At 73.7% G+C, this 47,813-nt stretch carries 42 protein-coding genes; 15 read left to right on the forward strand and 27 right to left on the reverse strand.

Annotated features, from left to right (window positions below; all coding sequences use genetic code 11):
• Positions 1 to 139: 139 nt before the first annotated feature.
• Positions 140 to 529, reverse strand: a complete 390-nt coding sequence (locus ABZ497_RS30325) for a hypothetical protein (protein WP_359809784.1) — start codon at positions 527 to 529, stop codon at positions 140 to 142.
• Positions 526 to 861 carry an SAV_915 family protein gene (locus ABZ497_RS30330; protein ID WP_359809786.1) on the reverse strand — a complete coding sequence of 112 codons (336 nt, stop codon included), beginning with the start codon at positions 859 to 861 and terminating at the stop codon, positions 526 to 528. Before ABZ497_RS30330 ends, ABZ497_RS30325 begins: the two co-directional genes overlap by 4 nt.
• Positions 862 to 1,096: 235 nt before the next feature.
• On the opposite strand from ABZ497_RS30330, the gene ABZ497_RS30335 reads away from it, so the two are divergent.
• The 3 genes from ABZ497_RS30335 to ABZ497_RS30345 all read left to right on the forward strand — a co-directional run bounded on the left by ABZ497_RS30335 (position 1,097) and on the right by ABZ497_RS30345 (position 4,289).
• A complete protein-coding gene (locus ABZ497_RS30335) occupies positions 1,097 to 1,522 on the forward strand; it encodes a helix-turn-helix domain-containing protein (protein ID WP_359809788.1) in 426 nt (141 codons plus the stop codon).
• Complete coding sequence (locus tag ABZ497_RS30340; RefSeq protein WP_359809790.1) at positions 1,515 to 1,871, forward strand: DUF4180 domain-containing protein; 357 nt, start codon at positions 1,515 to 1,517, stop codon at positions 1,869 to 1,871. The genes ABZ497_RS30335 and ABZ497_RS30340 overlap by 8 nt, the downstream gene beginning before the upstream one ends.
• Before the next feature lie 198 nt (positions 1,872 to 2,069).
• Entirely contained in the window at positions 2,070 to 4,289 is a 2,220-nt protein-coding gene (locus tag ABZ497_RS30345) for an NADP-dependent isocitrate dehydrogenase (protein WP_359809792.1), read from the forward strand.
• A 126-nt stretch (positions 4,290 to 4,415) separates the two neighbouring features.
• On the opposite strand, the gene ABZ497_RS30350 is transcribed toward ABZ497_RS30345, so the two are convergent.
• Together ABZ497_RS30350 and ABZ497_RS30355 are read right to left on the reverse strand one after the other, a co-directional pair.
• Positions 4,416 to 5,414: a YdcF family protein gene (locus ABZ497_RS30350; protein ID WP_329490996.1), complete on the reverse strand. Its 999-nt coding sequence runs from the start codon at positions 5,412 to 5,414 to the stop codon at positions 4,416 to 4,418.
• A gap of 160 nt (positions 5,415 to 5,574) precedes the next feature.
• On the reverse strand, positions 5,575 to 7,041 hold the full coding sequence (locus tag ABZ497_RS30355) for an MFS transporter (RefSeq protein WP_359809794.1): 1,467 nt from the start codon (positions 7,039 to 7,041) through the stop codon (positions 5,575 to 5,577).
• Between the two features lie 163 nt (positions 7,042 to 7,204).
• Between ABZ497_RS30355 and ABZ497_RS30360 the strand changes: the two genes are divergently transcribed.
• A complete protein-coding gene (locus ABZ497_RS30360) occupies positions 7,205 to 7,915 on the forward strand; it encodes a TetR/AcrR family transcriptional regulator (RefSeq protein ID WP_359809796.1) in 711 nt (236 codons plus the stop codon).
• Positions 7,916 to 8,039: 124 nt separating this feature from the next.
• Here ABZ497_RS30360 and ABZ497_RS30365 read toward each other — a convergent pair whose 3' ends face one another.
• The 4 genes from ABZ497_RS30365 to ABZ497_RS30380 form a co-directional block, all read right to left on the reverse strand.
• Entirely contained in the window at positions 8,040 to 9,020 is a 981-nt protein-coding gene (locus ABZ497_RS30365) for a cytochrome c oxidase assembly protein (RefSeq protein ID WP_329492364.1), read from the reverse strand.
• A 210-nt stretch (positions 9,021 to 9,230) separates the two neighbouring features.
• Positions 9,231 to 9,944, reverse strand: a complete 714-nt coding sequence (locus ABZ497_RS30370; RefSeq protein WP_359809797.1) for a TNT domain-containing protein — start codon at positions 9,942 to 9,944, stop codon at positions 9,231 to 9,233.
• A 346-nt stretch (positions 9,945 to 10,290) separates the two neighbouring features.
• Positions 10,291 to 11,073 (reverse strand): glucosamine-6-phosphate deaminase, encoded by a 783-nt coding sequence (nagB, locus tag ABZ497_RS30375; protein ID WP_329491001.1) that lies wholly within the window; start codon positions 11,071 to 11,073, stop codon positions 10,291 to 10,293.
• A 371-nt stretch (positions 11,074 to 11,444) separates the two neighbouring features.
• The gene (locus ABZ497_RS30380) at positions 11,445 to 12,440 is read right to left on the reverse strand and encodes a 2-hydroxyacid dehydrogenase (protein WP_359809799.1); all 996 of its coding nucleotides are present in this window, start codon (positions 12,438 to 12,440) and stop codon (positions 11,445 to 11,447) included.
• A gap of 475 nt (positions 12,441 to 12,915) precedes the next feature.
• On the opposite strand from ABZ497_RS30380, the gene ABZ497_RS30385 reads away from it, so the two are divergent.
• Entirely contained in the window at positions 12,916 to 13,320 is a 405-nt protein-coding gene (locus tag ABZ497_RS30385; RefSeq protein ID WP_359809801.1) for a tyrosinase cofactor, read from the forward strand.
• A 56-nt stretch (positions 13,321 to 13,376) separates the two neighbouring features.
• The gene (locus ABZ497_RS30390; RefSeq protein WP_359809803.1) at positions 13,377 to 14,204 is read left to right on the forward strand and encodes a tyrosinase family protein; all 828 of its coding nucleotides are present in this window, start codon (positions 13,377 to 13,379) and stop codon (positions 14,202 to 14,204) included.
• An 86-nt stretch (positions 14,205 to 14,290) separates the two neighbouring features.
• Here the strand turns inward: ABZ497_RS30390 and ABZ497_RS30395 are convergent, their stop codons facing one another.
• The 7 genes from ABZ497_RS30395 to asnB all read right to left on the reverse strand — a co-directional run bounded on the left by ABZ497_RS30395 (position 14,291) and on the right by asnB (position 24,312).
• A complete protein-coding gene (locus ABZ497_RS30395) occupies positions 14,291 to 15,316 on the reverse strand; it encodes a 6-phosphofructokinase (RefSeq protein WP_329491007.1) in 1,026 nt (341 codons plus the stop codon).
• Between the two features lie 351 nt (positions 15,317 to 15,667).
• Positions 15,668 to 16,396: a glutamine amidotransferase gene (locus ABZ497_RS30400; RefSeq protein WP_329491008.1), complete on the reverse strand. Its 729-nt coding sequence runs from the start codon at positions 16,394 to 16,396 to the stop codon at positions 15,668 to 15,670.
• Positions 16,397 to 16,439: 43 nt separating this feature from the next.
• Positions 16,440 to 17,702, reverse strand: coding sequence for a MurT ligase domain-containing protein (locus ABZ497_RS30405; RefSeq protein ID WP_329491009.1), 1,263 nt, complete (start codon positions 17,700 to 17,702; stop codon positions 16,440 to 16,442).
• Between the two features lie 378 nt (positions 17,703 to 18,080).
• Complete coding sequence (locus tag ABZ497_RS30410; RefSeq protein ID WP_359809805.1) at positions 18,081 to 19,508, reverse strand: GNAT family N-acetyltransferase; 1,428 nt, start codon at positions 19,506 to 19,508, stop codon at positions 18,081 to 18,083.
• A gap of 76 nt (positions 19,509 to 19,584) precedes the next feature.
• Positions 19,585 to 21,021, reverse strand: a complete 1,437-nt coding sequence (locus tag ABZ497_RS30415; protein WP_359809807.1) for a pyridoxal-dependent decarboxylase — start codon at positions 21,019 to 21,021, stop codon at positions 19,585 to 19,587.
• A gap of 120 nt (positions 21,022 to 21,141) precedes the next feature.
• On the reverse strand, positions 21,142 to 22,257 hold the full coding sequence (locus ABZ497_RS30420; RefSeq protein ID WP_359809809.1) for a hypothetical protein: 1,116 nt from the start codon (positions 22,255 to 22,257) through the stop codon (positions 21,142 to 21,144).
• Positions 22,258 to 22,461: 204 nt separating this feature from the next.
• Positions 22,462 to 24,312: an asparagine synthase (glutamine-hydrolyzing) gene (gene asnB / locus ABZ497_RS30425; protein WP_359809811.1), complete on the reverse strand. Its 1,851-nt coding sequence runs from the start codon at positions 24,310 to 24,312 to the stop codon at positions 22,462 to 22,464.
• A 249-nt stretch (positions 24,313 to 24,561) separates the two neighbouring features.
• Here asnB and ABZ497_RS30430 point away from each other — a divergent pair, with 249 nt between their 5' ends.
• From ABZ497_RS30430 to ABZ497_RS30450, 5 genes are all read left to right on the forward strand, one after another.
• Entirely contained in the window at positions 24,562 to 24,846 is a 285-nt protein-coding gene (locus ABZ497_RS30430; RefSeq protein ID WP_329491014.1) for a hypothetical protein, read from the forward strand.
• 44 nt (positions 24,847 to 24,890) lie between these two features.
• Entirely contained in the window at positions 24,891 to 26,717 is a 1,827-nt protein-coding gene (glmS, locus tag ABZ497_RS30435) for a glutamine--fructose-6-phosphate transaminase (isomerizing) (protein ID WP_359809814.1), read from the forward strand.
• 167 nt (positions 26,718 to 26,884) lie between these two features.
• On the forward strand, positions 26,885 to 28,204 hold the full coding sequence (locus ABZ497_RS30440) for an aldehyde dehydrogenase family protein (RefSeq protein ID WP_359809815.1): 1,320 nt from the start codon (positions 26,885 to 26,887) through the stop codon (positions 28,202 to 28,204).
• A gap of 325 nt (positions 28,205 to 28,529) precedes the next feature.
• Positions 28,530 to 28,733: a cold-shock protein gene (locus ABZ497_RS30445; RefSeq protein WP_042388274.1), complete on the forward strand. Its 204-nt coding sequence runs from the start codon at positions 28,530 to 28,532 to the stop codon at positions 28,731 to 28,733.
• 201 nt (positions 28,734 to 28,934) lie between these two features.
• On the forward strand, positions 28,935 to 29,297 hold the full coding sequence (locus ABZ497_RS30450; RefSeq protein ID WP_329491017.1) for a hypothetical protein: 363 nt from the start codon (positions 28,935 to 28,937) through the stop codon (positions 29,295 to 29,297).
• 48 nt (positions 29,298 to 29,345) lie between these two features.
• On the opposite strand, the gene ABZ497_RS30455 is transcribed toward ABZ497_RS30450, so the two are convergent.
• The 5 genes from ABZ497_RS30455 to ABZ497_RS30475 all read right to left on the reverse strand — a co-directional run bounded on the left by ABZ497_RS30455 (position 29,346) and on the right by ABZ497_RS30475 (position 35,002).
• Complete coding sequence (locus ABZ497_RS30455; RefSeq protein ID WP_359809818.1) at positions 29,346 to 30,500, reverse strand: serine hydrolase domain-containing protein; 1,155 nt, start codon at positions 30,498 to 30,500, stop codon at positions 29,346 to 29,348.
• Between the two features lie 125 nt (positions 30,501 to 30,625).
• Complete coding sequence (locus ABZ497_RS30460; protein WP_359809820.1) at positions 30,626 to 31,600, reverse strand: DUF1648 domain-containing protein; 975 nt, start codon at positions 31,598 to 31,600, stop codon at positions 30,626 to 30,628.
• Entirely contained in the window at positions 31,597 to 31,944 is a 348-nt protein-coding gene (locus tag ABZ497_RS30465; protein ID WP_329491019.1) for a GntR family transcriptional regulator, read from the reverse strand. The genes ABZ497_RS30460 and ABZ497_RS30465 overlap by 4 nt, the downstream gene beginning before the upstream one ends.
• A gap of 144 nt (positions 31,945 to 32,088) precedes the next feature.
• Positions 32,089 to 33,882: a beta-galactosidase family protein gene (locus ABZ497_RS30470; RefSeq protein ID WP_359809822.1), complete on the reverse strand. Its 1,794-nt coding sequence runs from the start codon at positions 33,880 to 33,882 to the stop codon at positions 32,089 to 32,091.
• A gap of 160 nt (positions 33,883 to 34,042) precedes the next feature.
• Positions 34,043 to 35,002, reverse strand: a complete 960-nt coding sequence (locus ABZ497_RS30475) for a carbohydrate kinase (RefSeq protein ID WP_359809824.1) — start codon at positions 35,000 to 35,002, stop codon at positions 34,043 to 34,045.
• 310 nt (positions 35,003 to 35,312) lie between these two features.
• Here ABZ497_RS30475 and ABZ497_RS30480 point away from each other — a divergent pair, with 310 nt between their 5' ends.
• On the forward strand, positions 35,313 to 36,716 hold the full coding sequence (locus ABZ497_RS30480; protein WP_329491022.1) for an amidase: 1,404 nt from the start codon (positions 35,313 to 35,315) through the stop codon (positions 36,714 to 36,716).
• Positions 36,717 to 36,798: 82 nt separating this feature from the next.
• Here ABZ497_RS30480 and ABZ497_RS30485 read toward each other — a convergent pair whose 3' ends face one another.
• The 3 genes from ABZ497_RS30485 to ABZ497_RS30495 all read right to left on the reverse strand — a co-directional run bounded on the left by ABZ497_RS30485 (position 36,799) and on the right by ABZ497_RS30495 (position 40,824).
• Positions 36,799 to 38,829: an FUSC family protein gene (locus tag ABZ497_RS30485; RefSeq protein WP_359809826.1), complete on the reverse strand. Its 2,031-nt coding sequence runs from the start codon at positions 38,827 to 38,829 to the stop codon at positions 36,799 to 36,801.
• Positions 38,830 to 38,950: 121 nt separating this feature from the next.
• A complete protein-coding gene (locus ABZ497_RS30490; protein WP_359809827.1) occupies positions 38,951 to 40,273 on the reverse strand; it encodes an MFS transporter in 1,323 nt (440 codons plus the stop codon).
• Positions 40,270 to 40,824: a helix-turn-helix domain-containing protein gene (locus ABZ497_RS30495; protein ID WP_359809837.1), complete on the reverse strand. Its 555-nt coding sequence runs from the start codon at positions 40,822 to 40,824 to the stop codon at positions 40,270 to 40,272. The genes ABZ497_RS30490 and ABZ497_RS30495 overlap by 4 nt, the downstream gene beginning before the upstream one ends.
• A gap of 359 nt (positions 40,825 to 41,183) precedes the next feature.
• Between ABZ497_RS30495 and ABZ497_RS30500 the strand changes: the two genes are divergently transcribed.
• Positions 41,184 to 41,927, forward strand: coding sequence for a PIG-L deacetylase family protein (locus tag ABZ497_RS30500; RefSeq protein ID WP_329491026.1), 744 nt, complete (start codon positions 41,184 to 41,186; stop codon positions 41,925 to 41,927).
• A 16-nt stretch (positions 41,928 to 41,943) separates the two neighbouring features.
• Here ABZ497_RS30500 and ABZ497_RS30505 read toward each other — a convergent pair whose 3' ends face one another.
• The 3 genes from ABZ497_RS30505 to ABZ497_RS30515 all read right to left on the reverse strand — a co-directional run bounded on the left by ABZ497_RS30505 (position 41,944) and on the right by ABZ497_RS30515 (position 43,675).
• Positions 41,944 to 42,591, reverse strand: coding sequence for a DedA family protein (locus tag ABZ497_RS30505; protein WP_359809829.1), 648 nt, complete (start codon positions 42,589 to 42,591; stop codon positions 41,944 to 41,946).
• Between the two features lie 49 nt (positions 42,592 to 42,640).
• A complete protein-coding gene (locus ABZ497_RS30510; protein WP_329491028.1) occupies positions 42,641 to 42,835 on the reverse strand; it encodes a DUF1918 domain-containing protein in 195 nt (64 codons plus the stop codon).
• Positions 42,836 to 42,997: 162 nt separating this feature from the next.
• Positions 42,998 to 43,675: a TetR/AcrR family transcriptional regulator gene (locus tag ABZ497_RS30515; protein ID WP_359809831.1), complete on the reverse strand. Its 678-nt coding sequence runs from the start codon at positions 43,673 to 43,675 to the stop codon at positions 42,998 to 43,000.
• 421 nt (positions 43,676 to 44,096) lie between these two features.
• On the opposite strand from ABZ497_RS30515, the gene ABZ497_RS30520 reads away from it, so the two are divergent.
• Positions 44,097 to 45,980 carry an amino acid transporter gene (locus ABZ497_RS30520; protein WP_359809839.1) on the forward strand — a complete coding sequence of 628 codons (1,884 nt, stop codon included), beginning with the start codon at positions 44,097 to 44,099 and terminating at the stop codon, positions 45,978 to 45,980.
• 42 nt (positions 45,981 to 46,022) lie between these two features.
• On the opposite strand, the gene ABZ497_RS30525 is transcribed toward ABZ497_RS30520, so the two are convergent.
• On the reverse strand, positions 46,023 to 46,874 hold the full coding sequence (locus ABZ497_RS30525) for a universal stress protein (protein WP_359809833.1): 852 nt from the start codon (positions 46,872 to 46,874) through the stop codon (positions 46,023 to 46,025).
• Between the two features lie 658 nt (positions 46,875 to 47,532).
• Here ABZ497_RS30525 and ABZ497_RS30530 point away from each other — a divergent pair.
• Positions 47,533 to 47,813: ATP-binding cassette domain-containing protein (locus tag ABZ497_RS30530; RefSeq protein WP_359809835.1), on the forward strand; the 281-nt coding region annotated here is incomplete at its 3' end.

The following is a 47,813-nucleotide window of genomic DNA, read 5'->3' on the forward strand; positions in this document are numbered from 1 at the left end:
AGCTACCTCGCAGGCCTTCACCTCCGCGCCTCGATGATCTGGATAGACGACCTCGTACGACCGCTCCACTGATCACAACATCACACAGGCCCTAGGGCCGCCCGCGCCCCGCCCGGTCGACGGTGGGGCGCGGGCGGCCCTACGGCACCGGCCGCAGCGTCGGCGGAGCAGGTGTCAGGGCGCGCAGCACGAGGTCGACCTGGACCCGCACCGCGCCGGCCCGGAGCAGCGCGGTGGAGACCGCGCGCAACTCCTGGGGGCCGCCGCAGACGAGCCGCAGTTCGAGGTCGGCGCCGCCGGCCAGCGCGAACCCGCTCCGGATGGCCGGGAACTCGGCGGCGAGCCGGTCGAAGTCGAGCGGTACGGGGCCGAAGCCGACCCGGACCAGGGCGTGCAGGGGCCGCCCGCCGCCGGCGTGCGGGGCTCCCCCGGGCCGGGCCGCCGGCCCGGGGGAGCGCTGTCCCGAGCCGGCGGCCCGCCGGTCCGGTTCGGGCGACCGGGCGCCGGGGACGAGCCGGAGCGTCGTCACCGGTGCTGGAGCTCGGTCCGGACAGCCGCCGCGGTGTGGCCGGAGGGCCCGGCGGGCGTGCCGGCCGCGCCCTCCCGGGCGGGCCTGGCGACGGGCGGTGCCACCAGCCGTGGATCCAGGACCAGGGCGTCCACGCCGAGCGGCGCGGCGAGCGCCCGCAGCGCAGGCTCGGCGAGTTCGGTGCACGCCTGGTCCGGTCCGAGGAGCGCGGTCAGCGCCTCGGTGGTGGCGAAGCCCACCGCGCAGCGACGGCCGTCGCGCAGGCGGAAGAGCCGGAGGGCGGTGGTGGATCCGGTGACGGTGACCGGGACGTGCCAGACGACGGGGGCCATGCGGTGCTCCCAAGGAGTGGTGGGGCCTGCGGGAACTGCTTACTCCGACGCTAGGGCGGCGGCGGGCCGTCGGTCGCTCCCCTGACGCGGCGTTGACCGAATGCGGTGCTGTGTTGACGGAGTCCTGACGGTCCCCGGACTTCCCCGCGATCACGCCTTCCCTTTCCTTCCCTATGCGCCCGATCGTTGTGGTAGTTTGCGTAATGATAAGGAAGATCGAAGGAAGTGAGGCCTGGTGGCGCCCTACTACTCGGTGGAACAGGTGGCCGAACTGCTGGACCTGCACGTGCGCACGGTGCGCGGCTACGTCCGCGACGGCCGCCTCCGGGCGACCAGGATCGGCAAGCAGTACCGGATCACCGCCCAGGACCTCGCGGAGTTCACCGGTGTCCCCGCGCCCGCGCCGTCCGAGGAGCGGCGCCACGCCGAGGCCTCGACCATCGTGCAGATCGACGCGATCGGGACGGTGGAGGCCGCCCGGCTGGCCAACACCCTGATGGCGGCCGTCGCGGGCCCACGTGAGGACGGACCGCTGCGGGTCCAGACCCTGCACGACGAGCAGCGCTCGACGCTCAAGGTGGTCATCCTCGGGGGTCTGGCCGACACGGCCGAGCTGCTCGTCATCGTCAACGCACTGATCGGGGAGAACGCCGATGTCTGAGTCCGCCGTCACCGTCCTGCGCCTGCCCGCCGACGGGCCGCCGGTGCGCGACGAACGGGATGCCACCGATCTGATCGGTGACGCGTTCGCGGCCGGCGCGGCCTGGGTCGTGGTGCCCGTCGAGCGCTTCGAGGAGGACTTCTTCCGCCTCAGCACCCGGATCGCGGGCGGGATCGTGCAGAAGTTCGCCACCTACCGGCTCGGCCTGGCCGTCGTCGGTGACATCTCCCGCCACACCGACGGCAGCGGCCCGCTGCGGGACTTCGTCCGGGAGAGCAACCGGGGCGGCCAGCTCTGGTTCCTGGCCGACGAGGCCGAGTTCGACGCCCGGCTCGCCGCGCACCGGTGAGGCCGCCGGCGGGGGGTTCCGCGGGCCCGCGCCCCGCTGCTCCGCTTGCCCGGCGCCCGCCCCGGGACGACGGTGGAGCTGACCGCCGCCGGCTCGCCCGGGCGCGGGAGCGCACTCCGGTACGGGGGGAGGTGGAGCGAAGGGGCGAACACGAGATATCTTGACATCAAGACGTTGGAGACGTGAAGCGGAGTACCGATGACTGACTCGACCATCATCTATACGCACACCGACGAGGCGCCGGCCCTGGCAACGTACTCGTTCCTGCCTGTGGTGCAGGCTTACGCCTCGACGGCGGGTGTGCGGGTGGAGACCCGCGACATCTCCCTCGCCGGGCGGATCATCGCGAGCTTCCCGGAGCGTCTGGAGGAGGGCCAGCGGATCGAGGACGCCCTCGCCGAGCTGGGCGAACTCGCCAAGACCCCGAGCGCCAACATCATCAAGCTGCCGAACATCTCGGCCTCCATCCCGCAGCTGAAGGCGGCCGTCGCCGAGCTCCAGGCGCAGGGCTACGCGCTGCCGGACTACCCGGACGACCCGCAGACGGACGAGGACAAGGACGTCCGGGCCCGCTACGACAAGGTCAAGGGCAGCGCGGTCAACCCCGTCCTGCGCGAGGGCAACTCCGACCGCCGCGCCCCCGCGTCGGTCAAGAACTACGCCAAGACGCACCCGCACCGCATGGGCGCCTGGTCGGCCGACTCCAAGACCAACGTCGCGACCATGGGCGCGAACGACTTCCGGTCCACCGAGAAGTCCGCGGTGGTCTCCTCGGCCGGCTCGCTGCGCATCGAGCTGGTCGCCGAGGACGGCACCACCACCGTGCTGCGTCCGTCCGTCCCGGTCCTGGCCGGCGAGGTCGTCGACGCCTCGGTGCTGCACGTCGCCGCGCTGCACGAGTTCCTGGCGGCCCAGGTGGCCCGCGCCAAGAGCGAGGGCGTGCTGTTCTCGGTGCACCTCAAGGCCACCATGATGAAGGTCTCCGACCCGATCATCTTCGGCCACGTGGTCCGCGCCTTCTTCCCGAACACCTTCGCCAAGTACGGCGAGGCGCTGGCCGCGGCCGGTCTGAACCCGAACAACGGCCTCGGCGGCATCCTGGGCGGGCTCGAGAAGCTGGAGAACGGCGCCGAGATCAAGGCCTCCTTCGAGGCCGAGCTGGCCGAGGGCCCGGCCCTGGCCATGGTCGACTCCGACAAGGGCATCACCAACCTGCACGTGCCGAGCGACGTCATCGTCGACGCCTCGATGCCGGCCATGATCCGCACCTCCGGCCACATGTGGGGCCCGGACGGCAACGAGGCCGACACCCTGGCCGTGCTGCCGGACAGCAGCTACTCCGGTGTGTACCAGGCCGTCATCGACGACTGCCGCGCCCACGGCGCCCTCGACCCGGCCACCATCGGCTCGGTGCCGAACGTCGGGCTGATGGCCCAGGCGGCCGAGGAGTACGGCAGCCACGACAAGACCTTCGAGATCGCCGCCGCCGGCACCGTCCGGCTCGTCGACGACGAGGGCAACGTCGTGCTGGAGCAGGCCGTCGAGGCCGGCGACATCTTCCGCGCCTGCCAGACCAAGGACCTGCCGATCCAGGACTGGGTGAAGCTGGCCGTCACCCGCGCCCGCGCCACCGGCGACCCGGCCGTCTTCTGGCTGGACGAGAACCGCGCGCACGACGCCGTGCTGATCGAGAAGGTCAAGACCTACCTGCCGGAGCACGACACGGCCGGTCTGCAGATCGAGATCAAGAACCCGGTCGAGGCCACCAAGTTCTCGCTGGAGCGCATCCGCCGCGGCGAGAACACCATCTCGGTCACCGGCAACGTGCTGCGCGACTACCTCACCGACCTCTTCCCGATCCTGGAGCTGGGCACCAGCGCCAAGATGCTGTCGGTCGTCCCGCTGATGAACGGCGGCGGCCTCTTCGAGACCGGCGCCGGCGGCTCCGCCCCGAAGCACGTCCAGCAGCTGGTCAAGGAGGACTACCTGCGCTGGGACAGCCTGGGCGAGTTCTTCGCGCTGGCCGCCAGCTTCGAGCACCTGGCCCAGACCACCGACAACGCCCGCGCCCAGGTGCTGGCCGACACGCTGGACCGCGCCACCGGCACCTTCCTCAACGAGGACAAGTCGCCGAGCCGTCGCCTCGGCGGCATCGACAACCGCGGCAGCCACTTCTACCTGGCCCTGTACTGGGCCCAGGAGCTGGCCGGGCAGACCGCCGACGCCGAGCTGGCCCAGGCGTTCGCCGGCCTGGCCGAGGCGCTGGCCGGGCAGGAGCAGGTCATCGTCGAGGAGCTCATCGCCGTGCAGGGCTCGCCGGTCGACATCGGCGGCTACTACCAGCCCGACCCGGCCAAGGCCGCGGCCGTGATGCGTCCCTCGAAGACCTTCAACGAGGCGCTCGCCAACCTCGGCTGATCCCAGCCGGGCGGAGTCGGCACCAGGCCGGCACCGAGCCGGCACCGAGCCGTACCGGGAGGCCCCGGGGTCCGTTCGCGGACCCGGGGGCCTCTCCGCGTCCGGCGGGGCGGCCGGCCGGGCGGCTCACCACCGCCAGCCCACCACCGCCCCCGCCGTCGCGAGCAGCAGCACGGCGACGGCGTTCGCCCGGGGGTACATCAGGCCCGTCGCGACCACCTCGCGCAGGACGGCGCTGGGCCAGTAGTACCCGGCCGTCGGCGCGCCGACGACCTGCCCCGGCACCCCGGCCCGGCGGGTGGTCACGGCGGAGCGCAGCACGTGGAAGCTGCTGGTCACCACGGTGCAGTGGTAGCCGGGCCGTTCGCGCTCCATCAGCTCGCGGCTGAAGGCGAGGTTCTCGGTGGTGCTGGTGGCCTTCTCCTCCAGCCGGATCCGCTCCCGCGGGCAGCCGGCGGCGACCAGGTGGTCCGCCATCGCCGAGGCCTCGGTGCAGCTCTCGTCCGGGCCCTTGCCGCCGGTCACCAGCATCAGCGGTGCGTGTCCGGCGGCCTCCTCGGCGCGGTAGAGCGCCATCGCGCGGTCCAGCCGGGCGGCCAGCAGCGGCGGCACCTCGCAGCCGTTCAGCCCGGCGCCCAGCACCACCAGGTAGTCGGCGCCGGGCCGGGGGGCGAGGCGCCGGTACAGCAGGGTGTACCCGAGGAAGCAGAGCAGCAGGAAGGCGCCGTAGCCGCCGAGCAGGACGGCGGCGCCGGCCGCCGCGCGCAGCGCCCGGACGCTGAGGTAGGTGGCCGAGAGCAGCAGCCCGAGCAGGGCGAGCAGGGCGGCGCCGGCGAGCAGGGACAGCAGGCTGGCCGGCCGGGTGCCCTCCCGCCGGACCATGGTGACCCCGTTGGCCACCAGCAGGGCGGCCGCGACCAGCCCGCTCAGCCAGACCGCGCCGGCCACCCCGGCGGTGACGGCGCTCGCGGCCGACGAGGAGAAGTGGCCGACCGCGCTCACCGTGCCGAGCGCCGCGCAGACGCCGATCAGGCCGATCAGCACTCCGTTGCCCAACCGTCTCGGTTCCTGGATCCGGGAGAGCAGGACCACGGCGAGCAGGGCGGCCATCAGAAGCGCTTGCATGTCCGGATCCTAGGCGGTGTCGGCAGGGTCGCGGCGTCGCGGACCCGGCGGGACTCTGCCGACACCCCCCAGGCGCACACGCGCGGGCGCCGCCGCCTGCCGGGCTGGTCCCGGCGGGCGACGGCGCGGGTGATGGGGCGGGAAGGGGCCGGAGGCGGGCTCACCCCTCCTCGTGCGGGCGGGCGTGGCGGGGCAGCAGGAAGGCCACCAGGAAGGCCAGCGCGAGCAGGCCCGCGCTGAGGCCGAAGGTCCAGCCGGCCGCGTGCCGCAAGCCCTCCGGACCGGCCCAGCCGAAGAACGCGGTGCCGAGCAGGGCGACCCCGATCGAGCCGCCGAGCTGCTGTTGCGCGTTGAGCACGCCGGACGCCGAGCCGGTCTCGGCGTCCTCCACACCGGCCAGGGCGATGTCGAAGAACGGCGCCATGATCAGGCCGAGTCCGAATCCGGTGACCAGCAGCGCGGGGATCAGCGCCCAGCTGGTCAGGCCGCCGGCCCAGTGCTCCACCGAGGCCCAGAGCCCGAGCGCGCCGGCGGCGGCGACCGCCATCCCGGTGTGCAGCACCCGGCGGCCGTAGCGGGGGCCGAGGACGCCGCCGGAGAGCACGGCGCCGGCCACGATGCCGAGCGAGAGCGGGATCATGCTGAGGCCGGAGTGCAGCGACGTCCAGCCGAGGCCGAGCTGGAGGTAGAGGGTGAAGGTCAGGAGCAGGCCGGAGAGCGCGGCGAAGAAGACCAGGCCGGTGGCGAGCGCCGAGGTGAAGGCCCGCTTGGCGAACAGCGAGGGCTCGATCAGCGGGGTGCCCCCGCGCCGCAGCACGCTGCGCTGGTGGAGGGCGAAGAGCCGGAGCACCGGCAGCGAGGCGGCCATGGCCAGGTACGTCCAGAGCGGCCAGCCCAGCTCGCGGCCCTGGACCAGCGGGTAGACCAGCAGCAGGACGGCGGTGCTGAGCAGCAGCACGCCCACCGGGTCGAGCCGGCCGGCGCCCTCCGCCCGGGTGGTCCGGTTGGCGGGCAGGATCCTGACGGCGGCCACCACGGCGAGCAGCCCGAGCGGCAGGTTGATCAGGAAGACCATCCGCCAGCCGGTGCCGAACCAGTCGGCGTCGGTGAGGTAGCCGCCGAGGGTGGGGCCGAGGACGGAGGAGAGCCCGAGGATCGGCCCGAACAGCCCGAAGGCGGCGCCGATCTCCTTGGGCGGGAACATCGCCTTGATCAGGCCGAGCCCCTGCGGGATCAGCAGTGCGGCGAACAGGCCCTGGACGGTCCGGGCGGCGATCAGGGTGCCCGCGCCGGTGGCGGCCGCGCAGAGCACGGAGGCGAGCGTGAAGCCGGCCGCGCCGAGGACGAACAGGCGCTTGCGGCCGAAGAGGTCGCCGAGCCGGCCGCCGGTGATCAGCAGCACGGCGAAGGCGAGCGTGTAGGAGGCGGAGATCCACTGGATCTGTGCGTCGCCCCCGCCGAAGTCGCGCTGGATGGCGGGGGAGGCCACGCCGACGATCGTGGTGTCGAGGAGGTCCATCACCTCGGCGGCCAGGATCACGGCGAGGGCGGCCCAGCGCAGCCGGTATCCGGCCGGTTCGGGCTCGGCCGCGGTGGCGGCCGGGGGTGGGGCGGTCTGACTGGTCATGAGGGGGCTCTCCGGGATCCGCGGCTGGGAAGGGGGCTGGAACTGGGGGGCGAACTCTGTTCGCCTGAACGAACGCTGTTTCCTTCGACGAACAGTGTTTTCCCATGGAACGGCGTTCGTGTCAAGTACGCTGGGACTCGTCGCCGACCACGAAGGAGCCCCGATGACCAGTGCCGCCCCGCGTCCGAGCTGGCCAGCGCACTGGCAGGAGAAGGAGAAGGCGCCGGCCAGGCGCCAGCCGCTGAGTCGCGAGCGGATCGTCGAGGCGGCGCTGCGGATCGTCGACGCCGAGGGCATGGACGCGCTGAGCATGCGACGGGTCGGCCAGGAGCTCGACACCGGGGCCGCGAGCCTCTACGCCCACATCGGCGGCAAGGAGGAGCTGGTCGAGCAGGTCCTCGACCTGGCCTACTCCGAGATCGAACTCGAGGAGCCCGACGCGGCCGACTGGCAGGAGCAGATCAAGCGGCTGATGCGCCGCTCCCGGGACGCCCTGCTGGCGCACCGGGACCTCGCCCGGGCGGCGGTGGTGGCCAATGTGCCCACCACGCCGCACGCCATGGACATCGCCGAGTCCATGCTCGGCATCCTGCGCGCGGGCGGCCTCGACGAGCAGACCGCCGCGTACGGGGTCGACGTGCTCGGGCTCTACACCACGGCGACCACCTTCGAGGCGTCCACGCGTGGGGGCGGGAACTCCCAGGACTACACCGACCAGGTGCGGGAGTACTTCGCCACCATCCCCGCCGACCGCTATCCGATGATCACCTCGATGGCGGCGGCGCTCACCCGCAACGTCGGTGACGAGCGGTTCGAGTTCGGTCTGGACATCCTGGTGGCCGGCCTCGCCCGCCAGAACGGCTGGAAGGCCTGAGCCGCCAGGGCCCGAGCCGCCGGGGTCCTGAACCCCAGAGGAGCCTGCGGCCGGGGACGACGAAGCCCCCGCCGGTGGGGCGGGGGCTTCGTCACGGTGTCGGGGGCGGTGCCGGCGCGGCCGGTCAGCCCGCGTCGGCCGCCGGTGCCGGGGCGGCCCGCTGGCCGCGCTTGTCCAGCGAGGCCAGGTAGGCGTTGTACGCGGCCAGCTCGGCGTCGCCGCTGCGGTCCTCGGCGCGGTCGCGGCGGCGGGACACCCGCTGCTCGGACCGCATCCACTGGTAGACCAGCGCGATCAGCACGATCGCGGTCGGGATCTCGCCGAACGCCCAGGTGATGCCACCGGCCAGCTTCTGGTCGTCCAGCAGCTTCGTCCCCGGAGGCGCTCCCTCCTCGGTGAAGGTGGTCACCAGCGGGTGGCTGGCCATCATCACCGCGACGCCGAAGAAGGCGTGGAACGGCATCCCCATGAACAGCTCGATGATCCGCATCACGTGGCCAGGCCGGTGCGGGCCCGGGTCCACGCCCATGATCGGCCAGAAGAACGCCAGCCCGGCGGCGAGGAAGTGCACCATCATGAAGATGTGCCCGAGCCGGTACTGCATGAGGAAGTCGAACAGCGGGGTGAAGTAGACCCCGTAGAGGCTCGCGATGAACAGCGGGATGGTGAAGCCCGGGTGCGAGACGACCTTGACGTAGGTGCTGTGCAGCAGGGCCACCAGCAGCTCGCGCGGCCCGCGCGGCCGGCCCTTGCCGGCCGGGCGCAGCGCCCGCAGCGCCAGCGTGATGGGCGCGCCGAGCAGCAGCAGGATCGGCGACAGCATCGAGAGCACCATGTGCTGCATCATGTGCGCGCTGAAGAGCACCATGCCGTAGTCGTTCAGCCCGGTGCAGGTGACCAGGATCACCGAGCCGATGCCCGCCGCCCAGCCGACCGACCGGCCGATCGGCCAGCGGTCGCCGCGCCGGTACAGCCGGACGACGCCGGCGCCGTACAGCGCCAGGCCGGCCAGGCTGCCGATCAGGAAGACCCAGTCGGGGGACCAGGTCATGACGTTGGAGAGGGAGAAGGGGCCCAGCTCGGTCATTCCGCCGTGGTGGTGCATCCCTGACATTCCGTCGCCCATCGGCGGGTCCCGCTTTCCCTCGTCACGACCCTGGGTGGGTCCGGTTCGCCCGTTTTGCTTGCCTCCACAGCCTAGGCGGGCCTTACTCCGCCGCTTCCCCCGCCCCCCGTCCGCGGGGCGGCGGCGCGGGAAGGGGCGGCGCGCCGGTCGTCGTCCGGGCGCCGCCCCTTCCGTCCGTCCGGGCGGGTGTCAGGACCCGCTGTTCCCCTTCAGGCAGTAGCTCTTGTCCGTGTGCTCCTTCAGGTAGCCCGCCGTGATCAGGCCGCTCACGTCGAAGGTCGTCAGGGTGGGGTCGTTCGGCTTGAGGTCCGGGTCGAGCCACTGCTGGAGGCCGTTGCCGGGCTGCGAGAAGGCGCCCGCGATGTGGCCCTGCTGGACCTTGAACGCCTTCCGCACCTCGAAGCAGTGGTAGTTGGCCTCGCCCCCGTTGAGGGAGTCCGGCGGGAGGGCGCGCTCGGCGAACCGCGTGCCGCCGGGGGCCAGGAACCTGCCGCGGTCGTTGCTGCCGAAGCGGTCGAGCTTCTTGCCCGTCGGCAGGGTCACCTCGGTCATGTCGAGGTTGCCGCCGTTGGCGGTGAAGCCGTTGTGGTCCGGGTACTTCCAGCCCCGCCAGTCCCGGTACCAGTCCAGGAACCGGGCCGGCGTCACCCCGCCCAGCCGGTCGTAGTCCTTCAGCAGCGCCTTCAGCACCGGGCTCGTCGGCAGGGTGACCGGGCCGAGCTCCCTCCGGGTGCAGAGGAACTGGTCCGCGCCGGTGTCGTAGACCTTCGGGACGCCTTCGCACTCGTTGATCGGCACCCGCTGGGAGGGGGACGACTGCGCGACGGCGGTGCCGGTGGCGGCCAGGCCGGTCAGGGGGAGCGCGACCGCCATGGTGAAGGCGGCGAGAGCGGGACTGCGCATGCGTGGTTCCGTTCGGGAGGGGGAGTGGGGGCGCCTCGGTCAGCCCGCCCGCCCGGCGGGCCCGGTAGCCGAGAGCACGCGCACAGTTACCCACGGCGACACGGTTGGTGCACGGATGACCCACCCGCACAGCCTGCCGCCCACCCGTTCGGCCCAGGGCCCGTGCGGTGGAGGCCCGTTCGGGGGCTCGGCGGGCTGCCCGCCCCGGACCGCCGGACGGTCCCGCCGACGAGCCGCGCCGTGTCGGGTGCGGCGGCGCGGGGGAACGCCGAGGACCCGTCACCGCGGGTGGTGACGGGTCCTCGGCGGCGGGGCTCCGGTTCCACCGGGTGGCCCCGGCCTCGTGTCAGAGGCCCTGCCAGGCGGGCTTGGCGGCGTAGGTGTCGCGGAAGTAGTCGGCGAGCTTGAGGCCGGAGGCGGCCGCCTCGTCGACGACGACGGTGGCGTGCGGGTGCAGCTGCAGGGCCGAGGCGGGCACCATCGCGGACAGCGGACCCTCCACCGCGAGGGCGACGGCCTCGGCCTTGGCCTCACCGGTGGCGAGCAGCACCAGGTGGCGGGCCTCCAGGATGGTGCCGATGCCCTGGGTGAGCACGTGGTGCGGGACTTCGTCGAGGCTGTCGAAGAACCGGGCGTTGTCCTCGCGGGTCTGCCGGGTCAGCGTCTTGATGCGGGTGCGCGAGGCGAGCGAGGAGCACGGCTCGTTGAAGCCGATGTGGCCGTCGGTGCCGATGCCGAGCAGCTGGAGGTCGACCCCGCCGGCCTCGGCGAGCGCGCGGTCGTACGCCGCCGCGGCCGCGGCGATGTCCGGCGCGTTGCCGTCCGGCCCGAGGAAGGACGCCTCGGTCAGGCCGAGCGGCCCGACGACCTCGCGCAGGACCACCGAGCGGTACGACTCGGGGTGGCCGGCCGGGAGGCCGACGTACTCGTCCAGCTGGCAGACGCGTGCGCGGGAGGCGTCCAGGGTCCCGGCCTGCACGCGGGCGGCCAGGGCCTGGTAGATCGGCGTCGGGGTGGAGCCGGTTGCCACCCCGAGCAGGGCGTCGGGCTTGTCGGTCAGCAGATCGGCGATCGCCGCGGCGATGAGGCTGCCTCCGGCGGCAGCGTCGGGCACGATCACGATTTCCATACGGATAGCCATTTCTGGAGAGCGACGTAGAGGTCTAGACCACATTCTGCCGCGAATTCCTCCCCCAGGTCCATTCCGTTCCCCCGGGCGTCCCGGAGGATGGTCGGCCCCGCCCCGGACGGGGTGGGGCCGGGCGGTGGGCGGGCTCCTCGGCGGGTGGCCCCCGGAGCACACCGTCGACGGCGCCCCGTACGTGCACCAGGGTCATGTCGTCGGCTGCGACGCGTTCAGGATCCAGGCCGACGCGCAGGCCGTCCTGCGGGCGGACACGCTCGACCGAACGCAGTCGACCGGGACGGCGACGGCATCGCGTGCCCGGACCTCCCCGGGCCGAAGGACCGCAAGCCGGGTCCCCGCCGGGCACCCCGGGGTCAGTTCCTCGGTACCAGGGTGTTCTCGCTGCGCCGGCCGGCTTCGAAGTCGTCGACGTTGCGGACCGTCGCCTCGATGATCTGGCCGACGGCGGTGTGCGTGAAGTACGCCTGGTGGGAGGTGATCAGGACCTGCGGGAAGGTGACCAGCCGGGCGAGCGTGTCGTCGCTGACGCCCTCGACCGAGCGGTCGTAGAAGAAGACGCCGGTCTCCTCCTCGTAGACGTCCAGACCGACGCCGGACAGCCGGCCGGCGCGCAGCGTCTCGACCAGGGCGGTGGTGTCGACGAGGCCGCCGCGGCTGGAGTTGATCAGGATCGCGTCGTCCTTCATCAGGGCGAGCGCCGCGCCGTCGATCACGTGGTGGGTGCTCGGGACCAGCGGGACGTGCAGGCTGATCAGGTCGCTGCGGGCGAGCAGTTCGGCGCGGTCCACGTAGGTCATGCCGAGCGCGGTGCACGCGGGGTTCTCCGCGATGTCCCAGCCGAGCAGCTCGGTGCCGAAGCCGTGGGCGATCCGGGCGAAGCACTCGCCGATCTTGCCGGTGCCGAGCACGCCGACCGTCATCCCGTGGATGTCGCGGCCGAGCAGCCCGTCCAGCCGGAAGTCGAACTCGCGGGAGCGGTTGGTGGCCCGGGTGAGCCGCCGGTTCACCGCGAGCGCCAGCGCCCAGGCGTGTTCGGCGACGGCGTACGGGCTGTAGTACGAGACCCGGGCGACGGTGAGGCCGAGCTCGGCGGCGGCGTCCAGGTCGATGTTGTTGAAGCCGGTGGAGCGCTGCGCGATCAGCTCGGTGCCGCCGGATGCGAGCAGGCCGAGCGTCCGGGCGTCCAGGACGTCGTTGACGCTGCTGCTGACCGCGCGGTGCCCGGCCGCCAGCGGGGCGGTGTCGCGGTCGAGGAAGACCGCCAGGCTGCGCAGCGCGTGGCGCTCGGCGAAGGCCTTCTCCAGCAGGGGCCGCTCATCTTGTTGGACGCCGTAGGCGAGGATCTCCATCCCGTCACGCTACCGAGCCGTCCCGCTCCGACGCCCCCGACGCGTCGGGGGCGTCGCGCCCACCGGACGAATCGACAGTTGTGGCCGGCGGTACCGGGGTTCGGCCACCGGCGGCCGGAGGGAGGCCGTCCCATCGCGCCATCCTGGCCGGGTGGTGCCGGTCACCGGGGAAGGGTCGGGGGCGAAGGATTTCCGGTGCGGGATCTGCACAGCGTGAAGATCGATCCGGGTCTGACGATCATTCAGTGGAGAAACGGGAGATCTTCCTGGGGCGTCCGAGGCGTGGGCAGTCGGGGGATGGCTGAATCCGCGCCAACCGTACGTACCCCCGCCGATCGGCAGTTCACTAGGTCGAGTTGCCCTGCGAGCATCGAAACAGCGAGCACGATCATGAAATCGCCTCGCATTAACGTTTCTGCAAGCTTTTCTGAACGGCGCCCCAACACCAGACGGGGTGCCCAAGGGGGGTACCACCATGTCCGAAGACACCCATGCCTCGGAGCTGACCCGGCGGCGGATGCTGCAGGGGGCCGCCGTGGCCCTGACCGCGGCCGCCGGCACCGTCGTGCTCGGCGTCGCCGGTCCGACCAGCAAGTCGGCGACGGCGGCCGACCCGGGGGCGTCCGACACCTTCGACGAGCTCTTCCAGGGCCGTCGCATCCAGGGCCGCCCGGTCACCGACGGCAGCAGCCACCACCACGGCGGCGCCGGCTACTCGGTGCGGATCGACGGCGACGAGCTGCACATGATGCGCAACGCGGACGGCACCTGGATCAGCGTCGTCAACCACTACCAGACCTTCGCCACGCCGCGCGCGCTCGCCCGCGCGGCCGTCAGCGAGCTGCAGGGCGCCACGCTCGTGCCGATCGCGACGGTCTGAGCACCTAGTCCGAACACCCGGACCAGGAACACCACTTCACACCCAAGGGGGGACTCATGGCAGTCCGCAAGAACCAGGCGACCCTGACGGCCCAGGAGAAGCGCGCCTTCGTCAACGCCGTGCTCGAACTCAAGCGCAACGGCGGTTACGACTCCTTCGTCACGACCCACAACAACTTCATCATCAGCGACACCGACAACGGCGAGCGGGTCGGCCACCGTTCGCCGTCCTTCCTGCCCTGGCACCGGCGCTTCCTGCTCCAGTTCGAGGAGGCCCTGCAGGCGATCGACCCGACCGTCACCCTCCCGTACTGGGACTGGACGGCGGACCGCACCACCACCGCCTCGATCTGGGGCGCCGACTTCATGGGCGGCAATGGCCGCAGCAGCGACGGCCAGGTGACCACCGGGCCGTTCGCCTTCTCCGGCGGCAACTGGGCGCTGAACGTGCGGCCGGACAGCCGCACCTTCCTGCGGCGCCAGTTCGGCGCCTCGGTCGCCCAGCTGCCGACCCGCGCCGAGGCCACCGGTGTGCTGGCGATCGCCGCGTACGACGCCGCGCCGTGGAACAGCGCCTCGGACGGCTTCCGCAACAACCTGGAGGGCTGGCGCGGGGTCAACCTGCACAACCGGGTGCACGTCTGGGTCGGCGGTCACATGACCACCGGCATGTCGCCCAACGACCCGGTGTTCTGGCTGCACCACTGTTTCATCGACAAGCTCTGGTCGGAGTGGCAGAAGCTCCACCCGTCGTCCACCTACCTGCCGGCGGCCGGCACGGCGAACGTGGTCGACCTCAACGAGACCATGAAGCCGTGGAACAACGTGACCCCGGCGGACATGCTCGACCACACCGCCCGCTACACCTACGACACCGGCTTCTGACCGGCCGCGCGCCGACCTGACGCCCGCCGAGACGGCGCCGGCCCCCGAGCGGTCGCTCGGGGGCCGGCGGCCGTGGGCGGGTCTGGTCAGATGACCGTCTCCGCCTCCAGGTAACGCTCCTGCGGCACGGTCTTGAGCTCGGCGACGGCCTCGCCGATCGGCACCAGGTTGATGTTGGTGCCCTGCAGTGCGGTGATGTGGCCGAAGGCGCCCTTGTGGACGGCCTCCACGGCGTGCCAGCCGAACCGGGTGGCCAGCACCCGGTCGTACGCGGTCGGGGTGCCGCCGCGCTGGGTGTGGCCGAGGATCACCGGGCGGGCCTCCTTGCCGAGCCGGTGCTCCAGCTCCCGGGAGAGCTGGGTGGCGATGCCGGTGAACCGCTCGTGGCCGTAGATGTCCTTGCTGCCCTCTTCCCAGTGCATGGTGCCGGGCTCGGGCTTGGCGCCCTCGGCGCAGACCACGATCGCGAACTTCTTCTGCCGGTCGAAGCGCTCGCGGACGACGGCCGTGAGCTTGTCGATGTGGAACGGGCGCTCCGGGACGACGATCGCGTGGGCGCCGGCGGCCATGCCCGCGTTGAGCGCGATCCAGCCGGTGTGCCGGCCCATGACCTCGACGACCATGACCCGCTGGTGCGACTCGGCCGTGGTCTTCAGCCGGTCCAGCGCGTCGGTGGCGACCGAGACCGCGGTGTCGAAGCCGAAGGTGACATCGGTGCACGCGATGTCGTTGTCGATGGTCTTCGGCACGCCGACGATCGGCAGACCGGCGTCGCTCATCAGCTTGGCGGCCTTGAGGGTGCCCTCGCCGCCGATCGGGATGACCGCGTCCAGACCGAGGTCGGCGCAGTACCGCTTGGCGCGCTCGACGCCGTCCCGCAGATGGCTCGGCTGCACTCGCGAGGAGCCGAGGATGGTGCCGCCCTGGGCGAGGATGCCGCTCACCGAGTCCAGGGTCAGGGGGCGGTGGACGCCCTCCAGGAAACCTCGCCAGCCGTCCTCGAACCCGATGATCTCGTCGCCGTGGTCGACCACCCCCCGGTGGACCACGGAGCGGATCACCGCATTCAGGCCGGGGCAGTCACCGCCGCTGGTCAGCACTCCAATACGCATTGCTTTGCAACTCCCGAGCAGAACCGAGGAACGGCCGGACTACAGGCTGGGACGACGAACCGTCACCGTAGCGGTCGGTTCCCACACCGTGATGGCGGGGAGATGACCGAGGGGTGAAGGACCGGTCGATCCGGACAGAACGCCCGAAAACGACCGTGCAGTCGAGCATACGACCCCTGCGTCCGGCCGGGCAGGAGCCGACGCGGGAGCGGCGCCGTCGGCGCCCCCGCGCGGAAGTGCAGCCTGCTGCCGAGGAGGGTGTGCAGCCGGCATCCCCATTGTCGTACGTCCGGGCCCGCCCGTGGACCGGATGACCGCATCGCGGGCACCCGGTCGGAGCGGGCCGGCGTACTACGCGGGGCGCGAAGTGGCCGCGATGCGCTCGGCGCGCAGCGCGTCGTACCAGGTGGTGTCGGCCGGCGGCAGGGCGTTCACGTCCAGCGCCAGCTTGATCAGCATGTCCGCGACCGCGGGATTGCGGGCCATCACGGGGCCGTGCAGGTACGTCCCGAAGACGGTGTCCCGCCAGGCGCCCTCGGTGCCGTCACCGGTGCCGTTGCCCCGGCCCGCGGTGACGGTGGCCAGCGGCTGGACGCCCTGGCCGAGGTGCGTGATGCCCTGGTGGTTCTCGAAACCGGTCAGCTGCGGCAGGGCCAGGCGCGGGTCGACGTCGGCGAGCACGTCGCCGACGCAGCGGGCGCCCTCGCCGCGGGTGGTCCAGACGTCGAGCAGGCCGAGGCCCGGCTCGCGCTCGCCGAGGTCGTTGACGAACTCGTGGCCGAGGATCTGGTAGCCGGCGCAGACGGCGAAGATGATCGCGCCGTTCTCGGCGGCCCGGACCAGCCCGCTGTCGCCCCGCAGGCGCTCGGCGGCCAGCCGCTGCGGCCGGTCCTCACCGCCGCCGATCAGGTAGATGTCACCGCTGGTGGGCACCGCCTGGTCGGAGCGGACGTCGATCCTGGTCACGTTGAGGTGGCGCTGGCGGGCCCGGCGCTCCACGACCAGGGCGTTGCCCCGGTCGCCGTAGGTGCTGAGCAGGTCGGGGTAGACCCAGACCACGCGCAGGCTGCTCTCACTCATCCTCGAAGGCCTTCCGTCGTGAAGTGGGCTGCTGGGCCGGGCATCAGCCGGCCACGACCTTCCGCAGCTGCTGGAAGGCGGTGTAGTTGGCGATCGCCTCGATCCGGCCGGGCGGGGCCATCCGGACGGCCTGCTCCAGCGAGTCCACCACGTGGAACTGCAGCCCGGCGACCTCCAGGCGGACGGCGAGGTCCAGCTTGCGCTGGCCCATCACGAAGACCGGGTGCCCGGCGAGGCGCTCGTAGTCGACGTCCCAGAGCCACGAGGTGTCGGTTCCGTCGGCGTCGAGCGCGTTGACGGAGAGGATCACCGGCGCCGGCGGGCCGTCGATCAGCGAGAAGGTCTCCAGCCAGCCGGCCGGGTTCTTGGCGAGCAGCAACCTGATGTCCCGGCCCTGGTACTGGACCACGTCGTAGCGGCCGGCCACGGCCGTCACCGACTGCATCCGCTCCAGCGCGACCTGCGGCGGGACGCCGAAGACGGCGGCCACGGCGGCGGAGCTGGTGGCGTTGGCCAGGTTGGCGCGGCCGGGCAGCTGGAGCTGGATCGGCCAGGCGCCGCGCTGCGGGTCGATCACGTGGGTGCCCTGGAGCGCCCAGTGCGGGTTGGGGCGCCGGAAGCCGCAGTCCTGGCAGAACCAGTCGTCGCCGGGGCGCTGCATCACGCCGCCGCAGGCGGGGCAGGACCAGGCGTCCTCCTTCCAGGCCTGTCCGGCGGCCACCCAGACCACCTTCTTGCAGGAGGAGGCGGCCCAGGTCACCAGTGGGTCGTCGGCGTTGGCGATGACCACGGCCTCGGTGTCCTGGAGGCCCTCGCGCCACTTCTCGGCCATCATCCGGGTCTCGGCGGCGCGGTCCAGCTGGTCGCGCGAGAGGTTGAGCAGGGCGATCGCCTTGGGGTGGGTGTCACGGGCCACTCCGGCCAGGTACTTCTCGTCCACCTCGATGACGCCGAAGCGGGCGTCCGTGCCGCCGGCCAGGGCGGAGGTGATGCCGGCCGGCATGTTGGCGCCCAGGGCGTTGGAGACCACCGGGCCGGCGGCGCGCAGCGCCTCGGCGATCAGCCGGGTGGTCGTGGTCTTGCCGTTGGTGGCACTGACCAGCACGACGTCCAGGTGGTCGGCGAGGGTGGCGAGCAGGTCGGGGTCGAGCCTCAGGGCGATCTTGCCGCCGATCACCGAGCCGCTGCCTCGGCCCGCCTTCTGGGACAGGGCGGCGGCCACCTTGCCGGCCGTGACCGCGATCTTGGCGCGGGCGGGCAGCGAGGCGTCGCGTGCGCCTGTGGGCTCCGATTCGGTGCCTGCCATGCTCAGTGGTTCCTCCTTGCTGCGGCACCGCCCGGGGCCGGATAACGGGCCGTCGGGCGGCGGGGACGGGGCCAGCCTACCGACTCCGCCGCCCGGCTCGACGCTCCGGACCCCGCGCCGCCTGCTGCGACGGCGCCGGCTGCCTCGTCGGCGCCGCTCTGACGCGGCGTCAGAACGGGCGGTGTACGGAGGGGCCTTGCCCTGCGGGGGACGCCTCGGCCGGGCCGGTCGGTTCCCCCGGCGTGCGCCTGCGAAGGGCCCGCCGAGCCGCCCGGCGGCGCCGGTCCGGGCCGGGTGCGCGACGGTCCGGGCGGCGTGATCGCCGCCCGGACCGGTGTGCGTGCCGAGGCCCGCGGTGAGGATCCGGTGAAGACCGGACTACCTGCCCGGCCCGGTGGGCCAGGGGACGGGCAGCTCCTCGGCGGCCTCCGCCAGGTGCGCGGTGATCACCAGGGTGCCCTCCTCGACCTGGTAGTCCAGCGGCGCGGCCAGCTTGCGCATGGTGGCGATCAGCCCGGTGTTGGAGGAGTGGGTGACGGCGTAGACCGTCTCCACCCCGGCCTCCAGCGCCAGCGCGGCCATCCGCCGCATCAGGTCGAGCCCCAGCCCGCGCCGCTGCCAGTCGTCCTCGACCAGCACCGCGACCTCGGCGCTGCCGTCGTCCCACATCAGGTGCCCGAGGGCGACGATCCGCCCGTCGGCGGCCTCGACCGTGAGGGTCTGGCCGTGCCGGGCGTCCAGCAGGTGGTCCAGATAGCGGTCGGCGTCCCGGACCGGGCCGTGGTAGCGCCGGCGCAGGGTCTCCGGGGAGCAGCGCCCGTGCATCGCCAGCGCCGCCTCCCGGTCGCCCTCGTCCGCGCGCCGCACGGTCAGGTCCGCCCCGGCGGGCAGCCGCAGCCGGGCCCGGACGTCCGGCACCCGGGGGCCGAGCAGGGTGTCCAGCTCGACCAGGGCCTGGGCCCGGGCGAACTCGGTCGGGGTGAACGGCAGGTGTGGGCGGCTGAGCTCGATGAGGTCGCCGGAGGGCACCGGCAGCCGCATCAGGTGCCCGTCCACCCCGGCGCCGCCGCGCCGGGCCGCGCCCGGGTACTGCCGGATGGCGCACTGCCCGAACAGCCGGCGCAGCGCGATCGGCAGCTCGGCGGCGTCCAGCGCGGTGCGGGTCGCCAGTGCCAGGACGTGGGTGGGCACGTCCACCAGGTCGTGCGCGTCGGCCGGGTCGGTCCAGATGTCGTGCCCGCCGGCCGACGCCACCAGCGCGGCCAGGTCGGTCCGGGTGAGGGCGTGCGGCGCCCGGACGAAGAACTCGTCCACGGTGCCGTTCGGCAGCGGGTGGGACTGCATCGAGATGATGTTGACCTGCCGCTCGGCGAAGGCCGTGCAGACCCGGGCCAGACTGCCGGGGGAGTCCTGCACCGTGGTGCGGACCCGCCAGAGCGCGGTCTGCTCGAAGTCGGCCAGCGGCCCCTTCAGCCCGTCCGCCGCGTTCGGCGCGGGCGGACCCGGGGGCGCCGACGCGTCCGGGGCCGGCGGGCCGTGCAGATGGTGCCGGTGTGACCACCAGGTGTGGAACAGTGCCGTGGCGAGCAGGGCCACCGCCGAGGCGGCGAGCACCACCGGGCCCTCCGGGCCGTGCACGACGAGCTTGGCCACCAGGTCGGCGGCGGTCACCGAGAGGAACACCGCGGCCAGCTCCACGGTGTCGCGGCGCCAGCGGTGGGTTCTGGCGCCGCGCCGTTGGGCACGGGAGGGGGTCGGCGAGTGGTCGGTGGATTCGGTCGTCGTCAGAGGCTCCGTGTGCTCCATGCCATCAATCTGCCGCTCCGGTGTTTCGCGATCACGAATCCCCCGTGACCTGTCGGTAAATGTCTCCGGGCCTCGGTTACCGCTGCTCGCCGGCGAGCAGTTCGGCCGCGGCCGACTTCACCTCGGTGAGCAGCAGGGCGAGGTCCGCCTCGGTGGTCGCGGCGTTCAACAGGCAGGCGCGCAGCATCTCGTGGCCGTCGAGCCGGGCGCCGGTGACGAAGACCCGGCCGCGCCGCTGCACCGCGGTCGGCAGCTCCCGGTTGAGCGCGTCCAGCGCGGCGCCGTCCAGGCCGGCGGCGCGGTGACGGAACGCCACGATCGAGGTCTGCACCTCGGCCAGCAGCTCCAACTCGTCGTCCGCCTCGACGAGTTCCCCGAGGTGGCGGGCCAGCGCGGTGCACCGGGCGATGTCCCGGGCGATGCCGTCGCGGCCCCGGTGGGCGATGGTGGCCCAGACCTTGAGGGCGCGGAAGGGGCGGGTCTGCTCGGTGCCGTACTCGGAGAACCAGCCGAGCGCCCCGGCGGCCTCGTCGCGCAGGTAGGGCGGCACCAGGCTGAAGGTGGCGCGCAGCTCCTCGGTGTCGCGCACCAGCGCGCAGCCGCAGTCCACCGGGACGCCGAGCCACTTGTGCGGGTCGAGGGCGAGTGAGTCGGCCCGCTCCAGCCCGGCGTAGCGGTGGGCGATCAGCGGGTCCAGTACGCCGAAGGCCCCGTACGCGCCGTCCACGTGCAGCCAGAGGCGCTGCTCGGCGCAGACGTCGGCGATCGGCCCGAAGGCGTCCACGGCGCCGGTGCCGACCGTGCCGGCGGAGGCCACCACCAGGAACGGCAGCAGTCCGGCGGCCCGGTCCCGCTCGATCGCGGCCCGCAGGACGGCCGGGTCGAGCCGGCCGTCGGGGCCGGTGGCGACGGTGCGCAGGTGCCGGCTGCCCAGGCCGAGCAGCTCGGCGGCCTTGCGCACGCACGAGTGCGTCTCGCCGGTGACGTAGCCGACCAGCGGCGGCATCCCGGCGAGGCCGTCCTCGCGGACGTCCCACCCGGCCGCGCGGGCGGCCCGGTCGCGGGCGGCGGCGAGGCAGACGATGGTCGCCATCGAGGTGCCCGAGGTGAGCAGCCCGCCGCCGGCCGGGTGGGGGAAGCCGACCAGCTCGGCGATCCAGCGGACCACGGCCCGCTCCAGGTGGACGTCGGCGTGGTCGCCGCCGGCCGAGCTGGGGTTCATGGCGGACGCGGCGAGGGTGGCGAGCACGCCGGCCGGCGCGGGGGCGGAGTTCACCCAGCCGAAGAACCGCGGGTTGCCGTTGCCCATCGGGTACGGCAGCACCTCCGCGTCGATGGCGGTGAGCAGCTCGGTGAGCGGCCGGCCGGCCGTGGGCAGCGGCGCGTCCAGCAGGGCCTGCCGGGCGCTGTCGTCCATCGGCTGCCAGACCGGGCGGGCGGGCAGGTCGGCGAGGTAGTCGCTGACCAGGTCGGCGGCGGCGTGCGCGGCGGCGCGGAAGTCCTCGGAGGTCACGGCGGGCTCCAGGTGGTACGGGGCCTGGTGGCGCGGCGTCCTCGGCGCACCCGGATCAGCCCGATCCTACGAAAGCGGGCCCGCGCCGTGCGGCGCGGGCCCGGTCCTGGGGGGAGGGGGTCAGTCCAGGGAGGCGGAGAGCCCGCTCGCCGAGCGGCAGTAGCCCTGCATCTCCTTGTTCGTGATCTTGGCGCAGAGCCGGCCGGCCGCGCCGCCGTCGGTGTAGTTGACCGTGTAGTAGCTGACCAGGCCCTCGGCGCAGGCCTTGCGCTGCCAGCCGTCGGCGGCGGTCGCGCACTGCTCGGCGGCCCAGTCCTCGCGGTCCAGGTTGTACTTCATGGTCCGCGAGCCGACGCCCCGGCTGCAGTCCACCGCGCCGCCGCTCGCCTTGCCGTTGAGGCACCACTTCAGCGCCTCGCCGTAGACCTCGGGGTGGTTCGGGTAGTCGTGCGAGGAGAGGAAGAAGGTCGGCGCGTAGAAGTAGCAGGCGGACTGGTAGAGGGCCGGCTGGTCCTTGCACGGGTAGAGCGGGTCCTGCGCGAGCTTGTCGGCGGGCAGGTTCGCCTTCGCCTTCTCGTCCTCCTCGTCCGGGCCGAAGAGCTGCATGAACAGGCCCTCCGAGCAGCGGATCCGGTTCTGGTCGGTGGTGAACTTGTTGCAGAGGTCGCGGGCCTTGGCCACGTCCTGCTTGGCGACGAACATCGTGCCGTGCCCGACGCCGTGGATGCAGGGGCCGGTGTTCTTGGGCGCGCAGAGCTTGAGCAGGTCCACCTCGGGCTGGGCGGAGGCGTTCAGCATCTCCTCGACCGCGCCGTGCAGGTAGCCGGCCGCGCAGGTCTCGTGGGGGAAGGAGATGACCTTCTGGAAGTCGGCGTTGTACCGCTTGACCGCCTCGTGCCCGAGCTCGTGCGCGATCGGGTGGCAGAACCGGACGGTGTACGGCAGCTGCTTGGTGATCCGGTCGAGGTCCGCCAGCGCCACCCCCGGGTCGCTCGCCTGCATCTCGGCCATCATCTTGTTGCGCAGCGTCGAGCGGGTCCAGACCGCCGGGTCACCGGTCGGGGTGGCCGTCGCGGCGCCGCCGACGGGGGGTGCGTTGGAGCCGGCCGCGGTGGCGGCGCCGGGGGCGGTCGCCGAGGTGCTCGGCGCGGGGGTCCAGTCGGTGACGGCCACCGACCCGAGGCCCAGCACTCCCAGCAGGAGGGCGGTGAGAATCGCGAAGACTCGCGGCTGCATGGCGGAGATCCCCCGGCGGATCGAGACGGACGGTTCGCTCCCCATCCTGACGCCACGGGGGCGGGAATCCGCGTTTTGGGCAGCCATTCGGGAGGTGTCGGCGACGCTATCGCACGTCGCACCCGGTCAACGAAGCGGGATGCCCGGCGGTCACCACCCGGACGGCGGGCACCCGGCACGCCGCCGTCCGGAGGTGACGGCCGCTCACAGTTCCAGGGAGACCTGGTACTCCGTCAGCCAGGCGTTGAGGTCCAGCGCCAGGTCGACGCCGAGCCGGACGGACTGCGGGTCGGTGTCCGGCGCGAGTGCGTCGGTGAGCGCCCGGCGGTCCAGCAGGCCGAGCACGGGGGCGCCCGGGTCGGCGGCGAGTTCGGCGAGTTCGGCGCGCAGCAGCGCCGGGTAGTGCGGGTCCTGGACGACGGGGTACGGGCTCTTCACCCGGTCGGCGATCTCGGCCGGCAGCAGGTCGCGGACGGCGGCCCGCAGCAGGCTCTTCTCCCGGCCGTCGAAGCTCTTCATCGCCCAGGGGGTGTTGAAGACGTACTGGACCAGCCGGTGGTCGCAGAACGGCACCCGGACCTCCAGGCCGTTGGCCATGCTCATCCGGTCCTTGCGGTCCAGCAGGATGCAGACGAAGCGGGTGAGGTTGAGGTAGGAGATCTCGCGCATCCGGCGTTCCACCGGGTCGGCGCCGGGCAGGTGGGGGACTTCGGTCAGCGCCTCGCGGTAGCGGGCCCGCCGGTACTCGGCCACGTCGAGCTTCTCGGCCAGCCCCCGGTCCAGCAGCTGGTCGCGGGGGCCGGCGCCGGTTCCGCCGAGCTGGGTGACCGCGTCCACCCACGGGAAGTCGCCGGCGGCGACCAGCTTCGGGTCGTGGTACCAGCGGTAGCCGCCGAACAACTCGTCGGCGGACTCGCCGGACAGCGCCACGGTGGACTTCTCGCGCACGCCCCGGAAGAGCAGCAGCAGCGAGACGTCCATGTCGCCGAAGCCGCCGGGGGTGTCCCGGGCCCGCAGTACGGCGGAGCGCTGCGCCGGGTCGGTGAGCGCGGCGCTGTCCAGCTCGATGACGTGGTGGTCGGCGCCGACGTGCCCGGCCAGCATCCGCGCGTACGGGCCGTCCGGGGTGGACCGGACGGCGTCGGCCCGGAAGCTCTCGCTCTGGCCGGTGAAGTCGACCGCGAAGGAGCGCACCGGGCCGGCTCCGGCCGTCCGCAGCGCCCGCGCGGCGATGGCGGTGACGGCGCTGGAGTCGAGCCCGCCGGAGAGCAGCGAGCAGAGCGGGACGTCTGCCTCCAGCTGGCGGTGGACGATGTCCTCCAGCAGGGCGCGGACGGTGGCGACGGTGGTCTCCAGGTTGTGGGTGTGCTCGCGGGCCTCCAGCGCCCAGTACCGCCGGGTCGTGACGCCCTGGCTGCGCACCCGGACGACGTGGCCGGGCCGCACCTCGGCGATCCCCCGGTAGACGGTGCGGCCGGGGGTCCGGCTGACGGCGAGCATCTCGCGCAGCCCGTCCAGGTCGACCACCGCCCGGACGTCCGGGTGCGCCAGCACGGCCTTGGCCTCGGAGCCGAAGACCACGCCGTGCGGCGTCCGGAAGTAGTGCAGCGGCTTGACGCCCATCCGGTCGCGGACCAGCAGCAGCTCCTGGCGGCGGGAGTCCCAGACGGCGAAGGCGAACATGCCGTTCAGCCGCTCGGCCAGGCCCTCGCCCCACTCCAGGTAGGCGTGCAGCACCACCTCGGTGTCGCTGCGGGTGCGGAACCGGTGGCCGGCCGCCTCCAGCTCGGCACGCAGCTCGCGGTGGTTGTAGACCTCGCCGCTGTAGGTGAGGGCGGCCAGTACGCGGCCGTCGTGCTCGACGGTCATGGGCTGGGTGCCGCCCTCGATGTCGATCACGGCGAGGCGGCGGTGGCCGAGCGCGGCGTGCCGCTCCAGGTGGGCGCCGCCGGCGTCCGGGCCGCGGCAGAGCTGGGTCCGCGTCATCGCGTCCAGCACTGGACGCTGGGCGGTGAGGTCGCGCTCGAAGTCGACCCATCCGGTGATCCCGCACATCAGCAAGCCTCCGGTCTTCCGCTACGCATCTCCGATGCGTATGCGGAGTATCACGCTACGGGGCGTAGTGGTGTCGCTACAAGGGTGTGTCGGCCGGGTGGCGAGCTGGCGCCGGTCGGGGTGGCGCGCCGCCACCCGAGGGCCGGAAGGGGCTTCGGGCGCCCTGCCTGCTCCGAATGTCGCAAGGCCTGCCCGAAATCGGGCAGGATCTTTGATCTCGCGGCTCGGTCCGGCCTAGGCTCCCCATTCGTGTCCAGCTCACCCGGCTCCTCGCACCCTCACGAAGACCTGCTCGCCCACCTCACCCGGACCAGCCCGCTCGGGCCCCGCGAGGCGGCGCGGGTGGTGGCGGAGGTGCTGGCGTACTTCTCCGAGACGGCCGAGGAGTACGTCCGCCGCCGCCACGGCGAGCTGCAGGCACGCGGCCTGACCAACGAGAAGATCTTCGCCCGGCTGGCCGAGGAGCTGCCCGCCCGGCGCGTCGCGGCGCCCGGGCTCTCGGCCCGCCAGCTGCGCCGGATCGTCTACGGCTGACCGCCGTCGCCCCCTCGCCCTCCCCGTTCAAGGAGTCCACCCAGATGTGCGGAATCGTGGCCTACATCGGCCCCAAGGACGCGACCCCCTTCCTCCTGGAGGGCCTGGCCCGGCTGGAGTACCGCGGCTACGACTCGGCCGGCGTGGCCGTGACCGGCCGCACCGGCGGCCTCAAGCTCCGCAAGGTCAAGGGCCGGGTCGCCGACCTCGCCGCCGCCGTGCCGGCCCGGTTCAAGGGCACCACCGGCATCGGGCACACCCGCTGGGCGACCCACGGCGTGCCCAGCGACGCCAACGCCCACCCGCACCTGGACAACGCCGAGCGCATCGCCGTCGTCCACAACGGCATCATCGAGAACGCCGACGAGCTGCGGGCCAAGCTGACCGCCGACGGCGCGGTGTTCCGCTCCGAGACCGACACCGAGGTGCTCGCCCACCTGATCGCCGCGCACGCCGCCGAGGGCGCGGAGCTGGAGGACGCGGTGCGCGCCGCGCTCGGCAAGGTGGTCGGCACCTACGGCATCGCCGTGCTCGACGCGGAGCAGCCCGACCGGATCGTGGTCGCCCGCAACGGCAGCCCGATCGTGCTCGGCATCGGCGAGAAGGAGATGTTCGCCGCCTCCGACGTCTCCGCCCTCGTCCGCTACACCCGCCAGGTCGTCCACCTGGAGGACGGCGAGCTGGCCACCGTCCGCGCCGACGGCTTCCGCACCTTCACCGAGGACGCCCGCACCACCCACCGCCAGCCGTCCACCGTCGACTGGGAGATCGACTCCTACGACACCGGCGGCTACGAGCACTTCCTGCTCAAGGAGATCCACGAGCAGCCCGGCTCGGTGGAGCGCACCCTCAGCGGCCGGCTCGACGAGCGCTTCGCCACCGCCCACCTCGGCGGTCTCAACCTGGACGCCCGCGAGCTGCGCGAGATCCGCCGGGTCAAGATCCTCGGCTGCGGCTCCGCCTACTACGCCGGCGAGATGGGCGCCCAGCTGATCGAGGAGCTGTCCCGGATCCCCGCCCACAGCGAGCCGGCCTCGGAGTTCCGCTACCGCAACCCGGTGATCGAGGCGGACACCCTGTACGTGGCGGTCAGCCAGTCCGGCGAGACGTACGACACGCTCGCCGCCGTCCAGGAGATCAAGCGCAAGGGCGGGCGGGTGCTCGGCGTGGTCAACACCGTCGGCAGCGCCATCGCGCGCGAGTGCGACGGCGGCATCTACCTGCACGCCGGACCGGAGATCTCGGTCGCCTCCACCAAGGCCTTCACCTCGACGGTGGTCGCCTTCGCGCTGCTCGCCCTGCACTTCGGCCGCATCCACGACCTCTCGCCCGCCGACGGCCGCCGGATCGTGGCCGGGCTGAAGGCGCTGCCGGACCAGATCCGGGAGATCCTCGCGCAGGGCGAGGAGATCGCCGAGCTCGCGGCCGCGTACGCCGAGTCCGAAGGCATGATGTTCATCGGCCGGGTCCGCGGCTTCCCGGTGGCCCGCGAGGGTGCGCAGAAGCTCAAGGAGATCTCCTACCTCCACGCCGAGGCCTACCCCGCCAGCGAGCTGAAGCACGGCCCGCTCGCGCTGATCAGCCCCGAGCTGCCGACCGTCGCGCTGGTCCCGGACGACGAGCTGCTCGACAAGAACCTCACCACCCTCGGTGAGATCAAGGCCCGCTCCGGCCGCGTGCTGGCCGTCGCCCACCGCCGGCCCGAGGCCAAGCTCGCGGACCACTGCATCCTGGTGCCCAAGAGCGAGCCGGAGCTGGACCCGCTGCTCCTCAACATCCCGCTCCAGCTGCTGGCCTACTACGCCGCGGTGGCCCTGAAGCGCGACGTCGACAAGCCGCGCAACCTGGCGAAGAGCGTGACGGTCGAGTAGCGCCCGCGCGGCCGCACGGAACCGGCCGCCCGGGTGCGTCGCGCGCCCGGGCGGCCGCGCCGGTCCCGGAGATGATTGACTTTGCCAACCATCTCGGCCTACTGTCGACAGAAGCTTGATGTTGTCAACTATCAAGCGCTTCAAAATTTCCTGTCGGGAGTACTCTCATGAAGGCCATCACCGAATCCGATCCCGCCACCGTCGTCGCCGGGCTGCGCGCCGCCTTCGCGAGCGGCCGGACCCGCCCGGTCGCCTGGCGCCGGGAGCAGCTGGGCGCCCTGCGCGCGCTGCTCACCGAGCGGAGCGAGGATTTCCTCACGGCGCTCCACGCCGACCTCGGCAAGGGACCCGCCGAGGCGTACCGCACGGAGATCGCCTTCACCCTCAACGAGCTCGACCACACCGTCCGGCACCTGGACGAGTGGCTGAGCCCGCGGCCGGCCGACGTTCCCGAGGCGTTCCGCCCGGCCACCGCCCGGGTGGTCCGGGAGCCGCTCGGCGTGGTGCTGGTGATCGCGCCCTGGAACTACCCGCTCCAGCTCGCCCTGGCCCCGGTGGTGGGCGCGCTGGCGGCCGGCAACGCCGTCCTCGTGAAGCCCAGCGAGCTGGCCCCCGCCACCTCCGCCGCGCTGGCCCGGCTGCTCCCGCGCTACCTCGACCCGGAGGCCGTCGCCGTCGTCGAGGGCGCCGTCCCGGAGACCACCGCCCTGCTGGAGCAGCGGTTCGACCACATCTTCTACACCGGCAACGGCGCGGTCGGCCGGATCGTGATGACCGCCGCCGCCCGCCACCTGACCCCGGTGACCCTGGAACTCGGCGGCAAGAGCCCGGTGGTGGTCGACCCGGACACCGACCTGGAGGTCACCGCCCGGCGGCTGGCCGCCGGCAAGTTCCTCAACGCCGGCCAGACCTGCGTGGCTCCCGACTACGTCCTCGCCGTGGGCGGCACCGGCCCCGCGCTGGCCGGGCACCTGGCCGAGGCCGTCCGCGCGCTCTACGGCGAGGACCCGGCGGCTGATCCCGAGTACGGCCGGATCGTCAACACCCGCCACTTCGACCGCCTGGCCGCGCTGCTCGGCGACGGCCGCGTGGTCACCGGCGGCGGCCACGACCGGGCCACCCGCTTCATCGAGCCCACCGTGCTCGCCGACGTGGATCCGGACGCCCCGGTGATGCGCGAGGAGATCTTCGGCCCGGTGCTGCCGGTGCTGGAGGTGGCCGATCTCGACGCGGCGATCGCCTTCATCACCGGGCGGGAGAAGCCGCTCGCGCTCTACGCCTTCACGGAGTCGGAGACGACCAAGCGCCGGCTCGCCGAGGAGACCTCCTCCGGTGCCCTGGTCTTCGGCCTTCCGGTGTCCCATCTGGCCGTGCCCGAACTGCCCTTCGGCGGCGTCGGGGAGAGCGGCATGGGCAACTACCACGGCGAGTACTCGCTGGCGACGTTCAGCCACACCAAGGCGGTGCTCGACAAGCCGCTGGGCTGAGCCCGGGGGCCCGTCCAGGGGCGCCGCCCGCCTCCCGGGGCGGGCGGCGCCCGCGTTCGGAACCGCCCGCGCGCGCGGCCGGGCCGGACGGTGCCGGATGCCACACCGCGGACGCGGCCGGAAAAAGACCCCGTTTCGCTCCCGCACCTGCTAGAGTCGACGTCAGTTGCAGTTTTGGTTCCCATGAACTCTGTGTGCGCCTGCCGGTTGTAACCGCTGGCGCATTTTTGTTTTCCCCGGATTTTCCTCGGGTGGGCCTCATCGCGGCGACGCGGGACTTCGCGAGGTGCGAAGCTCCGGATTTGCCCTTTCAAGGAGAATTTTTATGGCTAATGGCACTGTGAAGTGGTTCAACGCGGAGAAGGGCTTCGGCTTCATCGAGCAGGAGGGTGGCGGCCCGGACGTCTTCGCCCACTACTCGAACATCAACGCCCAGGGCTTCCGTGAGCTGCTCGAGGGCCAGAAGGTCGAGTTCGACGTCACGCAGGGCCAGAAGGGCCCGCAGGCGGAGAACATTCGCCCCCTGTAGTACGCACCGCTGAGCGGCCCCGGCCGAACAGCACGGGCCTGCACTGCGCTTCGCGCACGGTGCAGGCCCTTCGGCGTTCCCGGGGGCGGGCCGGGCGGCCGTGGGCGCCCGCGGCCGACAGGCGGCGCCGGGACCGGCCGGAGCGAAGCCGGCGGGCCCGGGACCCTGACTCCGCCGGGTCCGGTCCGTTAGCCTGGCGGTATGCCGAACCCGGATCCGTTGCTCATCAGTATCACCGCGATGGTGGAGTCGACGGGCAGTAATCAGATGCCGATCACCGTGGTCGTCCCCGGCGCAGTCATCACCGGGCGGCTCGCCGCCGAGACTGTCTGGCGGGAACGAGTCGCCGAAGTCCTGGAGGCGTCCGACCACCTCAAACCCTTCGCGCCGCTGTTCGCCGATGCGGTGACGGACGCCGACGCCCCGGTGACCCACCTGCACCTGCACCTCGCCAAGATCCTGCAGGGCAGCTTCGGCCTCCCGCACACCGGCGGGATGTACCGCATCGCGATCGACGACGTCAGCAGCTGGACCCTGGGGGACCTCAGCTACTCGGACCAGTGACGGCGGCGGGTGCCCGGCCGGTCGCGCAGGCCCGCCGGGCACCCGTCCTCAGCGCACCGCCGCGGCGGCGCGGAGGACGGCCGCGGCCAGCGCGTGGTTCTCCGGCGCACCACCGCCTTCGGTGCCGAACCTGCGGCGGGTGTAGCCGTACGCCACTCCGCTGCGAGGATCGGCGAACGACTGGGCGCCCACCGCGCCGCTGTGCCCGAAGGCGTCCGGCCCCAGGAAGGGGTAGCGCGACCCCTGCGCCTCGAAGCCGAGGCCGAAGTGGTCGCGCTCACCGGTGACCAGGTCGACGCCGGTCGTCCGGACCGGGCCGAACTCGGCGATCGTCTCCGCCGTCAGCAGCGGCGGCCGGCCGTCGAGCCCGAAGGCGGCCGCCGCGTACATCGCCGCCAGCCCGCGGGCGCTGCCCACCCCGCCGGCGGAGGCCGGGCCGAGGGCGCGGACCGCGGGGGTGCCGGCGAACTCCACCAGGTCGGTGGGCGGGTCGGCGTTCAGGTTGAAGGCGATCCCGGTGAGGCTGTCCGGAGCGGGCGGCCCGCCGGCCGCCGCGCGCTGCTCCGGGGTGGGGCGGGCGGCCAGCACCGGCAGGTGGCGCGGCTCCAGACCGGCCGGCAGGCCGAAGTGGAAGTCGAGCCCGTACGGCGCCCGGACCTCCTCCTCGTAGAGCTCCTGGATGGACCGGCCGGTGCGGCGGCGGACCACCTCGCCGGTGAGCGCGGCGATGACGAAGGCGTGGTAGCCGTAGGCCGTCCCGGGCTCCCAGTAGGGCTTCTGACGGGCCAGCCGGGCGGCGATCCGCCGGTCGTCCGCCAACTCCTCGACGGTGAAGCCGCCGTCGACACCGATCAGTCCGGCCCGGTGCTCCAGTACCTGCCGCAGGGTGATCCCGGCCTTGCCCTCCGCCGCGAACTCCGGCCAGTGACGGGCCACTTCCTCGTCCAGACCGAGCACGCCCCGCTGCACCAGCAGCGCCACCACCAGATGGGCGGCGCCCTTCGCCGAGGAGTAGAGGGAGAGCAGCGAGTCACCCGCCATGCCCTCGCCCGTCCAGAGGTCCACCACCCGGCGGCCGTCCAGATGGGCGGCCAGCTGGGCGCCGCCGTGGCCCGGATCGGTGGCCACGACGGCGGCGAACTCCGCGCGCACCCCCTCGAATCCCGGCGCCACGCTGCCATGGACGGTGGTACTGCTCGACATTGGTTCCCCCCGGGGTCGCACACCTGGTCAGGCCTTGATCATCGACCTGTCGAAGCGTCAACCACCGGTGGGCCGGGCGCATTCCTGCCGGGCACGCGGTTCCTTCGGGGCCGGGCCGGGCGTGGTCACCTGTCGGCCCGCTGCGCCGCGAGGGTGTTGAGCAGGGCGGCGCCGCGCTCGGCGTCGTCGACGCTGACCGCGAACTCCGCGCCCGTGCGCGGGTGGACGACCAGGCACTCGCCGCGCCGGAGCATCACGGTGGTGCCCAGCCCGCTCAGCCGGTAGCCCCAGCCGCCGACCTGGGCGGGCGTCCGCTGTTCGACGCGGGCCGACTCGATGTCCTGGACCGGCCAGCGCCGGACCGGCCAGCCCGCCGGGCCGAAGGCCACCTCCAGGCCCTCGGGCGTCACCCGGGCCTGGACGGAGGAGCAGCCGAGCACCGCCGCGGCGGCGAGGGCCAGCGGGGCGATCGCCGCCCAGGGGGCGTCGATGAGGCCGCCGGCCGCGGCGATCGCCCCGGCCGCCGCGGCCAGACCGAACACGGCGGCGGTCAGCTGGAGCCAGGGGTTGGTCGTCCAGGAGAGCCAGACGAACCGCTCTCCCACGGGGACGTCGAGCACCGGTCCGCCCGCCGGGGCCGCGGCGGCCGTCGTACCGCGCCGGCCGACGAGCAGGCCCAGCAGACCGGCGAGCAGGGCCGCGCCCAGGGTCAGGGCGACCGCGGCGCCGACTCCGTCGGCCTCGGCCCAGTCGGCGCGGTCCAGGTTGGCGTGCACGATGGCGGCCTGGGCGCCGGTCAGCAGGACGCCGGTGAAGAGCAGCGTCGCGCCGAACCAGGGGCGCGCCGGCGGGGTCGTGCGCCGGGTCAGCAGGGCGAGGACCAGCACCAGGACCGCCCAGATCAGGGCGGGGAAGAGCGGGACGGCCCAGCGGGGCAGCGAGCCGTCCGGGTGCCCGCCGTCGCCCCAGTGGGTGGCCACCCGCTCGGGCAGCCGCCCGGCGGCACTCAGCGGCAGGGCGACCAGCGCCGCCAGGACGCCGGCCACCCAGGCCGCCGCGCTCCAGCGCGCTCCACGATTCCGGTTCCCCCCACTGCTCACGGCAGCCTCCTGATCAGTTCGACGAGATCGGCCCGGCTGTACCCCAGGCGGGCCGCTTCGGCGACCAGTTCGGCCGCCTGCCGGGCCAGTTCGGCGCGCTGGCCGGCGCCGCCGGCGACGGTCACGCCGCGCCCCCGGCGGAACTCCAGCACTCCCTCGTCCCGGAGGGCCCGCAGGCCCCGCAGGACGGTGTTGGCGTTGACGCCGAGCGCGCGGGAGAGCTCCCGGGCGGGCGGCAGTCGGTCGCCCGGCGCGCACTCGCCCTCGGCGATCGCGCGCCGGATCGCACCCGCGACCTGCTCGTGCAGGGGGCGGTTGTCGGTGAGGTCCAGCTTGAGCAACATGGTGATATCGACAGTAGCACCATGTGGCGATAGTGCCATCGCCGAGGGAGCGGCCGGACCGCCGCGTCCGCGCCGGCCGAGGCCGTTCGCGGGGCCGGAGGCCCGCCGGATTCCGGGCGCCGGGGGCTCGGCGCTCCGGGGGTCTCAGTAGTCCGCGCTGGGCGCCGCCGCCGTGGGGCCGAGGTCCGGCGTGTCGCGGAGTTCGACCGCCTCCCCGTGGGTCTCCAGTTCGAGGACGACCAGCTCGTTGCGGCCGACCCGCCAGAGCGGGGCCGGCGCGTACAGCGTGCGCTGCGGGCCCTGCCGGGTGTAGCGGCCGAGCAGGAAGCCGTTCAGCCAGAGCAGGCCCCGGCCCCAGTCCGGGAGGGCGACGAAGGCGTCGGCGGGGGCTTCCAGCGCGGCCTCGAAGCGGTGGAAGACCGGGTCGCCGTCGGCGGCCGGTGCGGTGGCGTCACCGAAGGCGAGCGGGCCCAGGTCGTCGAGCGGGAGCGGGCGGATCTCCCAGTCGAAGAGGCGCTGGGAGCCGTGCGAGACGCCGCGGCCGATGCCCTTGCGGTCGTCCAGCTGAGGGCCGTAGTTCACCCGGCCGAGTGCCTCCACCAGGATGTCGAGCGCCGCACCGGCCGGGCCGCTCTCCAGCGGCAGCGTCCCGCCGGGGGCATTGCGGTCCAGGACGCCGAGCGGCACGCCGTCGGCGAAGACGTGGGCCCGGTCGCCGATCCCGTCGATCCGCAGCGCCGCGGCCGGGCGGGGGCCGGGCACCCGGGTGCGGTAGTGGATCAGGCCGAGGGACTGGCCGACCCGCTCCATCGGCTCCGGCGTCGCGCTGCGGACCGGCGTGGACAGCGCGTCGAGGGAGGCCAGCAGGCGGGCACGGCCGGTCGGGCTTGCGAGCCGCTGCGGCGCGACGCGCGGGGCGGGCTCCGGCAGCGCCGCGTCCGGCAGTGGGGCGTACTTGGCGATGACGGACCGGAACGCGTGGAACTTCTCGGTCAGTTCACCCGCCTCGCCGATCGGCGCGTCGTAGTCGTAACTGGTGGAGGTGGGCTCGTACCCGGCGTCGTACGGATGGGCGCCGAAGTGGTTGGCGTCCGACCAGAAGCCGAAGTTCGTGCCGCCGTGGGCCATGTAGAGATTGACCGAGGCGCCGGTCGCGAGGAGTTCGTCGAGGGAGCGCGCGGACTCCCCGGCGTCGCGGACGTGGTGCGGCCCGCCGACCCGGTCGAACCAGCCGATCCAGAACTCCATCGCCGTCAGCGGGCCCTTGGGCTGGTGGCGGCGCAGGACGGCGAAGCGCTCGGCGGCCCGCGACCCGAAGGTGGCGGTGGCCAACTGGCCGGGGATCGCGCCGCCCTGCTGCATGGCGTCCTCGGCGCCGTCCGTGGTGAAGAGCAGGCAGTCCAGGCCCCGGCCGAGCAGGCCGTCGCGCAGGTGGGCCAGGTACCCGGCGTCGTCGCCGTAGCTGCCGTACTCGTTCTCGACCTGGACGGCGACCACCGGGCCGCCGCGGCTCGCCAGCAGCGGCAGGATCTCGGGCACCACGGCGTCGAACCAGCCGTCCACCTCGGCCAGGAACGCCGGGTCGGCGCAGCGCAGCCGCACGCCGTCGGCGGCGAGCAGGCGGGCCGGGAGGCCGCCGAACTCCCACTCCGCGCAGATGTACGGGCCGGGGCGCAGGATCACGTCCAGGCCGTTCGCCCGCGCCAGCCCGGCGAACCGGGCGATGTCCCGCCAGCCGGTGAAGTCGACTTCGCCGGAGGACAGTTCGTGGAAGTTCCAGGGGACGTAGGTGTCGACGGTGTTGGCGCCCATCGCGCGCAGCCGGCGCAGGCGGTCGTCCCAGAGGTCGGGGTGGACGCGGAAGTAGTGCAGGGCGCCGGAGATGATCCGGTGCGGGGCGCCGGCGCGGCGGAACCCGGTGTCGTCGTAGTCGAGCAAGGGGGCCTGCCTTCGGTGGGAACACGGTGGGATCGCGGAGTGATCGTGGTGTGCCGGGCGAGGGTCGAGGGGCCGACGGTCGGTGTACGGGTGATCTTCGGAGCCTACCGGGGCGGCCGACGGGATGCCGGAGCACGGGCCACCGGTGCGGGGCGTCGGGCTAGGAGTCGGCCCGGTCCCGGAGGTCGGCGTGCCAGGGCGGGTTGGGGCCGGCGACCGAGCAGGTCAGGGCGGCCACCCGGGCGGCGAAGCGGCAGGCGTCGTGCACCTCCTCCGGGGTCAGCGCGTCGAGGCGGCCGCCGAGCCGGCCGATCCCGCCGAGGTGGTGCAGCAGGCCGCCGGTGAAGGCGTCGCCGGCGCCGATGGTGTCGACCACGTCGGTCCGCGGGGCGTCGACGGTCAGCCGCTCGCCGTCCAGCGAGGCCAGCGCGCCCCGGCCGCCCAGGGTGATCACGACCAGTCGAACGCCGGCCAGGTGCCAGTCGTCGCAGGCGCGTTCGGGACTGACGCCGGGCAGCAGCAGGTCGAGGTCGTCCGCGCTGAGCCGCAGGATGTCGGCGGCCGCGCACCAGTGCGGGAGCCGGGACCGGTAGCGTGCCGGATCGACCAGCAGCGGACGCACGTTGGGGTCGATCGACACGGTCGGGCGGCCGGGGGCCCGGGTCAGCAACTCCTCGACGCGGGGGCCGCCGGGCTCGCGGACCAGGGCGAGCGAGCCGGTGTGCAGACAGCCCACGCCGGCCAGCGGGAGGGCGCCGAGCTCGGCCGCCGTCCAGGCCCAGTCGGCGGTGCCCTCGGCGTGGAACGAGTAGCGGGCCTGGCCCAGTTCGTCCACGGTGGCGATGGCCAGGGTGCTGGGTTCGGCCGCCGCGACACTGCCGCCGAGGTCGACGCCGGAGGAGTCGAGGTGCTGTCGGAACAGCGCCCCGAAGGGGTCGGCGGAGATCCGGCCGAGGAAGCGGGTCGGGGTGCCCAGCCGGGCCAACGCGACGGCGGTGTTGGCAGGGCCGCCGCCGGGCAGGACGCGCAGCGCGAGTTCGCCGGGGCGCCGCTCGGCGGAGGAGTTGGTGAACGCGTCGGCGACGCACTCGCCGAGTACGGCGACCGGGAGTCGGGTCATGGCGGACCGCCTTCGGGAGAGGGCTCGTTGGGTGCTGCCGGGCGTCCCGGGCGACACCGCAGGGGTGTTCCCGGGGCACCTCAGCGTACGGGGGGATGCCGCCGGTGCGGGAGCACCGAAGGCCCGCACGGCGTCGGGCGGGCGTTGCTCACGGCGTTGCTCACGGTGCGTCGGATCAGGTGGCCCGGACCAGGGCCGGACGGCCGGGCCCGCCCGCCCCGGCCGTCCGGTGGGGTGTCCGGGCGGGCGTAGCACGCCTAGACTGCGGAACTCGCGCGGTATTACCGACCGGTAGGGATGGGGAGTTCGGATGGCCGAGGAGCGGGTCCACGCGTTCGGGGACGACGCGTTGGGGGAGCACGACGCGGTCGCGCTGGCGGCGCTGGTACGGTCCGGCGAGGTCGCTCCCGGTGAGCTGGCCGCCGCCGCAGCGGCGCGCGCCGAGCGGGTCGACGCGGCGCTGGCACCCGTCGCGTTCGCGTCGTACGGGCAGCCGCGCAGCGCCCCGGCCGGTGGTGGGGCCCCGCTGTTCGGGGTCCCGAGCTACCTCAAGGACAACGTGGACCTGCGGGGGATGCCCACCGGGCAGGGCAGTTCGGCGTTCCGCGCCAAGCCGGCACGGCGCGACGCCGGCTTCGCCGAGCAGTTCCTCAGCACCGGCCTGGCGGTGCTGGGCAAGACCAGGATGCCGGAGTTCGGCCTCAACGCCTCGACCGAGTTCGCCGAGGCACGGCCGGTCCGCAACCCGTGGCGGACCTCGCACTCGCCGGGGGCCTCCTCCGGCGGCGCGGCCGCGCTGGTCGCGGCGGGCGTCGTGCCGATCGCGCACGCCAACGACGGCGGCGGGTCGATCCGCATACCGGCCGCCTGCTGCGGCCTGGTCGGCCTGAAGCCGACCCGCGGCCGGCTGGTCGCCAACGACCAGGGCCGCCGGCTGCCGATCGACCTGGTGACGGACGGTGTGGTGACGCGCTCCGTCCGGGACACCGCCGCCTTCTTCGCCGCCGCCGAACTCCACCACCGCAATCCGGCGCTGCCGCCGCTCGGACTGGTGGAGGGCCCGGGGGACCGGCCGCTGCGGGTCGGCCTGGTGGTGGACTCCCCGATCGCCGTGACCGACGGGCCGACCCGGCAGGCGGTCGAGCGGACGGCGGCGCGGCTGGAGGCGATGGGGCACAAGGTCACGCCCGCGACGCTGCCGTTCGGCGAGGACTTCTCCCGCGACTTCACGCTCTACTGGGGCTGCATCGCCTTCATGATCGCCACGACCGGCCGGCTGCTGCTGGACCCGGGCTTCCAGGCGCGGAAGCTGGACGGTCTGACCACGGGTCTGCGGCGGCGCTTCCACCGGGAGTTCCTGCGCACGCCCGGCGTGCTGCGCCGGCTCCGGCAGGCGGAGGCGGCGTACGGCGGACTGTTCCGCGAGCACGACGTGATCCTCTCGCCGGTGCTGGCCCATGTCGCGCCGCCGATAGGGCACTTGAGCCCGAACGTGGCGTTCGACGAGCTGCTGGACCGGCTGGGCCGGTACGTGGCCTTCACCCCGGTGAACAACGTGACGGGCGGTCCGGGGATCTCGCTGCCCGCCGAGTCGGCCGGGAACGGGCTGCCGATCGGGGTGCACCTGTCGGCCGCGCACGGCCGGGAGCGGCTGCTGCTGGAGCTGGCGTTCGCGCTGGAGGCGGACCGGCCCTGGCAGCGGATCCAGGACTGAGCGCGGGGGCGGCAGGCGTCCCGCGTGGTGCGTGCTCACGCCGGGCCGGGGGAGGCGTCCCGCGTGAGGGGGGTGCCGGTGCTCAGCCCGGGCCCGGGGAGGCGATCGCCCGGGCGGCCCGCACCTCCTGGCGCAGCGGCGCCAGCACGCCGTCCTCGGCGGACTCTCCGCCGGACTCCTCGCCGGTCTCCGGCCCGGTCTCTGCGCCGGTCCGCCCGGTGCCGGCGGCCGGGTCGGACGGCGGAGGGGTCGCGGGTCGCGGAGCGTCGGCGCGCAGGGCCGCCGCGAGCTCGTCGAGCTCACGGGTGATGGCGGCGACCTCGGCCGCCGGCGGCGGGGGCACCCCGTGGTCGATCCGGACCCGGGTGGCGGTGGTGGCCTCCACGATCCGCTCGACGGCGATGACCAGCGGCCACCACGCGGCGGCCCGCGCCCCGGTGGGCGGGGGTTCGGTGAGCGCCCGCTGGAACTCCGACCGCACGGCGGACAGGTCGCGGTAGAGCCTGCGCCGGTGGCGGAGCCGGGCCGACTGGTCCCGGCCGGGGTCCGCGTCGAACGCCAGCCTGACGTAGGCCGCGGTGTCCGCCGCGGCGTCCGCGAGCCGGTCGCCGATCCGGGTGTGCCAGGACTCCAGCCAGAGCAGGTAGCCGGCGATCAGCGAGACCCCGCAGCCGATCAGCGAGTCGTAGAGCCGGGGCGCCACCAGCCGGAACCCCTGGTGGTTGAGCAGGTCGGAGAGGAGCAGGATGACCGGGGTGATAGCCGCGGTCTGGAAGGCGTAGCCCTTCGCGGAGAATGCCGGGATCAGCATCGCGAGCAGGGCGATGGTCGGCACGTCCCACCACCCGCGCGGCACCTCGGCGAGGACCGGGATGGCGATCAGCAGGCCGACCGCCGTGCCGAACGCCCGCAGCACGGCGCGCGAGAAGACCGAGCCGAAGTCGGGCTTCATCACGAAGGTGACGGTCAGCGCCACCCAGTACGAGCGGGGCACGGCGATCACCGAGACCAGCGTCTGGGCGACGCCGATGCACAGGGCCAGCCGCAGGCCGTAGCGCCAGGACGCCCCGGAAAGCAGGGCCGCGCGGGCCGTGCGGCGGGCCCGGACGTGCAGCACGGCGGGGCGGCCGAGCCGGTCGGCCCCGCCGAACGGGTCCGGCGCGGGCTCCCCGGCGACGGCGGCCGCGTACCGCAGCGCCTGGTCGACGGCCCGCTCCGAGGGACCGGTCGGCGGTGGCAGGTCCAGCGTGTGCGGCTCGCCGGGCCGCCCCCGCTCGACGGTGTCGGCCAGGGCCCGGGCCGCCGCCTGGTAGGCGTCCGGCAGCGGGCCGAGCGAGGCCGGGCGCAGCTTCGCCGCCGAGGCGGCCTCCACGACCGGGATCACGGCGTTGAGCTGGGCGAGCAGTCGGGTGAGGCCGGGGGAGCGGCCGTGCCGGCGGGTGCGGTGGGCGAGCAGCAGGTCGTAGGACCGGTTGAGCGAGTGGGTGACGGCCAGGCGCCGTTCGTCGTGCGCGGGGGTGCCCGCCGCCCGGAGGAAGTCGGCGACGGTCCGGTACGTCTGCGCGACCGCCGTCCGCTCCGGGACGCCACCGCGCAGCGGCCAGGCGAACAGGGTGAGCGCGAGCACCACCAGGCCGCCGAGGAGGAGCAGCAGCGGCGGCTTCCACCAGGGCGCCGGCATCGGCAGGCCGGCCCCGACGACGGCGTTGAGCAGGAGCAGCAGCCCCGACACCGAGGCGACCGAACCGATCGAGGAGATCATGCCGGAGACCAGCGCGATCAGGGTGAGCACGACGACGGCGAGCCAGCCCTCCCCGTACACCAGGGTGCCGAGGGTGACGCCGACGGCGCCGAAGAGCTGGGGGACGGCGATGTTGTAGACCCGCATCCGGTAGGCGTCGGCGGTGTCGCCGATGACTCCGGAGAGCGCCCCCATGGAGGCCAGCGCGCCGTACTGGGGCTGCCCGGCCGCGAGACCGACGGCGAGCGGCGCGGAGAGGGCGACGGCGGCGCGGGCGACGGCCGCCCAGGGGATCGGTGCGGGCTGTGGGCGCAGGCCCGCGGTGATCCAGCTGGGGGGTGCGAGCCGGCCGGCTCGTGCGCTCCGTGCCATACGAGAAACGTACGGCTCCGGGCCGGGGCGGGCCCGGTGTCGGCGCGCCGGACGGCTCGGTGTCGCGGCGCCGGGGGCGGGGTGCCGGGGGCGGGGTGCCGGGGGGCGGGGTGTCGCCCCGTCAGGGTCGGCCGACCGGGGTGGGGGAGGCGGCCGGGGTGGCCGGCGCTGCGGAGCCGTCCGGGAGGTCGCGCAGGCGGGGCAGCGGGGACAGCCAGAGGACGGCGGCGGCGAGCGGGACGGCGGCGGTGGCCAGCCACATCGCGGGCACCACCCCGACGGCGGAGGCGGCCGCGCCGCTGGCCAGGGCGCCGAGGGGGATGGCGCCGTAGTTGAGGAAGGAACCGCTCGCGCTGATCCGGCCGAGCACCCGGGCGGGGACGTGGCGCTGCTGGAAGGTGGCCCGGACGACGTTGCCGGCGACGATGCCCGCCGAGACGGCGAAACTGCCGAGGACGTAGCAGGCGACACCGGCGCCCGGCCCGGTCAGCGGGATCAGCAGGGCCAGCATCGGCACCCAGAACAGGAAGAGCATCAGGGCGCGGGCGGTGCCGATCGCGGCTCCGACCCGGCGGGCGACGGCCGCGCCGAGCACGCCGCCGGCACCGGCGGCGCCGACCACCGCGCCGATCGCGCCGTCGGAGAGACGGGCCTGCTCGACCAGGAAGACGACCTGGATCGACTGGTAGGCCATCAGGGCCATGTTGGCCAGCGCCCCGTGGAGGGCGAAGGTGCGCAGCCAGACGTCGCCGGTGATCAGGCGTAGGCCCTCGGAGACCTCGCGCCGCAGGTTCGGGCGGGGGCTCGGGGCGGTGCCCGGGTGGTCGCCGCGGCGTGCCGCCGGGGCGGGCTCGCGGGTGCGGATGGCGGCGGTGGAGAGGAGCGAGAGGAGGAACGTGGCGGTGTTCGCGAGCAGGCTGTTGACCGGGCCGAAGGTCTGGGCGGCGGCGCCGCCGGCGCCGAGCCCGACGATCTGGGCGGCCGAGGCGCTGCCGTGCAGGGCGGCGTTCCCCTCGGCGCGGTCCGGTTCGGCGACGAGGGTGGGGAGGTAGGCGGTGTACGCGGTCTGGAAGAAGACCTCGGCGGCGCCGGTCGCCGTGGCGACCGCGAGGAGCTGGCCGGTGGTGAGGACGCCTAGCACGGCGGCGGCGGGGACGGTGAGGTGGAGCACCAGGGAGACGGCGGTGGAGACGAGCATGACCGTCCGTCGGCGCATCCGGTCGACCCACGCGCCGGCCGGCAGGCCGATCAGCAGCCAGGGCACCCACTTCGCGGCGACCAGCAGGGCGGCCTCGAAGGCGCCGGCGTGCAGGACGCCGACGGCGATCAGCGGTAACGACAGATTGGTGAGGGCGCCGCCGAACCTGCCGGCGACCTCGCCGGTGAAGAGGAGCCGGAAGTCCCGGTTGCGGCGGAGCAGCGAGCCGGGGGCGCCGGCGCTCATTCGGCGCCGCGCGAGGTACGGGGGAAGGACTGCAGTTGCACCACGACCGGCAGCGCGTCCGGCGCCGGGTCGGCGTCCGGGGCGGGGGTGTGGCGGCCGATCACCTCGAACAACTCCTCGTTGAGGGCCTTGAGTTGAGACGGCGTCAGGCGCAGGTTCGTCCAGTCCGCGATGGTGCCGGAGTTGCGCCAGTCGCCCGCCCAGTCCTCGGTGAGGTAGGAGGTGACGCGGTTGAAGTACTGCTGCACCAGCTCGTGCGTGTAGAGCGCGACCGCGCCCCGGCTGTCCGGGTCGTCCCGGAACTCGGCGGTGTTCAGCTCGTTGCGGACGGGGATCCGCCGCCACCAGCGCTCGCGCTTGGTGCCGCGTCCGGTGTCCTCATCGATGAAGCCGTGCTCGGCGAGGTGGCGCAGGTGCCAGCTGACGGTGCCGGTGTTCTCGCCGAGCCGTTCGGCGAGCCGGGTGGCGGTGGCGGGACCGTCCAGCTTCAGCAGCTCGAAGATCCGCATCCGCAGCGGATGGGCCAGCCCGCGCAGGCTGCGGGCGTCCAGCCGGCGGAGCGGCCGGTCGGCCGGCGGCTGTGGCTGTGGCTGCGGCTCGGTCGGGTCCGGCGGCTCGGTGGGGGCGGGGTGTTCGGTCATGGCGCCATCGTAGGGTGCAGAGAGTTCTCTGCATAGGTATCTCTGCAGAGAACTCTCTGCAAGTTGCCCCGGAGTGACGCCCGGAGGAGTGTGGGGAGCGGGCGGGCGGAGAACCGGAGTGACGTCCTCCGGGGGCGTCGGCCTGCCCGGGGCGGTGGCCGACGGTCGATCGACTCGGTGATCTTCTAGAGTCGCCAGCGGTACGACTGTATGACCACCGTGCGGTCCCGGAGACTGTGCGGAGCGCGACACCGAGAGGCGGCACCACCATGAACGACCAGCAGGCACCCGAGCCGTTCGAGCCCGTCGACGAGGACTGGCAGACCGCGCTGGCGGTCGTCGCCCACCCCGACGACATGGAGTACGGCGGTGCCGCCGCCGTCGCCCGCTGGACGGCCCAGGGCAAGAAGGTGGTCTATGTGATGGTCACCAGCGGCGAGGCCGGCATCGACTCGATGAGCCCCGAGGACTGCGGCCCGCTCCGCGAGGCCGAGCAGATCGCCTCCGCCGCCGTGGTCGGCGTCGACACCGTCGAGTTCCTCGGCCACCCGGACGGGGTGCTGGAGTACGGGCTGCCGCTGCGCCGGGACATCGCCCGGGCCGTCCGCCGCCACCGCCCGGACATCGTCATCACCAGCAACTTCCGTGAGACGTACGGCGGGGTCTTCCTCAACCAGGCCGACCACATCGCGGTCGGCCGGGCCACCCTGGACGCGGTCCGGGACGCCGCCAACCGCTGGGTGTTCCGCGAGCTGGTGGCCGAGGGGTACGAGCCGTGGAACGGGGTGCGGGCGGTCTGGGCGGCCGGCTCGCCCGAGTCGCGGCACGCCGTGGACACCACCGAGCACTTCGACAAGGGCGTCGCCTCGCTCGCCGAGCACAAGGCGTACCTGGCCGGGCTGGGCGGTGCGATGGCCGATCCGCAGGAGTTCCTGGAGGGCTTCGGCCGGGGCGCCGGCAGCCGGCTCGGCACCCGGTTCGCCGTCCCCTTCGAGGTGTTCCCGCTGCGCTGAGGCGTGCCGCGCGGGATCAGGAGCCGTGGTCGGCGTGCTCGCGGCGGCGCCGCCGGTGGCGCAGCAGCTGCCGGGCGGCGAGCGCCGCGCAGAGCACGCCGACGGCGACCAGCAGCCACAGCTGGTACCGGACCGCCGTCCGGTACACGGCCCCGATGTTGGCCCCGGCCAGGTAGCCGAAGGCGGACCAGACCCCCACCCAGAGCGCCGCGCCGAGCACGTTGAACGGCAGGAACCGCCGCCAGGGCATCTCGGTGGTGCCGGCGATGATGCCGTTGGTCTGGCGCAGCCCGTCCACGAAGCGCGCCACGGTGACGACCTTGCCGCCGTGCCGGGCGAAGAAGCCGTCGGCGCGCTCCATCCGGGCGGGGGTGAGCAGCACGTAGCGGCCCCACCGGTGGACGAAGGCGCGGCCGCCGGTGCTGCCGATCAGGTAGCCGAGGCTGTTCCCGAGGACGGCGGCCGCGAAGGCGATCCCGACCACGGCGGCCAGGTCGAGGTGCCCGGCGCCTGCGTAGACGGCGGCCAGCACCAGGATGGTCTGGCCGGGCGCGGGGATGCCGCAGTTGTCCAGCAGGACGAAGAGCGCCACGGCCGCGTAGCCGTACTCGTCGAGCAGCGGGGCGAGCCCGGCGAGCGGGCCGGGCAGTGCGGGCTCGGACACGTGGCTCACCACCCCGCGCCGGTCGGGCCCGGGGTGGCGGCCGGATGGGTCAGCGGAGCGCCTGGCGGGGCTCGATGTTGCAGTCGGGGCCGGGGTAGATCAGCCCCGTGTGGCCGTCCTCGAAGCGGACCATGTACGGCGGCTCGCCCTCCGCGCCGCGCACCTCGATGATCTCGCCCTTCTGGTCGACCATGCCCACCGCCCTGCTGTGGATGTGGAGCTGGTCACCTACCGCTGCGTGCATGGTCTGCTCCTCGGGTCGCGATGGCCGCGCGGGCGGCCGTTCTGCTTCCACTCTGCTGCGGCGGGGGCGGGCCCGCAACGGCTTGGCCGTGCGGCCGGTGCGGGGGGCGGGTGTCGTCGTGGGCCGGTCGACGTCGCCGGGCGGGGCACGGGGCGGGCCCGGTCAGTGGGGGCCGAACTGCTCGGCGAGGTAGCAGCGGACCAGTCGCTTGCACTCGCCGATCAGCGCCGGATCCCCGTCCGGAGCGCTCCGGAAGGCGAGCTTGAGCACGGCGTCCGCCGCCTCCAGGGCCACCCGCAGTGCGAGCGTGAGCGCCGCCGGGTCGGCCGTCGCGAACAGGTCGCCGCCGAGGGCCTGGAGGCGCAGCGCGACGGCGGTGTTGTTGTCGAGGTCGGTGTCGAGCAGGTGCAGGTCGTCCCGGACCCCGGCGGGCACGGCCGCGCCGGCCAGCCCGAAGTCCACCTGGCCGAAACCGGGGACGGCCCGCTTCATCGCCACGAACTCGTCCACCGCGAGGTCGGTGAACCCCGCGGCACCGGTCGGCGCCGCGTCGAGCAGCCGGCGGTCGAGGCGCTCCAGGTAGTGGTCGAGGTTGCGGCCGGCGAGCGCGGCCAGCAGGTCCTCCTTGCCGGCGAAGAACTGGTACAGCGTGCCGATCGGCACCTGGGCGCGGTGCGCGACCTCCTTGGTGGTGAGCGCGGCCGCGCCGACCTCGTCGAGCAGCCCCGCGCAGGCGTCCAGGAGCCGCTCGTAGCGCTCCTGGCTGCGCTGCTGCACCGGCCGCCGCCGGCCCGGTCCGCCCTGCCCGGCCACCCGGTGACTCCTCGTGTCCGCGCTCATGGGGCCACTGTGCCGCATCGGGTGTTCCACGGGCGAATCATCGCTGTGAGCCGTGCTCATATTCTTCGCCGCTGGGCCCCGGCCGAGCTGTCCGTCGCCCGGTCGCCGGCGGGTCGTCGCCGTCCCGCCGCCGGGACCGCGACGCCTGCTGCCGGGGCCGGGCGCGGGCAGCCGTGGCCGGGCGGCCGCGTGTGCCTGCGGCCGGGGGAGAGTGTTCCGCCATTGCGGCGACATCGCCCCGGCGCTGCCCGGTCCGATGATCCGAGCCGCATACCCTGTCGCCTTGCCGTCGCCCGACGGTGAGGCGGCGTGGGTCGGTGGACAGGGGTGCGGCTTGGTTTCGTCGGGTTCAGCCGATCCGGGGGCCGCGGCGTCGGGGCGGCAGCGCTTGCGCGCGTGGTTGCTGGACGGGCTGGCCGACATGGCCAAGCAGTACCCCGGGCCGCACGCGCAGGCGCCCGTCGAGCACCAGGGCGCCCGCTGGTGGCGGGTGATGTGCCTGACCGGTCTGGACTACTTCTCGACGCTCGGCTACCAGCCGGGCATCGCCGCGCTGGCGGCCGGCCTGCTGTCCCCGGTGGCGACCATCGTGCTGGTGCTGGTGACGCTGTTCGGCGCCCTGCCGGTGTACCGGCGGGTCGCGAAGGAGTCCCCGCACGGCGAGGGCTCGATCGCGATGCTGGAGCGGTTGCTCTCGTTCTGGAAGGGCAAGCTCTTCGTCCTCGCGCTGCTGGGCTTCGCCGCCACCGACTTCATGATCACCATCACCCTGTCGGCGGCTGATGCCACCGCGCACCTGGTGGAGAACCCGCACCTGCAGAGCGCGCTGAGCGGACGGCAGGTGCTGATCACGCTCGTCCTGGTCGCGCTGCTGGGCGGCGTCTTCCTGAAGGGCTTCAGCGAGGCGATCGGCCTGGCCGTGGTGCTGGTCGCGATCTACCTGTCGCTGAACGTGGTCGTGGTGGCCACCGGGCTCTGGGAGGTCGCGCGCTCCCCGCACCTGGTCACCGACTGGTCGGACGCGCTGACCACCGAGCACGGCGACGTGGTCGCGATGATCGGCGTCGCACTGATCACCTTCCCCAAGCTCGCGCTCGGCCTGTCCGGTTTCGAGACCGGCGTCGCGGTGATGCCGCACATCGAGGGCGATCCGGAGGACACCGAGGAACGGCCGACCGGCCGGATCCGGGGCGCCCGGAAGCTGCTGACCACGGCCGCGCTGATCATGAGCGTCTTCCTGATCACCACCAGCTTCATCACCACCCTGCTGATCCCGAAGGCGGCGTTCGAGCCCGGCGGCGAGGCCAACGGCCGGGCCCTGGCCTACCTGGCGCACGAGTACCTGGGCAGCGCCTTCGGCAGCGTCTACGACCTGGCCACGATCCTGATCCTCTGGTTCGCCGGCGCGTCGGCGATGGCGGGCATGCTCAACCTGATGCCCCGCTACCTGCCGCGCTACGGCATGGCGCCGGCCTGGGCGCGGGCGGTGCGGCCGATGGTCATCGTGCTCACCCTGATCGCCTTCCTGGTGACCTGGATCTTCGACGCGAGCGTCGACGCGCAGGGCGGCGCGTACGCCACCGGCGTGCTGGTGCTGATCAGCTCGGCCGCGATCGCCGTCACCATCGCCGCGCACAAGGCCCGCCAGCGCAACTGGACCATCGGCTTCGCGGTGATCGCGGCGGTCTTCGTCTACACCACGGCGCTGAACATCGCCGAGCGGCCGGACGGCGTCAAGATCGGTGCCTGCTTCATCGCCGGCATCATCCTGCTGTCGCTGCTCTCCCGGCTCAAGCGGGCCTTCGAGCTGCGGGTGACGGACGTCGCGTTCGACGAGGCCGCCGAGCGGTTCGTCCGCGACTACACGCACCGCCCGCTGCGCCTGATCGCCAACGAGCCGAACAGCCGGGACCTCGCGGAGTACCAGGAGAAGAAGCGCCAGATCCGGGCGGACAACGACATCCCCGCCGAGGACGACCTGGTCTTCGTCGAGGTCACCGTGCTCGACCCGTCGGAGTTCGAGACCGTCCTGAAGGTCCGCGGGGAGGTCCTGCACGACCGCTACCGGGTGCTCACCCTGGAGAGCTCCAGCGTGCCGAACGCCCTGGCGGCCCTCCTGATGGAAGTCCGGGACCGGACGGGGCAGCAGCCGCACATCTACTTCGAGTGGACCGAGGGCAACCCGTTCGCCCAGTTCCTGCGGTTCTTCCTGTTCGGCCACGGCGAGGTCGCGCCGGTCACCCGCGAGGTGCTGCGGGAGGCCGAGCCGGACCGCGGCCGCCGCCCCCGCGTCCACGTCGGGTGAGCGGGACTCCGGGGGCTGCGGGGGTCGAGGCGGGCCGGGCGCTCAGACCGGAACGACCGCGACCGGGCAGCCGGCGTGCCGGACGACCGCCTGGCTGGTCGAGCCCAGCCTGCCGAGCGGTCCGCGCTGCTCACCGTGGCGTCCGACGACGACCAGTCGCTGGGTCTGCGACCCGGCGACCAGCTCGCGGGCCGGGTTGGACCGCACCGCGGTCGCGGTGACGGTGACGTCCGGGAACCGTTCGCGCGGGCCGGCCAGCACCTCGGCCAGCAGCCGGTCGTGCTCGGCGGCGATGTCCGCCTCCTCGTAGACCAGCGGGAGGTCGTGCGCGGGCCCGGCGACCAGCGGATAGGCCCAGGCGTGGACGGCGAACAGGGGGAGGTTCCGCCGCCGCGCGGAGTCGAAGGCGTAGGCGAGCACCTCGTCGTCGTGTCCCTTGCCCTGGACGCCCACCAGCACGCCGCCGCCGGCGCCGGCCCCGGTGTCGTGCACGACGACGACCGGGCAGGCGGCGTGGCCGGCGGCCCGGAGACTGGTCGAGCCGAGCAGCAGGCGGGGGAAGCCCCCCGTCCCCCGGGCGCCCAGGACCAGGAGCAGGGCCTCCTCGGCCGCTGCCGCCAGCGCCTGCCGCGGATGGTCGTCCACCAGCTCCGTGACGATGGCGAGGCCGGGGTGCCTCAGCAGGGCGCGTTCGCGGGCCGCGTCGAGCAGGCCGGCGCCCGCGTCCTTGCTGAGCCGGGTCTCCTGACCCGCGGGAGCGTGTGCCGCCTCACCGAACCAGGCGTGGACCACGCGGAGCGGCGCGTTGCGCAGCCAGGCCTCGTCCGACGCCCAGTCCACGGCCTCCAGGCTCGACTGCGAGGCGGCGACGCCCACGACGACGGGGTTTCTCATGGCCGGCTCCTCCTGACTGCGGGGCGGCGTCGCGGGGCAGCCCGGTGCTCGCACGGCACCGCGTCCGGTCCTGCGTCCAGGCTATGCCGCGACCCGCGCGGTGGCAGGGCGGGCGGGTCGCGGGTCGGGGGTCGCGGGTCGGGGGCCGGGTGCTCGTCCGGGCCGGGGGACCGGGGCCGGGGCCGGGGCCGGGGCGGATGTCGGGCGGGCCGGTGGGGTGGGGTGCCTGCGGGTGGCGTCGTGGCATCGCCTGGCGCGTGGGTGGTGCCATCTGGTGTCATCCGGTGCCATGAGACGTCATGAGGCGCCACGGGTGCTGCCTCCAGGGGCTGCGGGGTGCGGGGTGCCCGGTCGTTGGGGGGTGCTTGCTCCAGGGTCGGGCAGATGGGAGGCCCGGGAATGCCTGGCACGAGGCCGATGTCGGGGTGGGTGCCATAAAGGCTTGCGTGTGGCGCCATTATGGTGCCATCATAGCGTCATCGGCCTCGCGGCGTCAGTGATCCCGGAGACGATCGACGACGTCGTGGTCCGAAAGAACCGCACCCGGCAGAGCACCCTCAACCTCCTCCGTGCCGCGGCCTGAGCCCCGGCACCGCCACCTCGCACACGCCCCAGTCACTTCAGTTCTCGAACGGGAGGGCTCATGCCTTCATCCGCCATGCCCACACCCAGGCGGGCCGACGGTCACCTGCCACCGGTCGCCGTCTCCACCGTCGGTCTGCGCAAGTCCTACGGGGACAAGACCGTCCTCGACGGCATCGATCTGCGGATCCCGGCCGGGTCCGTGTTCGCGCTGCTCGGCCCGAACGGGGCCGGCAAGACCACCGTCGTCAAGATCCTCTCCACCCTGATCGGGGCCGACGGCGGGCAGGCCCGGGTGGCGGGCCACGACATCGCCACCGCGCCGCAGGCGGTGCGCGCCGCGATCGGTGTCACCGG

The sequence above is a fragment of the Kitasatospora sp. NPDC005751 genome, assembly GCF_040630835.1.
Taxonomy (GTDB): domain Bacteria; phylum Actinomycetota; class Actinomycetes; order Streptomycetales; family Streptomycetaceae; genus Kitasatospora.

What these genes read in the sequence shown, in the direction of transcription:
- ABZ497_RS30410 (WP_359809805.1), bottom strand. Translation starts at nt 19,508, where the DNA reads ATGGAGCACACGGAGCCTCTGACGACGACCGAATCCACCGACCACTCG.
- ABZ497_RS30385 (WP_359809801.1), top strand. Translation starts at nt 12,916, where the DNA reads ATGTCCGAAGACACCCATGCCTCGGAGCTGACCCGGCGGCGGATGCTG.
- ABZ497_RS30405 (WP_329491009.1), bottom strand. Translation starts at nt 17,702, where the DNA reads ATGGCAGGCACCGAATCGGAGCCCACAGGCGCACGCGACGCCTCGCTG.
- ABZ497_RS30355 (WP_359809794.1), bottom strand. Translation starts at nt 7,041, where the DNA reads ATGACCAGTCAGACCGCCCCACCCCCGGCCGCCACCGCGGCCGAGCCC.
- ABZ497_RS30350 (WP_329490996.1), bottom strand. Translation starts at nt 5,414, where the DNA reads ATGCAAGCGCTTCTGATGGCCGCCCTGCTCGCCGTGGTCCTGCTCTCC.
- ABZ497_RS30515 (WP_359809831.1), bottom strand. Translation starts at nt 43,675, where the DNA reads ATGAGCGCGGACACGAGGAGTCACCGGGTGGCCGGGCAGGGCGGACCG.
- ABZ497_RS30500 (WP_329491026.1), top strand. Translation starts at nt 41,184, where the DNA reads ATGAACGACCAGCAGGCACCCGAGCCGTTCGAGCCCGTCGACGAGGAC.
- ABZ497_RS30480 (WP_329491022.1), top strand. Translation starts at nt 35,313, where the DNA reads ATGGCCGAGGAGCGGGTCCACGCGTTCGGGGACGACGCGTTGGGGGAG.
- ABZ497_RS30445 (WP_042388274.1), top strand. Translation starts at nt 28,530, where the DNA reads ATGGCTAATGGCACTGTGAAGTGGTTCAACGCGGAGAAGGGCTTCGGC.
- ABZ497_RS30440 (WP_359809815.1), top strand. Translation starts at nt 26,885, where the DNA reads ATGAAGGCCATCACCGAATCCGATCCCGCCACCGTCGTCGCCGGGCTG.
- ABZ497_RS30520 (WP_359809839.1), top strand. Translation starts at nt 44,097, where the DNA reads ATGGCCAAGCAGTACCCCGGGCCGCACGCGCAGGCGCCCGTCGAGCAC.
- ABZ497_RS30390 (WP_359809803.1), top strand. Translation starts at nt 13,377, where the DNA reads ATGGCAGTCCGCAAGAACCAGGCGACCCTGACGGCCCAGGAGAAGCGC.
- ABZ497_RS30485 (WP_359809826.1), bottom strand. Translation starts at nt 38,829, where the DNA reads ATGGCACGGAGCGCACGAGCCGGCCGGCTCGCACCCCCCAGCTGGATC.
- ABZ497_RS30455 (WP_359809818.1), bottom strand. Translation starts at nt 30,500, where the DNA reads ATGTCGAGCAGTACCACCGTCCATGGCAGCGTGGCGCCGGGATTCGAG.
- ABZ497_RS30465 (WP_329491019.1), bottom strand. Translation starts at nt 31,944, where the DNA reads ATGTTGCTCAAGCTGGACCTCACCGACAACCGCCCCCTGCACGAGCAG.
- ABZ497_RS30475 (WP_359809824.1), bottom strand. Translation starts at nt 35,002, where the DNA reads ATGACCCGACTCCCGGTCGCCGTACTCGGCGAGTGCGTCGCCGACGCG.
- ABZ497_RS30370 (WP_359809797.1), bottom strand. Translation starts at nt 9,944, where the DNA reads ATGCGCAGTCCCGCTCTCGCCGCCTTCACCATGGCGGTCGCGCTCCCC.
- ABZ497_RS30490 (WP_359809827.1), bottom strand. Translation starts at nt 40,273, where the DNA reads ATGAGCGCCGGCGCCCCCGGCTCGCTGCTCCGCCGCAACCGGGACTTC.
- ABZ497_RS30395 (WP_329491007.1), bottom strand. Translation starts at nt 15,316, where the DNA reads ATGCGTATTGGAGTGCTGACCAGCGGCGGTGACTGCCCCGGCCTGAAT.
- glmS (WP_359809814.1), top strand. Translation starts at nt 24,891, where the DNA reads ATGTGCGGAATCGTGGCCTACATCGGCCCCAAGGACGCGACCCCCTTC.
- ABZ497_RS30345 (WP_359809792.1), top strand. Translation starts at nt 2,070, where the DNA reads ATGACTGACTCGACCATCATCTATACGCACACCGACGAGGCGCCGGCC.
- ABZ497_RS30360 (WP_359809796.1), top strand. Translation starts at nt 7,205, where the DNA reads ATGACCAGTGCCGCCCCGCGTCCGAGCTGGCCAGCGCACTGGCAGGAG.
- ABZ497_RS30330 (WP_359809786.1), bottom strand. Translation starts at nt 861, where the DNA reads ATGGCCCCCGTCGTCTGGCACGTCCCGGTCACCGTCACCGGATCCACC.
- nagB (WP_329491001.1), bottom strand. Translation starts at nt 11,073, where the DNA reads ATGGAAATCGTGATCGTGCCCGACGCTGCCGCCGGAGGCAGCCTCATC.
- ABZ497_RS30365 (WP_329492364.1), bottom strand. Translation starts at nt 9,020, where the DNA reads ATGCACCACCACGGCGGAATGACCGAGCTGGGCCCCTTCTCCCTCTCC.
- ABZ497_RS30510 (WP_329491028.1), bottom strand. Translation starts at nt 42,835, where the DNA reads ATGCACGCAGCGGTAGGTGACCAGCTCCACATCCACAGCAGGGCGGTG.
- ABZ497_RS30420 (WP_359809809.1), bottom strand. Translation starts at nt 22,257, where the DNA reads ATGCAGCCGCGAGTCTTCGCGATTCTCACCGCCCTCCTGCTGGGAGTG.
- ABZ497_RS30400 (WP_329491008.1), bottom strand. Translation starts at nt 16,396, where the DNA reads ATGAGTGAGAGCAGCCTGCGCGTGGTCTGGGTCTACCCCGACCTGCTC.
- ABZ497_RS30525 (WP_359809833.1), bottom strand. Translation starts at nt 46,874, where the DNA reads ATGAGAAACCCCGTCGTCGTGGGCGTCGCCGCCTCGCAGTCGAGCCTG.
- ABZ497_RS30340 (WP_359809790.1), top strand. Translation starts at nt 1,515, where the DNA reads ATGTCTGAGTCCGCCGTCACCGTCCTGCGCCTGCCCGCCGACGGGCCG.
- ABZ497_RS30450 (WP_329491017.1), top strand. Translation starts at nt 28,935, where the DNA reads ATGCCGAACCCGGATCCGTTGCTCATCAGTATCACCGCGATGGTGGAG.
- asnB (WP_359809811.1), bottom strand. Translation starts at nt 24,312, where the DNA reads ATGTGCGGGATCACCGGATGGGTCGACTTCGAGCGCGACCTCACCGCC.
- ABZ497_RS30380 (WP_359809799.1), bottom strand. Translation starts at nt 12,440, where the DNA reads ATGGAGATCCTCGCCTACGGCGTCCAACAAGATGAGCGGCCCCTGCTG.